Below are 46985 nucleotides of genomic sequence, written 5' to 3' on the forward strand. Positions count from 1 at the left end.
CATCCGCTTCCTTCAGAAATCCGATGATCTGCTCTTCCGAATACCGCTTCTTCACGTCCGACCTCCTGGGGTCTTGGGTCGGACTCTAAACCACGGTGCTACTCAATTTTGGGGTAACGTCGTGCCGGCAGCTACAGCCGCATCACCGAGTTCGTCCGCCGCTGGCGGGCCGAAGCCGGGGCCGTCACCGCCCGCTCCGCCTACGTGCCGCTGCGCTTCGACTGGGGCGAAGCCTTCCAGTTCGACTGGAGCGAGGAAGGCCTGGTGATTGGCGGCATCTGGCGCAAGATCCAGCTGGCGCACATGAAGCTCTGCGCCAGCCGCGCCTTCTGGCTGGTGGCCTACCCCAGCCAGGGCCACGAGATGCTCTTCGATGCCCACAGCCGCTGCCTGACCGGCCTGGGCGGGGTCGCCCGGCGCGGCATCTACGACAATATGAAGACCGCCGTCGACCGGGTGCCGGGTCGCGGCAAGGCCCGCATCGTCAACGCCCGCTTCGCCGCGATGACGGCGCACTACCTCTTCGATCCCGACTTCTGCAACGTCGCCTCGGGCTGGGAGAAGGGCCGGGTCGAGAAGAGCGTGCAGGACACGCGCCGGCGCATCTGGCAGCAGGCCGCCGATCATCGCTTCGCCAGCTTTGGCGAACTCAATGTCTGGCTGGCAACGCAGTGCACCGCAGCTCGACAGGCGCCGCACCCCGAGTTTCCCGGCATGAGCATCCAGGAAGCCTGGGAGCACGAGCAGCCGCAGCTGATGCCGGTACCGACGCCGTTTGATGGCTACATCGAATCCCCCGCCCGGGTGTCGAGCACCAGCCTGGTCTCGATCGCCCGCAATCGCTACTCGGTGCCCTGTGCGCTCGCCGGACATCGCGTCAGTGTGCGGCTGTACCCCGAGCGCGTCGTGATCGTCGCCGAGCAGGCCATCGTGGCCGAGCACACCCGGGCCAGCGATCGTGACCATGTGGTCTACGGCTGGCAGCACTACGTGCCGCTGATCGAGCGCAAGCCCGGCGCGCTGAGAAACGGCGCGCCGTTTGCCGATCTGCCGGCCCCATTACAACGGCTCAGCCGCGCGCTGCTGCGCCGCGACGGTGGCGACCGGGTGATGGCGCAGGTGCTGTCGGCCGTGCCGGTCTTCGGGCTGGAAGCGGTGCTGGTCGCCGTCGATCTGGTCCTCGAATCCGGGCGGCCCAGCGCCGAGCATGTGCTCAATGTCCTGGCCCGATTGCGGGAAGGGCCGCCGCCGGAATCGGTCGATACCGCCCTGACGGTCACGACCACGCCGATCGCCGACCCGCGGCGCTATGACGCGCTGCGCGAGGAGGTGGGCCATGGCTGACCTGATCGCCGATCTGAAGGCGTTGCGCCTCTATGGCATGGCCAGCTGCTATGCCGACTGGGGCGAGCAAGGCAGCACCGGTGGGCTGACGACCTACGAGTCGCTGCTGACCCACCTGGTGCAGGCCGAATCGACCGACCGTGGCCTGCGCTCGATCCGTTACCAGATGCATGCCGCCCGCTTCCCGATCCATCGGGATCTGGCCGGCTTCGACTTTGATCAGTCCAAGGTCGAGCGTCGGCAGATCACCACGTTTGCCAGCACCGCCTTTACCGAGAAGGCCGAGAACATCGTGCTGATCGGCGGCACCGGAACGGGCAAGACGCATCTGGCGACGGCGCTGGGGGTCGAAGCCGTCACCCGCCATGGCAAGCGCGTGCGCTTCTACTCGACGGTGGAACTGGTCAATGCGCTGGAGCAGGAGAAGGCGGCCGGCAGGGCCGGCCGTCTGGCCCATCAGCTAATGCACCTCGATCTGGTGATCCTGGACGAGCTGGGCTATCTGCCGTTTTCCCAGGCTGGCGGGGCGCTGCTGTTTCACCTGCTGTCGAAACTCTACGAGCACACCAGCGTGATCATCACGACCAATCTGGTCTTTGCCGAGTGGAGCAGTGTGTTTGTCGATCCCAAGCTCACCACGGCACTGCTGGACCGGCTCACGCACCACTGTCACATCGTGGAGACCGGCAACGAGTCCTATCGCTTCCGGCACAGCAGCAGCACGGCCAAGGCCCGCATCAAATCCCGTGAACAGGCCAAGACCCAGGCCAAGGAGGAAATCGACGAAGCCATCTGACAACCGATAGGATCAGACCACGCCGGGGGCTATCGCCCCCGGCTTCCACCCCTGGTCAATTTTCAATGAGCAGAGGTGGTCAGTTTTCAACGAGCGGCAACACCCCATCCTGCAGCGTGACCTGATTGGGTCAAGGCCGGGTTGTCATGCAGGCAGTTTGGCTGCAAGCAGTTCGACCTTCTCGATATTGGGCGGAGAACTGAGCAAGGTCGCTGCGTTGGCCATCAAGGCCGCGGCGATCTGGCCGTTCAGATGTGCCTGGCGACCAGCCTCATCGGCAAAGGCATCGAACACACCAAACGTCGAAGGGCCAAACTTCAATGCGAACCAGGCCGTGGTGCCGGACTCGGCGTTGGCGAGCGGCAGTGCGCTGGCCAGGAAGTCGGCAAGCGCAGCCTCCTGGCCGGGTTTAGCTTCGAGGCGAACAAACAGGGCGAGCTTGGTCATGCTGTATTCCTTTGGGTAAATGGAAAAGTGGGGGAAGGGATCGACGAGACTGCAGTCTAAGTCTTCATGACAGACATCTCTATCGGCAATAATGACAACATTGATATCATTGTTGCCATGAAACTCCACCTCCTTGTTTGTGATGGCGTGTTTGATCTGGGGCTTGCGGCGCTCACTGACACAGTGGGCTTAGCCAATGCGATGGCGGGCTCGCTGCCACAGGCTCCCGCGCACATAGAGCTCACGCTGGTGGGCATGCGGCGTCGCATCCGAACTGCGCAAGGCTTGACGGTCCCCGTGGTCACTGCGCATGGTGTGCCCGAACCAGACGTAGTGCTCGTGCCAGCGTTTGGCGACAAGATGCCTGACACGCTCTCGGCTCGACTCACACGCCCCGATGTGCCCGACGCGGTCGCGGCGCTACAGCAGTGGTCCACCGCTGGCGCGCACCTTGGTGCCGCTTGCTCCGGTAGTTTCTTGCTTGCAGAGAGTGGCCTGCTTGATGGGCATCGTGCGACGACGTCATGGTGGCTGGGGCCGATGTTTCGGCAGCGCTATCCGAACGTCACGCTGGACGAGTCACGCATGATCGTGAACTCGACACGCTTCACCACCGCGGGTGCCGCTTTGGCCCACGTCGACTTGGCCTTGCGCATCATCCGAGGGCGCAGTCCGGCGCTGGCGGCCCTGGTGGCACGCTATCTGCTGGTCGAGACACGCAGTTCGCAAGCCGAGTTCGTGATTCCCGACCACCTTGCGCATGCCGACCCGATGGTGGAGCGCTTCGAGTGCTGGGCCAGACGTCGGCTCGCGCAGGGGTTCTCGCTGGCCGAGGCGGCCAGCGCCGCGGGCACAAGCGAGCGCACCTTGGCGCGGCGGCTGCAAAGCGTTTTGGGCAAGACACCGCTGTCGTATTTCCAGGACCTGCGCGTGGAGCATGCCGTGCATCTCTTGCGCACCGGAAACGCGAGCGTCGACCAGGTCGCCGCACAGGTCGGGTACTCGGATGGGGTGACCCTGAGGGCCCTGTTGCGCCGCAAGCTGGGCCGGGGTGTCAGGGAGTTGCGACGCGGGGGATGACCAAAGGCGTTTGGTGCATGTACGGCTGGAGACCGCCGCGAAACTGTCGGAAGCAAAGGCCTACCCACTTGCGTCTACTACATCGTGCGTTGGGTGCAAAAGCACCAGCCGTGCCAGAGCAGTCTTCAGTGACCTTTCAAAGTTCAGAGACTTTTCAAAGTTCTGAGTGTTGGGAATACTGTTAGCTTTACCACTGTTTTCTGTTCACCAATCTGGGGTTTCATCCACATGTTATTCAATCCACTTCAAGTAGGTTCTCTCACCCTGCCCAACCGCATCCTTCTGGCACCACTGACACGCGCCCGTGCCGACGCTGGCCACATGCCCAACCCGCTGATGGCCGAGTACTACAGCCAGCGAGCCACCGGCGGCCTGCTGATTTCCGAATGCACCATGGTGGCGCCCGGTACATCGGCCTTCGTCAATGAGCCTGGCATCTACAACGACGCGCAGATTGCAGCCTGGAGGCAGGTGACCGACGCGGTGCACGCCAAGGGCGGACGCATCTTCATGCAGATCTGGCACGCTGGCCGCGCAGCCTACCCTGGCGCTGCCGATGGCGCCCCCATTGTCTCCAGCAGCGCCACCGCTATTGAGGGTGAGATCCACACGCCCCAAGGCAAGGTGCCGCACGCGGTGCCCCGCCCCCTGACCGTCGACGAGATTCCCGGCATCGTCGCTGCGTTTGCTCAAGGCGCGCGCAACGCCATTGCCGCCGGCTTTGATGGTGTGGAAGTACACGGCGCCAACGGCTACCTGATTGACCAGTTTCTGCGCGACACGCCCAACCAGCGCACCGATGCTTACGGCGGATCGCTGGAAAACCGTGCACGTTTGCTGTTCGAGGTACTCACTGCCGTGACCCAGGCGATCGGTTCCGAACGTGTGGGCCTGCGCCTGTCGCCCCTCAACAGCTTCAACAGCATGAAAGACAGCGACCCGCTGGCCCTCATCGGCTTCCTGGCCGATAGGCTCAATGCCTTCAAGCTGGCTTACCTGCACGTGATGCGCGCCGATTTCTTCGGCGTGCAGAAGGCCGATGTCATGCCCGTAGCGCGTGAGAAGTATAAAGGCGTGTTGGTGGGCAACATGGGCTACAGCGCTGATGAGGCAGAGGCGGCCATCGCCGCAGGCAAGCTTGACGCTGTGGCCTTTGGCACCGCCTTCCTGGCTAACCCGGACCTGCCCGCACGCATCAAGGCCAAGGCACCGCTGAACGCGCCTGACTCCAACACGTTCTACGCAGGTGGCGCCAAGGGCTATACAGACTATCCGACACTGCAGGTCGCATAAATCAAAGCCCATTCAAAAGCGAGGTATCCGTAATGGCACGCATTGTCAGAATTCATGAATACGGTGACGCCAGCGTTCTGAAGCTGGAAGATCTGGACGTACCGGCGCCGGCAGCAACCGAGGTGCAGATTTGCGTCAAAGCTATTGGCCTGAACCGTGCCGAAGTGATGTTTCGCAACCATGCGTATCTACAGGAGGCCGAGTTCCCGAGCCGCTTGGGCTATGAGGCCGCTGGCATCGTGGTCGCAGTCGGTAGCGACGTAACCGAGACAAAGGTTGGCGATGCCGTCGCTCTAATCCCTCCATTGGATATCGCTCGCTGGGGCACCTACGGCGAGCTGGCCAATGTACCGGCTCATCTGGTGCGGCCAGTGTCCTCTGCGTGGACGCCATCGAACCCCAGCTTAGCGAGATCCAGCTCGTCGACGAAGGCATCGATCACTCGAACCGGGTTGTCCTCGCCGATGTAATCATCAAGACGCTCTGGGAAGAGGACGCTTTGCGTTCTGTCTTCACCTTCGATGAAGCGGCTCATCCGATTCTCCGTCTCCGCAGACGGAGTTTGCCCAGCAAGCTTTAGGCCGTTTTCACACAGCCTCGGCTGATCAGCGACTGTCGCTTAAGTGTCAGTTATCGCCTTCGAAAATGACCGCCTCCGAGATGCTCGGATGAAGACCTAAGGGCACATGCGTATATGGGCGGGAGAAGCGAAGTGGCCGTCTCGCTTGCTCGGCCTCCTGCTACAACGTGATGCCTATGCATGCCAGGATGAGTAGGCTTCCTCACCAGCATCAAACGTTCTCACGGCATCCAGGCGCGACCCTACTCCCAGCTTCGAGTAAAGATTCTTTCGATGAAACTTGATGGTGTTGATTGACACCCCCAACGCCTTTGCAGTCTCGAGAGCGGTCAACCCGTCCCGCAAGGCTTGGAAGACGAGCTTCTCACGGTTCGTCAGGACCTCTACTCTTACTCTGGAGTTGCGACCACGCAAACCGATCCCAGCAAATGACATCGAAGTTTCCCGGTCAGGAACATTAAGTGCCGGCTGCCGGCTCGCATCACTCCGCATCCGGTTGATTCGCCGGATGTGCATTCTGGAAAGCCTTCAGAATATTGCAGGCCTGCTCGATGCGCCGCAGGTTCGGATAGGCGTCCAGCGCCATCCCGAAGCGCTCCGCATTGAATAACTGGGGCACCAGGCAACAATCCGCCAAAGTCGGTCGATCGCCGAAGCAAAATGCACCGCGGCGCGGCGATGTGGTCAGCCTGCTCTCGAGCGCTTGTAGCCCGAGATCGATCCAATGGCGTATCCAGGTCTGCTTCTGCTCCTCCGACAAGCCTATCGGGCCGGTCAAGTACTTCAGGACGCGCAGATTGTTTAGCGGGTGAATATCGCAGGCGATGGCCAGCGCGATCTGCCGGACCCAGGCACGGTCGGCGGCGGAGGCCGGCAGCAACGGCGATTCCGGGTAACGCTCGTCGAGATATTCAATGATTGCCAATGACTGGGCGATACGTTCGCTACCGTCTTCCAGCACCGGTACTAGCGCCGCGGGGTTTGTAGCGCGGAACTTCGCCAGGAACTGCTCGCCCCCATCTCGCGTCAGATGCACGGGCAGATGTTCGGCCTCCAGCCCCTTGAGGTTAAGCGCGATGCGGACGCGGTAGGAGGCGGAACTGCGGTAGTAGGTGTGAAGTTTCATGGAAGCAGGTTCCGGGACGAGGGGGCGGGAGCCGGGGCGCTCAGCCGCGCCAGGCCGAAGATCGCCGCTGCCGTGACCAGCGCCGGGATCGCGCAGGCCAGCACCAGTTGGTCTGGGGACCACCCCCAGCCCAGCAGAAGTCCACCCAGCAGCGGACCGGCGACCGAGCCTATTCGACCGATGCCCAGCGCCCAACCGACACCGGTAGCACGGATCGCGGTCGGATAGGCCTCGGCAGCCAAGGCGTTGAGGCAGAATTGCGCGCCGACTACGCCCGCGCCGGCCAAGAAGATCGCTGGCAGTGTCAGCCGCGGTAGCGCCGTCACGTGGGCCAGCGCCGCCACGATGGCGGCAACCAGCACGAAGGCAGCTCCCAGCGTCCGGTAGGGGCCATAGCGTCGCACCAAGGCAGCCAACAGGATGCCCCCGCCGATCCCGCCCAAGTTGAGCAACGACGAGGCCAGGATCGCCAAGCTTAGCGAGTAGCCGGTCAGCGTCAGCAGGGTCGGCAGCCAGTTGACCATGAAGTACATGACCAGTAGGTTCATGAAGAACGCGGTCCACAGCAGCAAGGTGACCTTCGTGCGCCGACCGCGGAACAACTCCCGTAGAGGAAATCCCGGATGCGGCGGTTCGCCGGCGATAACGCTTCGCAAATCATGCCGTCTGTCCGGCTCCAGCCGTTCCAGCACGCGCTGGAGTTCACGGCTACGAGCGCGCCGCAAAAGCAGGAACCCGGGCGACTCCGGCAAGCGCCAGGCCAGCACCAGCGTCAGCATCAGGGGGACAGCGCCACCGAGCACGAAAAGCGCCGGCCAGCCCAAGGTTGGAATCCACAGCGCGCTAAGAACGCCACCGAGGATAGAGCCCAGCGGGAAGCCGCAGAACATCAGCGTCACCAGCATGGTGCGCAGTCGCGCCGGAGCATACTCGGAGGTCAGCGCGATCAGGTTGGGCATCGCGCTGCCCAGGCCTAGCCCGGTCAGCAGGCGCAAGGCCAGCAATTGTCCGGGTGTCTGCGCCCAAGCAGTCGCCAGTGCGAATACGCCGAACAGCAGGGTCGAAACCACGATCGTCCACTTGCGCCCCCAACGGTCGGCCAGCGGCCCGCCGATAAGCGCGCCGGCCATCAGACCCAGCAGCCCGGCACCGAACACCGGCCCCAGCGCCGACGGCGCCATGCCCCATTGCTCGGCAATCGCGGGAGCGACGTAAGCGATGACCTGGGTGTCGAAGCCGTCAAGCAAGGCCACCAGAGCGCACAGCGTGACAACCTCAAGCTGCAGGCGTCCCAGCGGGCGCGTGTCGATCAGCTCGGTGATCCGAAATACGCCGGTCATTAAGTTCCTAGATTGGGTAGATGATCGCGTTGGGGATCATTTCGCTGTCGTAAATGCAGAAGCGCGACGCGAACTTCAGCGCACCATCTACCCTCACCACTTCGTCCAGATAACGGCCGACATTGAACACCGTGCTGATTTCCCCAAGCTTGGTACGGAACACCGCGTAGTTCGCCTCCAGGAACCAGCGCCCGCGATCCACCGCCAGGACGCGCGGCAAGCTCACGACATGCCGTTGGTAGTAGGGGTCATGGAACAGGGTCTCGCGGATTCCGTAGACGCGATCCTGCAGCATGCCCTTGCTATGGAAATGCAGCGTCGCCAGCGGCAGCCCACGCTCATGGTTTTCGCGCGGCTGGAGCTTGTAGACGCAATCCTCGGTGAAGAACTCCGGCCAGCCGTCCCAGTTGCCCGCATCGACGGTGGCCGTATACTCGGCGTAGAGCTGCAAAAGCTCGGTGTACACCAGCGGTTCGAGTGCCTGATTCATACGCCCATCACCCGCCGCCAGTATTGATACATGCCCCGAATCAGTGTCTCCGAGGCGATGTTGGTTGCCTCTTCGCTATCGTGCCCACCCATTTCCAGCAGGCATTGCTGGTCTGGCTTTTCCTGGAACCCCATCTGCGAGAACTCGATGACCTCGCCGTCGTCCGCGGAAACATAGCCGGACGGGCCGAACAGGTTGGCTTGCAGCAAGCGCCGCTGGATCATCTCGTCGCTGTCGTCTTCGAAGGCGAAGTGAGTCCACACGAAATCAAACACGCCAGGCCCGCGCGGTTGGATATGCCGCATCGAGAGACTATTGACCTGCTGCTGAATGATCAGGCTCGGAAACAGCGTCAACATCACCGCGGTCGGACCCTTCCACCATTCCTCTGGCACGATGTCGAGTTGGCGCGGGTCGCGCAGGCTCATGTCGGCTTTGTAGCTGGTCACGCCGGAGACGACGTCCCCGGCCGGCTTGCCGACGCTGCGCACGCCGATCATCGCGGCATGGCGCTTGTGCGGGTCCATCTTCAGTGAGGTCTTGCTGTCGGCGCGCCACAAGCCGAAGGTCACGAACCAGCTATGCAACAGGCCCGGATGATAGGGATCCTTGATGTTTTCCTGCATCAGCTTCCAGTTTCCCGGGATTCGTTGCCGGTTGTAGCCCAGTATCTTCAGCTTGCGGCCGTCGAAAACGCGGTCGAAGTAGGACAGGATCGTCGGACCGAGGTAGTCCTCAAAGGACTCCAGCGAGTGGTCGAAGCTGGCAAACACCACGCCGCCGCGCACCGCGACCTTGAGCGAGGTCAGGCCGCGGCCCTCCATCTGGAAATCAGCCGGCATGCCGCCATTGAGCTGACCGTCCTGGCGGATACCTCGGCGATAGGGAATGCCGCGCAACTTGCCCTCAAGATCGTAGGCCCACTGATGGTAGGGGCAGACGAATTCCTTGCGGTTACCCTGGCGCTCGCGGCAGAACTGCGCGCCGCGATGGGCGCAGACGTTCTCCAGCACCCGCACGCCGCCGTCCTGGGTGCGCACCATGATGACCGAACGCTCTCCGACAACCGAGCGGCGGAAGTCGCCCGGGTGCGGGATCTCGGCCTCCAGGCCGATATAGCACCAGTGACCGGCGTAGTAGAAGCGCTCGAGTTCGCGTCGATAGGTATCCGGATCCGTGTAGACCCAATAGGGCACGCGGTGCACCCCGTCGCCCGGCCAACCCGGCGACGAAGGGAGAGTGATGGGGGCGTCGTTCATGGCGGTTCTCCTGAGCGGTCAGCCCGCCACGCGTACCTGGATTTCGCCTAGACCATCGATCCGTCCCAGCATCAGGTCGCCGGCGACCACCGCGCCGACGCCTTCCGGCGTGCCGGTCATGATCAGATCGCCCGGTTGCAGGGTCTCGAACTGCGACAAGAAGGCGATGCACTCCGGCACGCTCCAGATGAGCTTGGCGATATCCGAAGCCTGGCGCGGCTGGCCATTGACAGCGACCGATATGGAAGCGGATTTCGGATGGCCCACGTCGGCGACCCGACGGATCGCGCCGATCGGCGCAGACTGCGAAAAAGATTTGCCGAACTCCCAGGGGCGCCCCTTGTCGCGAGCCTCCAGCTGCAGGTCACGGCGCGTCATGTCCAGGCCCACGGCGTAGCCGTAGACCAGCGACTCGGCCTCGTCCTGCGACACCGCCCTGCCCTGCCGGCCGATCGCCACCACCAGCTCGATCTCATGATGGAAGTTGCCGGTCATCGGCGGATACGGAATCTCCGCGGTCTGACCGTTGACGACCACGATCGCGGAGGCGGGTTTCATGAAGAAGAACGGCGGCTCGCGCTCGTCCTGGCCCATTTCACGGGCATGGGCCGCGTAGTTGCGGCCGACGCAGAAAATGCGATTGACCGGAAACTGTTCGTCGCTGCCGGCCACCGGCAGCACATAGCCCGGCGCGGGCGAAAATGTGTACTTCACCAAACTCTCCTCGAGTACTGTGATTCGGGTTGTGAACCTGGATGTGTAATCAGGCCTTTTGCTCGCGCCATAGACCCAGTAGTCGCTGGACCGGGCGGTCGGAATAGCTGAACAGGATGGTTTCGCAAGTCACTTGGAGGCGCAGTTCATTCCAGGAGGGCACGACGAACACGTCGTTCTCGCCAAAGCGCAGTTCGGTCTCGCCGATGCGCGCCACACCGCCGCCCTGCAGGCAGATAAAGATGCTGCTGTCGGTACTGCGGCAACCGCGGGTCTCGAAGCCGGCGGGTAGCAATTGAGCCGCCGCGCCGATCGTCGGCATCGGGGAACCTCCAGTGGCCGGGTTGACGTAGCGAAGCTTGTAGCCGTGATGCGGATCGATGTCGCCTGATGCGATCCCACGCAGCGCCTCTCGCGTCCGGGCGTAGGGATAGACGAAGACCTTGGTCGGATCCTGGCGCTGCGGCTCGAAATCCACCGGCAGCATGTTGTACCCGTAGCGCGCGAGTGCATCGCCCTCGCGCCGTATCACCGCTTGCTCGTCTTGCGCGCTCTTTTCAGCGAAGCCGGCGTCGAGCAGTTGCACGATCGGGATGTCGAGGCCATCGAGCCAGATCACCGGCTGCGTGCCGGAGTTTCCGTGATCGTGGAACGTCCAGGCCGGGGTGATGATGAAATCACCGCGGCGCATCGTCGTGCGCTCGCCGTCGACTGCGGTGTAGGCGCCCTCGCCTTCCAGTACCAGGCGCAGCGCCGACTGCGTATGACGATGTGCCGGCGCGACTTCACCCGGCAGGATCAGCTGCAGGCCGGCATAGAGACTCTGAGTGATGCGCGACTGCCCCCGCAATCCGGGATTCTCCAGCACCAGCACCCGGCGCTCGGCCTCGTGCGCGCTGATCAACCCGCCGGCTTCAAGCAGGTAGTCGCGGGCCTGGTTGTAGCGCCACAGTGCCGCCTGTGCCGGGCTTCTCGGCGTCGGCGGCACCAACGTCCCTAGCACTTCCCAGAGCGGCGTGAGGTGGTGGCGGTCGATGCGTTCGTAGTACTCGCGGCGGGCATCGAGGCCAGCGGGGTCGATCATGGCAGCGGAGGTCATGGGAGCCTGGCTAGTTTCCGGTGATGTGAAAGGGTTCGGCGTAGATGCTCTGTTCCGCCATCTGCTTCTCCCGCAGCGTACGCACCGTGGCGTCCACCGCGTGCGGCGATCCAAAAACGTAGCCGCGCCAGCCCGCAAGGCTGGGGAAATCAGCTGCGATCGCGCTTGTCAGCAGGCCACGCCTCATGCCACGGTCGAGGGCTCCGGTGGCGACCACGGTGTGTGTGCACGCCGCCGGCAACTGCTCCAGAACCTGCGCCAGTTCGTCCTGGCCATAGACGTCTTCCCGACAGGTGAACCCCAAGTAGATCTGCAGCGGATTCTTCATTCCTGCGGCGGCAATGCCGCGCAGGATCGACAGCGTCGGTGCCAGGCCTGTGCCGGCACCCACACAGAGGATGGGATCTTCATTGCGAGATCGCAGGAAGGTGATTCCCAGAGGCCCACGCAGCTTGAGCACGTCGCCGGGCTTGAGCTCTCCGGAAAGGCGGGCGGAAGCACGGCCCCCTGGATGGAGACGCGCGTGGAACTCCAGTTCGTTTCCCGGCAATCCACACATCGAGTACGGACGGGCAAGGCCGCGCTCGAATTCCAGCTCGACGTACTGCCCTGGGGAAAATGACAGCGGCAACTGTGGCCGCACCCTCAGCCGCAGGGTGTCGCGGGACAGAGGCGCCACCGCCACCACCTCGGCCTTCATCGTGCGCGCCGGGTGAACTACCACCTCTTCCGGCGCAGGAATCTCGATCACACAGTCTTCGGTCAGCACGCTCTGGCAGGCCAGCACGCAGGACCACCCCGGAACCGGCGACGGACGCATCTGCCGCGCCGTCCCCACGACTTTGCCGCGCAGGAGCCGGCAGCGACAGACGCCGCAGCGTCCGTCCTTGCAGCTGTGCGAGATAGGAACCTGGTTGCCCAATAGCGCGTCCAGCAGGGTCTCCCCCGCCTGTACTTCCAGGACACGCCCGCTGGGTCGCACCACCAGTTCCACCCTCGCTCTCCTCTGATCCACTTCGATTGCAGAATCGGAGATGCCCCACCATAAGTAAATCGTATAGGGTGAATGATGCCGTTCACTCTCGTGAATGTTGCGCCCGGAGGATCGCGGGCTAGTCTGCGCACTCCGACATCGACAGGGATCAACGATGAGCAGCGACGCACGTACCGACCCGCCGCCTCTGACAGGACTCAAGGTTCTCGAATTAGGACAGCTGATAGGCGGTCCCTTCGCCGGCAAGGTCCTCGGCGACTTCGGCGCCGAAGTAATCAAGATCGAGCCGCCGGGACAGGGCGACCCGCTACGCAACTGGCGCCTGCTTCGCAACGGCACCTCGGTCTGGTGGCAGATACAGTCGCGCAACAAACGTTCGGTGACGCTGGACCTGCGCCAGCCCGAGGCGCAGGACATCGCGCGACGGCTCGCGGCAGAGGCCGACGTGTTGATCGAGAATTTCCGCCCCGGCGTGCTGGAGGACTGGGGGCTGGGATGGAAGGAGCTGTCGGCGCTAAACCCGGGCCTTGTGATGCTGCGCATCTCCGGTTATGGCCAGACCGGTCCTTACCGCGACCGTCCCGGCTTTGGCGTCATCGGCGAAGCCATGGGCGGCCTGCGCCACCTCAGCGGCGAGCCGGGACGCCTGCCGGTTCGGGTTGGCGTCAGCATCGGCGATACCCTGGCCGCTCTGCACGGTGCGATCGGCATACTGCTGGCGCTGTATCACCGCAAGGTCAACGGTGGGGCCGGCCAGGTGATCGACGTGGCGCTGTACGAGGCCGTGTTCAACTGCATGGAGAGCCTGCTATCGGAGTACAGCGCCGCCGGCGTCATACGTGAACCAGCGGGCAGCGCGCTGCCGGGTATCGCACCCAGCAACGCCTACCCCTGTAGCGACGGCCACGTCCTGATCGCCGGCAACGGCGACAGCATCTTCAGGCGGCTGATGGAGACGATCGGCCGCCACGACCTGGCACAGGACACGGCACTAGCCGACAACGAAGGCCGTGTTGCCCGCGCCGCGCAGCTCGATGAAGCGATCGGCGCCTGGACCCGGCTACGCCGCGTCGAGGAGGTACTGGGGGCACTGCAGGCCGAACGCGTGCCCTGCGGCCGGGTCTACTCCGCCCGAGACATCGCCGAGGACCCGCAATACCGTGCACGCGGCATGATACAGACCGTGACCACGCGGGAGGGCGACATGCTGGAAGTTCCGGGCATCATCCCCCAGCTGTCGCTAAGTCCTGGCGGAATTCGCCACCCCGCGCCGCGGCTAGGTGAGGACACCGAGGCCGTGCTGGCCAGCCTTGGGATCGAGGGCGAGCGCCTTTCTGCCTTGCGCGGGGCGCGCATCGTATGACCCATGCAATGAATCCGCGTCCCCGCATCCACCTCACCGAGGTCGCCCCGCGCGACGGCCTGCAGGCCGAAGCCTGCTTTGTGCCCAGTGCCGACAAGATCGCGCTGATCGACATGCTGTCGCGCAGCGGCCTGGCCAAGATCGAAGTCACGTCCTTCGTATCGCCCCAGGCCATCCCGGCGCTGGCCGATGCGGACGCCGTGCTCGGCACGATCCATCGCGCGCCGGAGATCATCTACACGGTCCTGGTGCCGAACCTGCGGGGCGCCGAACGCGCACTGCCATTGCGGCCGGACGAATTCAACCTGGTGATGTCGGTCAGTGAGAGTCACAACCGTGCCAACCTGCGCCGCAGCTGCGAAGAGTCCTTCAGCGCCTTGCGCGAGGTCGTCGCCCTGGCACGCACGGCCGGCATCGCCATCAACGTCTCGCTATCCACCGCCTTCGGCTGTCCTTACGAAGGTGAGGTCGCTCAGGCACGTGTGCTCGACTGGGCATGGCAGTTCTTCGATCTCGGCGTGGACAGCATTGCGCTCTGCGATACCACCGGAATGGCCTACCCCGCCCAGGTTTCCACGATCAGCGCCGCCTGGGCGCGACGATGGCCGCTGGAGACGCTGACACTGCACTTCCACAACACCCGCGGCATGGGCCTGGCCAACGTGCTGGCCGGCGCAGCTGCAGGCGTCAGGCGCTTCGACGCTTCGCTGGGCGGATTGGGCGGCTGCCCGTATGCGCCGGGTGCCACAGGAAATGTCTGCACCGAGGACGTCGCGCACATGCTGGAGTTGCAGGGCTACGACTGCGGCATCGACATCGACATCCTGCTCGCCGCTTCCGAGAGGCTGCAGAAGCTGGTCGGCCACGAAGTCCCCGGTCAAATCCTCAAGGCCGGGCGGCGCCTGGAACGGCGCCCCGCGGCCATCGTCAAACGGTAAACAGTTCGAACAGCAATCGCCGCAGCCACTGGTTGGCCGGGTCGCGATGCAGCTTGGCATGCCAAAACAAGTCGATGGAGTGATCCGGCAGTTTGACCGGATGCGGCACGCATGTGAGCTTGAAGGGACCTTCGAGGCGTTTCGCGAGCCGCTCCGGCAGGGTCGCGATCAGGTCGGTTTCCTGCAGGATATGGCCCATCGCCACGAAATGCGGCACTGACAACTGTATCCTGCGCTCGGCGCCCTTGCGGTCAATCAGCTTGTCCACTTCTCCGTGACCGGTGCCATGGAGCACCACCACGGCGTGTTTCGCCGAGTAGAAATCTTCCTTGCTGACGATCTTGCGCTTGGCCAGCGGATGCTGGTTGCGGAACACGCAGACGAAGCGCTGACGAAACAGGCGCTGGCGGAAGAAGCTGCCCTGCAGCTGCGGCAGCAGGCCGATCGCAAAATCCGCGCGGCCGCTCTCCATGTCGTCCTTCAGGTTTGCCGGGTTGTGGCGGATCGTCGACAGGGTGACGCCCGGCGCCATCTCCGCGAGCCGGTTCAGCAGCGGCGGAAGGAAATAGATCTCGCCGATGTCGGTCGCCGCAATGGTGAAGCTGCGCGTGCTGGTCGCCGGTTCGAACACACTCTCCTGGCTCAGCGCGCTCTTGATCGTATCGATCGCGTAGGCGATCGGTTCGGCCAGCTGCAGCGCACGAGGCGTGGGTTCCATGCCGTGAGAGGTACGAAGGAACAGGTCATCGTTGAGCAGCTTGCGCAGGCGGTTAAGCGCGTTGCTCACCGCTGGCTGCGAGACCCCCAGGCTTTCGGCGACGCGCGACACGCGCCGCTCGATTACCAGCTGGTTGAACACAAGCAATAAGTTTAGGTCGACTTTATTCAGATCCATGGCGCCTCCATTTGAACCTGACGCGCGCTGGCCCGACATTCAGCGGAGTGATGAGGTTCATTACTCTCATTCTATTGAATGATGCTCTGCCGTTCACGATCCTTTGGCAACAGCTGACAGACCAACGGTCGAGAATCGGAGAGCGCACTTCAATGACAAGAAAAATACGGCTTTGTAGCAGGGCCGACGTCCCCGCTGCCGGCATGTTGCCCCTGGACATCGCCGGCCTTCCGCCGGTTGCCGCCTTCGACGTCGGCGGCGAAATCTACGTCACCAGCAACGTCTGCACGCACAACGTCGCCCTGCTGAGCGACGGCTTCTTCGAGGGCGACACCATCGAGTGCCCCCTCCACGGCGGTTGCTTCAACGTAAGGACCGGTGAGGCCACGCAGTTCCCCTGTGAAGTGCCGCTGCAGACCTACCCGGTGATCGTCGAGGGCGGCGATCTCTATACCGAAATCAAGGATCACTGACGGACAAGCCGCCAGTCGAACGAGGAGACCAGAAATGACCAAGAGCGAATTCCCGGACCGCAACGGCGATGCCGCCCAGGCAGCGAAATACTTCCAGAAGGAGTATGGCCACTTCATAGGCGGCACATGGGTCCAGGGCGCCAGCGGCGAGCGCATCCCGATGATCAATCCCGCCAACGGTCAGACTCTGTCGTATATCCAGTCCGGCAACGCCGAGGACGCGCGCCGAGCTGTCGATGCCGCAGCGCAAGCCTTTCCGGCCTGGTCGCAGACGCCGCGCTCCGAGCGCCAGCGCGTCCTCTACGAGATGGCGCGCCGCCTGCGTGCGCGAATGGCCGACTACGCGATGATGGATTGCCTGGACAATGGCAAACCCGCTATGGAAGCGATGCATTTCGACCTGCCGATGGCCATCGAGCAGTTCGAGATATTCTCCGGAGCTCCTTGGTTCCTTCATGGCCAGTCGATCGACGCGCCGAATACCCTGGGTATCGTGCTGCGTGAACCGCTGGGGGTGGTGGCGCAGATCATTCCCTGGAACGTTCCGCTGATCATGATGGCCGCGAAGCTGGCGCCGGCTCTGGCCGCGGGCAACACCGTGGTGCTGAAGCCCTCCGAGATCGTCTGCCTGTCGGTGCTGGAGTTCTTCCGCGAGATGGCAGATCTTCTGCCGCCAGGCGTGGTCAACGTCGTCACCGGATATGGCCCCAGCGTCGGTGAGGCACTGGTGACGCACCCGAAGGTGCGCAAGGTCGCCTTCACCGGCTCCCGTCCGACGGCACAAAAGCTGATGCAGTACGCCAGCGTCAACATCATTCCGCAGACCATGGAGTTGGGTGGCAAGTCCGCCAATATCGTCTGCGAGGATGCCGACCTGGATGCCGCCGCCGAGGGCGCGGCGATGTCGACCGTGCTCAACAAGGGCGAGGTTTGCCTGGCTGGCAGCCGCGTCTTCGTGCACGAAAAGGTCAAGGATGTCTTCCTCGACAAGTTCACCTCCCTGCTCAAGCGCGTGAAGGCAGGAGACCCGCGCGAGCCGACGACGCAGATCGGGCCGCAGGTCTCCAGGACGCAATACGACAAGATCATGGGCTACCTCGAACTCGGCCAGCAGGAGGGCGCCAAGCTCGCCGCCGGTGGCCGCAAGGCCACCCCGGCCGGGTTCGAGGATGGCCTGTTCATCGAACCGACGGTGTTCTTCGACGTCGACAACAGCATGCGCATCGCCCAGGAAGAAATCTTCGGCCCGGTCAGCTGCGTCATCGGCTTTCGCGACGACGAAGAGGTGGTGCGCATGGCCAACGACTCGGTCTACGGTCTCGGTGGCGGACTGTGGACCAGGGACCTCTCCCGCGCCCATCGCATCGCGCGGGGCCTGGAAACCGGCACGGTCTGGGTCAACCGTTACTACAACTTCCTTGGCGGCATGCCGGTCGGCGGCTACAAGCAGAGCGGTTTCGGCCGCGAGTTTGCCGCCGAGGTGATGAATCACTACACCCTGACCAAGAGCGTGATCGTCAACCTTGCTGAAGGTCCGATCGGCGTCTTCGGGCAGCAGTAGGCCTCCCTTCTCCGTCCTTGGCGGCTGCGCGGGCAGTGTCGACGCCGGCCGCCTTTTCTATTCCATACACATGGCCAGGCACCTGATTACCCTCGAAGCCAGCGGTCAGAGCTTTCCTTGCGATGCCGGAGATACGGTGCTGCGTGCCGCGCTGCGTGCCGGAATCGCCTTCCCCTACGAGTGCAATTCCGGTGGCTGCGGCTCCTGCCAGTTCGAAAGGGTTTCCGGAGACCTCGAAGAATTGTGGCCTCAGGCCCCGGGCCTCACGCCACGGGCCCGCGAGCGCGGGCGGCAGTTGGCCTGCCAAACGGTCCCCAGCGGTGACTGCACACTGCGCGTCCGGCTCAAGCCGGACTGCCAGCCGTCGCTGCGACCCACGCGGCGGCGTGCGACCCTGGTGTCGAGAACGCGGCTGACCGCCGACATGGCCGAGTTCAGCTTCCGCGCAGGGGACCCGGCGGATTTCCTGCCCGGCCAGTACGCCTTGCTGGACCTGCCGGGCGTCGCTGGCGCCCGCGCCTACTCCATGTCGAATCTGCCGAACGGCGAGGGCCTCTGGCAGTTCGTGATCAAACAAATAGGCGCCGGTCGCGGCGGCGCGGCTCTGTTCGAGGGCCTGCAGCCCGGCGATACGATCGGCCTGGACGGCCCCTACGGCATGGCACACCTGCGCCCGGACAATGACCGCGACATCGTCTGCGTCGGCGGCGGCTCGGGCATTTCGCCACTGCTGTCGATCTTGGCCGCTGCGGCACGGGCACCGCAGCTGGCGTCCCGGCGGCTGCTGCTGTTCTACGGCGGCCGTACGCCGGCAGACCTCTGCGCGCCGGCCCTGCTGGCGCGCGATGAGGCGCTGGCCAGAAGAGTCGAGTGCGTCACCGCGATCTCCGACCCAGCGCATGCCGGGGCCTGGGAAGGCCAGCGCGGCTTCGTGCACCAGGTGCTGCAGGGGTGGCTGGAGTCGGCAGGCGATGCCAGCAGATACGACTACTACTTCTGTGGCCCGCCGCCGATGACGGACGCACTGCAGCGACTACTGATGCTGGAAAAGCGCGTGCCAACCGCACAGCTGCATTTCGACCGTTTCGTCTAAGCGGATACACCGCGCCGGCAAAATGCCGGCGCGGTGATTGGAGACGAGCCTTCTGTACGATCAGACGTAGCGGTCCGCCACCTGGATGCTGAAACGGCCAATCTGCGCGATCTCCGCGTCCACCCGGTCACCGGGCAGCAACGGCCCCACCCCCTCCGGCGTGCCCGTGAAGATCAGATCGCCCGGATGGAGCGTGTAGAAGCTGGAGGCGTATTCGATCAGGCGCGGCACATCGTAAATCAGCTGCCGGGTATTGGCCGACTGCCGCAATTCGTTGTTGACCCAGAGGCGCAGATCCAATACGCCGGGATCCGGAATCTCGTCGCGCGTCGCCAGCCAGGGCCCGCAGACCGCATAGGTGTCCGGCGACTTGCGAAAGCTCTGCAACTCGGGGCCGCGGATCGTGATGTCCAGGCCGATGGCGTAGCCGGCGACGTAGTTCAAGGCCTCCTCGCGGGACACTTGGTGGCAGCGCCGACCGATGACCACCGCCAGTTCCACTTCGTGGTCATTTCGGCGATCGGGAAAGCGCAGGCGAATCTGTTCGGAGGGACCGATCAGCGCGCTGCTGGCCTTCAGGAACAGGCCCCAGTCCCAGATGCTCCGGGTCATGTCGCGCCCATGCGCAATGGCTGCGTCCTGGCTGGTCTCGTCGATGTGTGCCCGGTAGTTGATCGGCGCATTGACGATCTTGCCGGGATTGGCCACCGGTGAATCCAGCGCCAGGCGATCCAGCGCCAGGCGCGGTGCCGCGGGCAGCAGCTCCCGCACCCGCTCCAGTACGGTGTCGAAATGCAGGATCAGGGGATCGCCCTGTGCCAACGGCCAATGCTGCAGGGGGATCGCGGCCAGCGCCGGCGTCACGTCCAGAACGCCGTCTCCTACCAGAACTCCGAGGCGGTTGCCGTTGAATCGACAGATTTTCATGTCATGCCCCGCGCTTCAGGTCATATCCTTCAGCAAGCCCTCCGCGCGCAACGCGGCCTGCACCGCCTGGCGGGCGGCGATGCGCTGCTGGTATGCCCCGATCACCGGCCAGCGGCCAAGATCGAAACCGATGAAAGCGCCCCAGCCATTGACCGTGAACAGGTAAGCGTCGGCTATCGTGAAGCAATCGCCGACCAGATAGGTGCGGTCGCGCAGCTCGTTGGCCAGCCAGATATAGCGCCGCTCCAGCGCGGCTATCGCAGTCTGGCGCTGCTCGGCGGTGCAAGCCGGGTTGAACAGCGGGCTGTACTGCTTGTGCAGTTCGGAGGAGAAGAAGTTCAGCCAGGCCTGTAGCTGGTAGCGCTCTCGGCTGCCGACTGGCGGCGCCAGTCGCAGCCCCGGATTCTGGTCCGCGACGTACTGCAGGATCGCCGGCCCCTCAGTCAATACCGAGCCGTCGGCAAACTGCAGCGCCGGCACATAGCCCTTGGAATTGATCGAGAGATAGTCGCCGCCGGAGGCGGTCCGGCGGCTGGCCAAGTCGACCTTCTCCAGCTCGAAGGACAGGCCTGACTCGCGCAAGGCGATGTGTGCCGCCAGCGAGCAGGCGCCGGGACTGTAGTACAGCTTCAGCATGGGTTTTCCCCTATGTAATGGAGTTACAGGTTCTCGCCGCCGCAGACATTCATGATGCCGCGCACGCCGAAGCCGCCATCGCTGTTGATGACGACACCGGTGATGGGCGCCGCGTTTTCGCGCGAGGCCAAAAGGACGTAGGGTCCGCAGGTCTGTGCCGTCGTCGGCGCCATACGCAAAGGCGTGATTCCGACGATCATCTGGTCGAATTCATCGATCTGGTTCAGCGCCTGCTGCGCGGTCCCCGTCGCGACCAGGCCGCTGAGGTTGGTGCGCAGGCCACCGGGGGCGACGCCGTTGACGCGCACCTTCGGTGCCAGCTCATGCGCCAGCTGCTTCACCAGGCCGACCAGCGCATGCTTGGAGGCGGTATAGATCGGGCCGCCTCCGCCGGCATAGAAGCCGGAATTGGAGATCGTGAAGATGATGCTGCCCTGGCTCTTCAGCAACTCCGGCAGCGCTGCCCGGGCCCCGAGGAGGCCGCCCTTGACGTTGACCGCGAACAATTCATCGAAGGCCGCGGAAATCTTCTCAGGCTCCAGCTGCGGCAGGGCCTGGAAGAAATCAAAGATGCCCGCGTTGGCGATAAAGGTGTCCAGCCGGCCGAAGCGCGCGGCGGTCTGTTCCACCACACGGGCATTGTCCTCCCAGGTCGTGACATCGCCCGTTACGACCTCGACCTGATCGCCGAAATCGCGCCGCAGTTCCTCGCCGCGCTCGGCGCTGCGCTCCAGTACGCCCACCCTTGCGCCTTCCTTGATGAAGCGCTCGACCAGCGCCCTGCCAAGCCCGGAACCGCCGCCGGTGACGATTGCCACATTGCCTTCAAGCCATCCCATGCTTCGCTCCGCCATGTTGTTTCTCGTCTGTCAAAGGATCATCACCAGATTGCGGCCAGCCACCGAGCGCTCGTCGAAGTCGATACGTCGCTGCACCAGCCGCAGCGTGCCGAAGGGGCAGCGCCGCAGGACGTCCTCCCGGCAGTACACGAACTGGTCGATCTCGTAGGCGCGGCGCGTGCGGACCGCCAGGCAATTGCTGCGCGCCGCGAACTCGCCGTCCTTGCCGGTCTCGAACACCTCGACATTCGTCACCAGACGCCGGTAGCGCTCCGGCGGATCGACGCGCCACTGCATGCCGCTGTGGAACTGGTCGACACGCGCCTTGAGGAAGCCGTAGTCGTCGTCGTACATGAAGACCTCCGCGGGCTGTCCATAGCGTTTCTCCTTGCGGAAGCGCAGTTCCCTGCTCACCACCATGTAGCGAATCGTCGGATCCACGATCTGCTCCAGCCAGTCGGACAAGCGCTCGGTGTCGAGCAACCGGGCCTCGCGGTACAACAGCCGCTCGGCCTCGCGCCAGACCGCGTCCGGAGCGTACTGTTCCGGCGGCACGGTTCCGGCCGTGTCCAGCTTCACCGCTACCGCTGCATCGTTTGCCATATAGGGTCTCCGGGGATCAGGCCGCTGCCGCGACGGGGGTCGGATCGGCTCCTGCCTCAATAAGCTGGCGCTTCCACTGCGAGTCGTTGGGATCCATGTCGTGCCAGTCCTTCGCGGCCATCACTTCCTGGTAGAAGCGGAAGTAGCCACGGTAGGAGGTCTCGCCGATGGCCGACTCGCCGACCACGCCCGGCAATTCCGGGTCCTCGCGGTCACCACCGATACCCATTTGCGCGTTCATGAAGCCCTGGCGCGTGACATAGCCGCGAGACAGCTGGCTTTCCGATTCCATGTTGTCGTTGTCATCCGCCTCCCAGTAGCCCGCCACGCCGAAGGTGCGGTGCATGGAATTGGCGATGCGCTGCTTGAGCTCCGCCGGCATGTCCTTCTCCACAATCGCCCAGGTGAAGCACTCGGTGCGATCGGGCCCGTGCGGCTGCCAGACCTTGAACAGGTTGGATCCCCAGAGGTAGGTATTGTTGGGAAACACCGAACCGTTGATGTGCGAACCGTAGTAGCGCGCGCGCAGGGCGCCCACCGCTTTCTCGATCGCGGGACGCTTCTGGGCCTGCCACGCCAGTAGGTCGGCGGCCAGCTTGCCGTCGTGGGAGCCGGGGGCGACGTCGTAGAGGATGCCCAAACCGTGGCCGTAGCGCGTCGCCACCTGCAGGCCGGCGCCCTCCGGCGGCAGGCCCGCATTGCCGGCCATCGGCGCCAGCATGCCGCCACCGGCTTTCAGCGCAGCAGCATGGGTCCATCCAACGTGATAGGCATCGCCAACGAAGTTCTCGCTCGGCGCCTTCCAGTTGCAATGCACCATAGAGCGCCCGGGCGGTCCGATCAACTCGACGCCGCCGCTGGCTTCCATCCAGATATCCAGGTACCAGCGCGCCTCGCCCAGGTAGTCCTCCAGGCTCGGGGCGGCGGCATCAAAGCAGCCATAAACAAAACCGTGATAACTCTTCACTTTGGCTACTTCGCGCAGGCCATGCGTGGCCTTGTCCAGTCGACCCTTGTACAGCTCCTTCTCGAACGGCACGGACTGCAACGAACCATCCGAGCCATAGGACCAGCCGTGGTAGTTGCAGACGAAGCCCCGCGAATTTCCGGCTTCGACCGGACACAGGCGCGCTCCGCGGTGACGGCACACGTTGAGGAAGGCCTTGAGGCTCCGGTCCTTCTGTCGCACGACGATGACCTCATCCTGGCCCATGCGCGCGGTAACGAAGTCACCCGGATTCGGGATCGCGCTCTCATGCGTCAGGAACAGCCAGCAGCGCGCGAAAATCTGCGCCATCTCCTGCTCGTAGATATCACGGTCATGATAGATGCGCGCGCTCTGCAGGCCGTTCCGCACATCGATCAAGGTATTGATGGAACTCATAGTACTTTCTCCTGAATCGCAAACTTCAAATCGGGCTGCGCGAGGTACTCCTCGAGGAAGTCCAGGCGGTCGTTGCCCCACCACATCTGATCGCCGATCCGTATCGTCGGCACCCCAAAAACACCCAGTTCCTGGGCAAGCCGGTTGCTGGCGTCGTACCGCGCCTCGGCGTCCTCCGAATGGAGAAACCCGAGGAACTCGCCCGCGTCCCAGCCGAGCTCTTCCGCAACCTCCTGCAGAAGCGCGGGGTCACCCATATCGCTGCCCTCGCCCCAACAGCGGCGCCAGGCGACGCCTGCATAGGATTCCGCCTGGGCTCGGTCGATGGCATAGAACAGACCCTTGTTCATCAGGCCCGAGTCCAGCGACACCGGGAATTTCAGCGGTACGCCGTAGCGCCGCGCCCAGCGATCCATGTCGGTCACCAGGTAGCGCAGCTTCACCGGAATCTTCACGTTGGGTGGGCCGCTGTTGCCGGCAGCACGCTTGGCTGCCGGCAGGTCGATCGGGCAGTAGGTGATGCCGCGCCCATAGCGGCGCGCAAGCGACGGCAGCCGCTGGTGCGCCAGGTAGGCGAAGGGACTCATGAAGTCCAGGAAGAACTGCAGGTTGCGGGACACGGGGAGCTCAGGCCGCCTTCAGTTCGGCGAATCCGATGCCGGTGATCCACTGCGGCACCGGCTCGTACAGCATCAGCTCGGCCCTGGATTCTCCGAGAGCAGCCATGGCGCAGATCCAGTTGCGTATCTCCAGAGCGCCATTACCGCCCTCGCGAAGGATCTCCTCGTCGGATAGCGCGATCAGACCCTCGACGTCACCGGCGCCCGCAAGCGCCAGGATGCGGCGGTCGAAGCTCTCGTTGACTCGGCCCATTTCCGCGCTGCCGACCCAATGGCTGATGCCGCCGGTTCCGAACACCACCACACGCTCCTTGCCACCCCAGCTGCCGATAGCGCGGCGGATACTCTGGCCAATCTGCTGGGCCCGACGCCCCTGCACCACCGGCATCACACCGCAGTTGAGATACACGGGAATGGTGCGCAGCCCAACATTGGACTTGACACAGTAGTGATGCGGCACTGCGACCCCATGGTCCACCGTCAGGGCCTTGGCAAAAGACCAGTCGATTCCATCGTCGTAACCACTGAACAGGATGTGCTTGGCCAGCGGCTCGTTGTTCTCGATCACGCCGGTCTCGAAGCCGAGCCAGTTCTCGGCCGGCCCCTCGACATCGCCAATGCCGATCAGGCAGCGCGGGATGCAGTGCGGTCCAAACAGCGCGTAGTGATCGTCTCCGATGATGATCGCAGTGTCGGCTTCAAGTTTATCGATCCGGCGCGCGATTTGCTCGAAGGCACCGAGAACGCGATCACGCTGCGTAGGTTCCGCGGCATCGGTGATGCTGGGGATCAAGGGGTCATGCGGCATCAGGAAGCCGCCCACTATTTCTGCCATTTCTGTCTCCTTCGTAGGTCGGCCTCAGGCCGGACGGTTCATGCTCTGCATGTACTCGCCCATCGATGCAGGCCCGCGCACCGCCAGGAAAGCCATCATCAGCAGCAGCGTGCTGGTCTCGCGCCGCGCCATGGCGCCGACATCCAGCTCGGCCAGGATGGCCCGCTCCGCTTCGTCCAGCCGGAACTCCGCTGCGTAGGTCTGCGGGCAGGCGCGGTAGCGCTCCGTCTCCACCGGGTTGGTTCCGATCTGCCACAAGGCCTTTTCAAGTGCATTGGTACTCATGTCACCCTCCCTGCTTGTCGTATTCCCGGTGCAGCTGTGCCCAACGCCGGCCGGACTCGCGGGCACCTTCGAGATAAGCCTCCGGCACCAGCGTGTACGGCGGCCGGGCCGGGCCCGCTCGCATCCAGCCGGCGGCGTCCATGCGCGCCTTCTCCAGACCAATGTTGTAGAGCGAGAACTCCTTGAACGAGCCTTGCGGGAACAGTGTTTGGTAAGTGCGGCTGATGGCGCCGGTCAGTGCCTGGGCCTGAGCCCAGTCACCGCATTTCTTCGCCCGTTCCACTTCGTCGCGCAGCCGCAGCACCGGCGCCGGGCCGCAGACGGCGCCGCTGGTCCAGAAAGCGGTGCAGAACTCCGGCGCAATACGTGCGGCTGCGTAGTAGTCGGCGTCAATCGGTAGGAAGCGGATGCGTCCCTTGGTCAGATTCAGATCCGCCATTAGTGCGCCGATACCCAGGTACTTCGCCGTGATGACCTGCGGGATTTCCGCGACCTGCGCCCAGAACGGCCGCGGGAAATCGAACTTGAAGGCCTCTGGGTTGGCGTAGATGCAGATCGCCGTATCCGGGCATGCCTCGGCGACGTCGCGGTAGAACTGCACCGCGGTCGGCACGTCGGGCGCGCACCACATGGGCGGCCCAAGCATGACGCCGTCAATGCCGATGGCACGCGCCTCGCGCGTCTGCCGGATGGTTTCGCGCGTGCCCAGGCTGCTGGTGCCGCCGAATAGCGGCACGCGGCCGCGCACGGTCTCGACCAGCGTGCTCAGGTAGGCGCGCTTCTCCTCCCAGGTCAGCGTCGCGCACTCGCCCAGGGAGCCCAGGGTCACGATCGCGTCGACCCCAGCGGCGATCAGTTTCTCCGCCGTTTGCGCGGTTTCGTCGAGGTCAACGCTGTCCTGGACGCGCCAATCGCCGGCATCGGGGGTCGCGGGTGTGGGCATGATCGCCCAACACCCACGAACCTCATCGACAGTGAGCAACTTCCTTCCCATCAAGCACCACCGCTGCGCATGAACTGCGGGTTGAACATGCGCACCGGGCTCTTGCTTCCGTCAATCTCGGTGCGGAACTGCCCGGTGGTGCAGCGCTGGTTCTGCACGTCGAACATGCCGAAGCTATCGTAGATCGCCGCAAACTTGCCCTTGTTGCTCGGCAGATGATGCTCGGTAGAGGTGTGGCCGATGGTCCAGGACTTCCACAGCTTGCCGGCGCGGTCATAGATCAGCGTTCGCGGCGCGACGAAGGTCTGGGAGTCGAGGTACATCACGCGGCGACCAACCGGCGAGGATTTATCAACCGGCGTCATCTCCAGTTCGTGCACCTGCCGCAGCTGCCAGGTGACGTCGGGGAAGCACTCGCCCTTGCCGGTCATCGCAACGAACTTGTAGCCGTCCGGCTGCTTGTACTCATCCGAAAGCTTCTGCTCGTTATGGCGGTACAGCGGCATCAGCAGGGTCTTGGTTCCCTTGAACTTCCAGTTCATCTCGGCCACGCGGCCGAAGTAGCCTTCGAAGTCCTGGATCATCAGGTCGGAACCGAGGAAGGCATCCGTGGTCTGGCTGGTCTCCAGGCGACGCACGCGGCGCTGGAAGCCCAGATACAGGTAGCCGTCGCTGGCCTTCTGGTCCTGGTCGAAGCCCAGGATCATCAGCTGCGTGTCCTGCACGTCCTGAGGGCTGAAGGCCTTGCCGTAGATGCCGCGGAAGTAGTCGTTGGGGTTGGGCGAGACCGCCGGGATCGGCTGCTCGGCGACACGGTGCTTGAAGTTCAGGAAGTTGAACTGGAATTCGACCGTGCGATCCACCTTTCCGGTTGCGGCGTTGCGGTACTTCCAGTAGAACGGCTTGATCTGGACGTTGTCGCCAGCCGAGAAGGTGTGACGGAAATTGAACGCCAGCTTGCGGCCGGCGTCGGCATCGCTGCTCGACGGCAGCTCCGGAAACGGTCGGCCGGCGCTGTAGCCTTCGAGGTTGCCACCGACGATCTTGACCTTGCCGATGTTCTGCCGTGTCGCCTCCACGTACTTCGGATGCACATCGAAGGAATCGGTGGGGCCAACCTTGATAGACGGCTGCACACCTTTCTTCAGCAGGTCGTAGGTGACCGGGTCCAGCACCGCCTTGAACTGGTCGGCATTGTTCTTGTCGATCAGGACCCCGACGTTAACGCCGGCCGCCGTCGGCGCGCCGGCCTTGTAGGGGTAAAAGGACTGGTTGATGACGTCGTCGGCGCCTTGCGCCAGCGCCGGAGCAGTGAACAGCGTTCCGGCGAGCATCGCCAATACGGATCGGGTGATTCTCTTCATCTTGGATTCCTCTCGGGGGTTTCTGCGTGGGGCCGGATCAGAAGAACTGGTAGCCCAAATTGATAAAGACCTCGTCTTCCTTGTCCGATGAGCCCAGGGGGCCCTGGCGGAAACGGCCCAGCGGCTCGAAGCCGGTGAGACCGATGGGGCCGGCCTCCAGCAAGGGGCCGCCGGATGAGGCATAGGCGGTAAACGGCGGATAGGGGTTGCAGTCGCGGCAGTCGTTGAATTTCTGCGCACCGTCGCCGAACTTGACGTTGGCACCGATCGACAGCTTGAGGTTCTGCGATAGCAGGTAGTCCACCGAAGGCTGCATCGCGTAGGCACCGGCCTTCCAGTCACGCGCCATCACCAGCTTTGGCTGCAAGCGGTCTTGCAGGTACCAGGTCTGCATGAAGAGCGTGGCGGTCCAGTTGTCCTTCCAGTCCGGCATGCCCACCTGCCCCAAACGACCCTGCTCCAGCTCGTGGTCGAGCAGGTGCTGGCCGAAAATCTGCAGCGAGAACAGGAAGGTGCGGTCGGCGTTCAGGAAGGGAATGAAGGTCAGGCGATCCAGGCCGACGACGTAGCGCGCAACGCGCGACTCGCTATACAGGCTCGGCCGCAGGGTGTTGGGAAACTGCTCGCCCCAGGTCATCGCCGCCTCGATGCGCGCCACCGTCTTGATCGGCGCGATCGTGAAGTCCAGGGAGCCCCCCAGCATCTTGACGCGCGGAAAAGCGATATCGAAGGCGATCAGGTACGGCACCTGGCGCGGCACTGTGTTGTACTGGCCCACCCCCGGCAGCAGTTCCGGCAATTGCAGGTCTACCGGCAGCAGCAGGTTGGCGAAGGGACTGATCGCTGGCGGCCCCTCGGAGCCGCCATGCAGGCTGGGCAGCTGCGAGCGATACAGCAGGCCGTTGAGCGAGAAGCTGACGTCGCCCAGCACGCCCTCGAACTTGGTACCGATCTGGGTGTTCGACAGCGTCCAGTTCGGCAGCTTGACCTCGCGGATGCCGACCTGGTTAGGCCCGAAGTCCGTAGTCATAGCCATACCCGGCTGCCCGAGGATTGGCGGCACCAGGGCAAAGTTGGACACCGTACCGCCGTTATCCCAGAGATTCTTCATGCCGCGGAAGAAGCAGCCGGCATCCAGGATGACGTTGGCGGTGCCGCATTGGCCCAGGCTGTTGGGGCGGAATTTGTCGAAGTTCCATACCACCTGCCAGTTGAGATCCTGCAGGGCCGCCACCGGGCCCATTCGGTACTCTGCCGTGGCGATCCACATCGGGATGCGAATGTCCTGCAATTCGTCATAGATGTTGTTGCGCGAGTAGTCGACCGGGTTGATGACGTCGAGCACGCGAAACAGATCGGTACGGCCCCAGATGACCTGCTGCTTGCCTACGCGGAAGAACAGTTCCTGCTCCTCGCCGTTGAGCGGCGATGAGAACAGCAGGGAACTGTCGAAGTAGGCTTCGCGCAGCCAGTCGAGGCGGTCGGCATCAGCGAATTCCGGGAAGCGCAGATCGTTCTCGCTGCCGTCCATGTAGCCGCCGAGGCAGCCGCGGGAATCCACGTCGCAGGGCCGCACCGGAACGCCGAATGCGACACCGCCGCCCGGCCGGTGCAGGGGCTCGCCCAGCACGATCATGCCGTCGTTAGGATTGTTGGCCAGGTTGAAACCGAATTGGCCGAGGCCTGCGCCCGGCACGCCGTTGAACACCCCGTACTGCAGGTTATTGCCGCCGAAGGCGCCGCGGCCATGCGCCACGCAGCCGGCCGGGATCAAGCCGGAGGTGTCCTCCAGGCAGATCGGGCCACCGGCATCGCGGCCGTACTCCTTCGAATTGAGGTCATAAACACCGTCGTAGGTGCCACGCAGCTTCAAGGTCAAGGAGTTGCCGGTGAAGGCACCGAGATCGTCGAACTCGCGATCTGCCTCGAGGCGCAGGGTATTGCGCTCCTTCGACAGGCCGACATCCTGGCGGACGCGGGTATCGTTCTCCAGGAAGCCATTGATGCGCCATGCGCCCAGTTCCCCGGCCTGTACCGTCTTGCCATGCAGGGCCAAGCCCCATGCGCACAATCCCATCGCGAGGCTTCCCAATGCCTTTCCGGTAATCCTCATCTGATTCACTCCTCTCTCAGGTCTCTGGTTATTCGGCGGCTGCCTGGCGCCCGCAGCCGGGCGTGGCGAAATCCGGGGGTGATGCCGCCCCGATGGAGCCCACGGGCGCGGCGGACGAGGCCGTCACGAAGCCGGGGCGGAAGGCGAGAATCCAGGCGGGTACGACGACCATGGCGCCAATGGCGTTGAGCACCAGCATCACAATCAGCAGCAGTGCGGCCGAGGACTGGAAGCGCAGGTCTGAGAAGAACACCCACATGACCACACCAGCGACGAGGGTCGTTGCGGTGAACATCACCGCAAGGCCAGTGGTGCTGATGGCATGGGCGACGGCATCGTGCAGCGCTCGTCCCTTCTCTATCTCGTCGCGAACGCGGTCCATCACATAGATCGCATAGTCGATGCCCACGCCCATTCCCACCGCGACCACCGGGATGATGTTGACGTTTATGCCTACATTGGCGATGCCCAGATAGCCGTAGCTGAGCACCGTGGCGAAGATCATCGGCAGGATCATCAGCCAGCCGGCGTGCGCCGAGTTGTAGTAGATCGCCACCATCAGGAACGATGCGATCAACACGAAAGCCGTGACCATGACGCTGTCATGGAAGTTGGCCTGATTGATAGCGGCGTTGACGCCGACGACACCGGCCGCCGGCTCGATCGTGAAGCCCTCGATACCCTTGCCGTAAAGCTCGGCGCCCTGCTTCGCGCGCTGCACCGCCGCCTCGATCGTCTTCGCCTGCAGGTCCGGCAGGTAGAAGCTCAGGTTTGCCAGCGTCTCCTCGGGGTTGACGTACTCGCGCAGGGCTCCGGGTACCGGACTGGAGTACTCGAAGGCATACATCAGGCTGCCCACGCCGCGTGCATCTCCGGGGACCTGCAGCCAGCGCGGATCGCCCTCGTGGGTCAGGCGATTGACCTGCTTCACCAAATCTGGGAGGCCCTTGGCGGCTCCCACCACCGGCTCCTCAAGCATGTAGCGCTCGAATTTCTCCATGGCTGCCATCGCCTCGGGGCTGCGCAAGCCCTCGCGCTCGCTGGAGCGGGCCACCACGAACAGTTCCTCACTGCCGGGGAAGCTCTCCGAGATCAGGTGCGCCGAGCGGTTGTAGTCGTGGTCACGCTTGAGAATCGGCGAGCCAGGCTCGGACTCTCCGAACTGCACCTGGGACGCGCCCCATGCACCCAGCCCGAGCAGCACCAGGGCGCCCAACAGCACCGCACGGCCGACGCCGGCGTTGGAGACCGGCTCCACCATCCGGTGCAGATGCGCCGAAGTCTGATCACGGCTGTTATCAGTGCGCCTGGGCTGCGGTAGTACGGTCAGCGCCAGCGGCACCATGAAGTGCACCGTGAAGATCACCGAGAAGGCCCAGAAGCCGGCAAAGGCACCAAGATGCTTGTTGAATGGCGCCGCACCGATCGCCACTGCGGCGATACCGATGGCGTCGACGATGATCGCCAGGGAACCTGGGCGGAACAGCGCGTCCAATGCATTGCGTGCAGCCTGGCGACCGTTCTGGGTGCGCGCCAGTTCGTAATAGTAGCGCTCGACCAACTGCACCCCGTGCGAAGTCGCACGGGCGGCAATCAGAAAGGGGATCGGCATCGACAGCGGATCGAGATGAATGCCGACCAGATTCATGAAGCCCAGGCCCCAGGCCGAGGACAGGAGAATGCCCAGCAAGGGCAGCACGATGCCGTAGAGGCGGCGGAAGTATCCCGCCAACAACAGTATGATCAGGGCCGTGGTGTACAGCAGAATCTCGACGATCTGCGGCAGGTAGGTGTAGACCCAGCCAGTCAGCACCGGGTTTCCGACCGCATAGATGCGCAGGCCGTCGCGTGCTTCTGCCTCGCGGATTTTCTGTAGCCCGGCGAAGGCTTCGAGCAGTTCGTCGGAGGTCGAACTGTTCATCTGTGCCCGGATGATAGCCACCCTGCCATCGGCCGACACCAGGCGCCCGCTGATGCGAGGATCCGCCTGCACCTGCAACTGCAAGGTCTTGAGTTGCGCCGCCGTCAGGGTCTCGGTATTCGGGTCGTAGTAGGGATCGGAGCGGATCGTGCCGGCTTCATTGATGTAGACCCGGCGCGTCGTGCGATGCGTGATGCTGGCCACGAGGTTGTGATTGACCCCCGGCAGCATGTCGATGCCCTGCGTAATGCGTTCGATCGCGGCGAGTGCTTCGTTGCTGAAGATCGTGCCCTGCCCGACCTCCACCGCAACCGTGATGACGTTGGCCCCGCCAAAAATCCCGCGCACCTCGTTGTGCAGCTGGATATAGGAATGCTGCTGCGGCAGAAGGTCCTCGAAATCCGACGCCATTTTCATGCCGGGGATCTGGCTGGCGAAGAACGCCGACAGGCCGAGAATCAGCGCGAGCACAAAGCGCGGGCTGGCAAAAATCCACTCTTCGCCCCGCTGCAGCGCGGCGACTATCTTTTGGCGAATCAATGGATGCCCTCCGATTCGATATTCACCATCGCCGGCGTGCGGGCGCCGGAACCGCCGACCACGATCAGGGACGAGCGGCCCGGGAGGGCGACGCCGCCACGGAGGTAACCGCTGCCGGAGGTAGCGCTCGGCAAAACCCGCCATTTGCCGTTGGATCCGCGCTGCTGGATCAAACCGAGTTCGCCGACAGCAAATAGGCGGCCACCGGCTCCAGACAGAAAGCCGTACATCGGCACACCGGCGGCATTAGCCTCCGGCGCCCAGCTCTGACCGCCATCGCGGGTGCACAGGATGATCCCGCCGCGACCCGTCAGCCAGCCGGTATCGGCGTCGGTGAACCAGACGTCGAAGGCGTAGAAATCGTCCGGAATGGGGGGCAGCATCTCCCAGCTGGCGCCGCCATCGCTGCTGCGCGCAACGATGCCAAACTCACCGGCGACAACCGCATTGCCGGCGTCGAGGAATCGGATGGTGGTGAGGATCGCGTCTTGGCCAAACTCGGTCTTCTGCCAGCTCACTCCGCGATCGCTGCTATGCAGAACTGTGGAATAGGTCCCAACGACCCAGAATCCGCCGTCCGGAGCACACGCCAGGGCCATAGGGGTGAAGTCCTCCGGCATCGAGCCCGCGGCAAGGCGCCAGCCGGTACCTTGTGCATTCCCAGTCCAGACACGGCGATGGAAGTCGAGTGCGACAAAGCTTCTGTCCGCGCAAGCCGCGACATCGATCAGCGCCGCTCGCCTCTCTAGCTTTTGCGCTTCCCAGGTCTTGCCGGAATCGGTCGAACGGGACAGTAGGTCATTGCCGACAGCCACGATCGCCTGGCCATTCGACGCAATTTTTTGCAGGTCGTCAGCGACGTGCGTGGCGCCATGGGCGATCGGCGAAAAGGCGGCAGCCACAGCAAAAATGGCCAGGATCGCGCTGGGCAATCCAAGATGGAGCGCCAGTGGCGCGCGACGGCTCATTGCCGAGTCTCCTCCTAGTAGTAATAAACTGCGGAGGGAGAATCAGTGAAGCAGCGATATAAGTGAACCCGATTGCGGGAATGATCGCCATCACTAGGATGAATAATCTGGTGCTATCCCTCGGTCGACAAAAAGGGAACCGCGTTTCCTGCAGAAAAAGCGGATTTTGGTAGCGGAAATCGCCGCGCGGCCGCTCGCTCTTGGCACCAGCGGGGAGCAACCTCGATCTGCAACGTAACGCAGATGAGCGTGCAATTTGCCGGGGCGGAGTGGCGCTCTATCCCGGGCCTGCTTTGCGGGAACCTACTGGATGCCCCGGCGGCCTCCGAGCGGGCAGTCGCGTGTTCAGCTGCTCGCTGCGACAGCAAGCATCATTACCGCATGGTCTTTGTCGCTTCTGTGCTTGAGCCCTGCCAAGGCGTCGCGGCTTCGCAAGGGTTCCGCCCTGCGGAAGTAAGAAAGGCCCGTCATTTCACCGGCGCTATATTGCGGGAATGGCCCTGCAGCTCTTGCGCGAGAAATGGAGCGGTTCGACTGCCCGCTGCCTGAGATACTTGATGCGGCGTGCCGCTCGCCACCAGCCGGCCACCGGCGTCGCCCGCGCCCGGACCCACGTCGATCACCCAGTCGGCTTGCATCACCGCGCGCATGTCATGCTCGATCATCACTACCGTGTTGCCCGCATCGACCAGGCGCTGCAATTGAACCAGCAGCCGATCGGCATCCGATGCATGCAGCCCGGTGGTCGGCTCGTCGAGCACGTACAGGTTGCGGCCGCGCTGGCTGCGCTGCAGTTCAGTGGCCAGCTTGATGCGCTGCGCCTCGCCTCCGGACAGCTCGGTAGCCGGCTGTCCCAGGCGCAGGTAGCCCAAGCCGATATCGATCAGAAGCTGCAGCGGGCGCGCCACTGCATCCTCGCCGCCGAAGAATTCATGCGCCTCCTCCACGGTCATCTGCAGCACCTGGGCAATGTTGCGCCCCTTCCAGAGCACCTTCAGTGTGGCTTCGTTGTAACGCGCTCCATGACACGTCGAGCAGGGCGCGTACACACTGGGCATGAACAGCAACTCCACGCTAACGAATCCCTCTCCCTCGCAGGTTTCGCAGCGTCCCTTCGGCACATTGAACGAGAACCGGCCCGCATCGAAACGGCGGCGGCGCGCATCGGGGGTAGCGGCGAAAAGCCTGCGCACGTGATCGAACAGCCCGGTGTACGTCGCCAGGTTGGAACGCGGCGTGCGGCCGATCGGCTTCTGGTCCACTTGCACCAGGCGCTGCACGGCGTCCACATCACCGGCGAGGTGGCCTCCGGTGGTCTCGATCACCGCAGGCCCATCACCGTCCTCTGCTTCGACCGGATCGTCCTCGGGCTCGTGCCCCAGGTGCAGCAGCACCAGCTCGGGCAGCGCCTGCGCCACGAGGCTGGACTTGCCGGAGCCGGAGATGCCGGTGACGGCCGTCAGGACGCCCAGCGGTATGCGCGCATCCACCCCACGCAGGTTATGTCGACGGATACCCTGCAACTCCAGCCAGCCGGCGGGTGTGCGCCCGCGGCTGCCCGGCGCGGGGATCTTGGCGAACAGGTAGCCCGCAGTGCGCGACTCGGCGACGTCGCGCAGGCCGACAGGTACGCCGCTGTAGAGAACGCGGCCGCCGCGCTCACCGGCCTCCGGGCCGACATCCACCAGCCATTGCGCTCGGCGCATCAGATCCAGGTCGTGCTCCACCACGAGCACCGAATTGCCCGCGTCGCGCAGCCTTTCGAGTGCGCCGTATAAAGCCCGGCTGTCCGAGGGATGCAGGCCCGCCGAGGGCTCGTCGAGCACATAAACCACGCCGAACAGCAGGGAACTCAGCTGCGTAGCAAGCCGCAGGCGCTGCAGTTCGCCGGCCGAGAGGGTCGGCGTTGCGCGGTCCAGCGTCAGGTAGCCCAGGCCCAGCTCCCGCAACTGGCGCAAGCGCGCCAATACCCCGTCGGCCAGGCGCTGCGCGGCGAGGCGCTTTTCCTCCGACAGCGCGGAGCTGCGACGTACATCGGGCGATGCCGCATGGACGGCCCGGCCCGAGGCCGCACGCGCGGCACGGTCGCGGCGCGTGACCTCCTTGTCGGCGCCCGCTCCAGCGGCATGCGCATGGAAATCGCCCTTGGCAATGGGTTCCAGCAAGGCCGCCACCTGGTCCAGCGGCATTTTCAGGAATTCGCCGATGTCCGCCCCGGCGAAGGTCACCGAAAGCGCCTCGGGCTTGAGCCGCTTGCCGTGGCAGGACGGACACGGCTGGCCTTCCATGAAGCGGGATACGCGCTTTCTCATCAGCGCGCTCTGGGTGTTGGCGAAGGTCTGCAGCACGTAGCGCCGTGCGCCGGTGAAGGTCCCCATATAGCTGGGCTCCAGCTTGCGCCTGAGCGCCGCGCGGGTTTCGGCAGCCGTGAAGCCCGCGTAAACCGGCACGGTGGGCGTTTCCTCGGTGAACAGGATCCAGTTGCGGTCTTTCCTGGAGAGGTCCTTCCATGGCCGGTCGATGTCGTAGCCCAGGGTCACCAGGATGTCGCGCAGGTTCTGCCCGTGCCAGGCCGGCGGCCAGGCGGCGACCGCACGTTCGCGAATGCTCAGTGACGGGTCCGGCACCATGCTGGCTTCGGTCACCTCGTACACATGTCCGAGGCCATGGCAGCTCGGGCATGCTCCCTGGGGCGTGTTTGGCGAGAAATCCTCGGCATACAGCATCGGCTGGCAGGCCGGGTAAGCGCCGGCGCGGGAATACATCATCCGCACCAGGCTCGACAAGGTCGTCACGCTGCCCACGGAGGAGCGCGCGTTGCTGGAGCCGCGCTGCTGCTGCAGGGCCACCGCCGGAGGCAGGCCGTCGATCGCATCGACATCCGGCACGCCCGCCTGATCGATCAGGCGCCGCGCGTACGGCGCCACCGACTCGAAGTAGCGCCGCTGCGCCTCGGCATAGATGGTGCCGAAGGCGAGCGAGGACTTGCCGGATCCGGAGACGCCGGAAAACACGACCAGCGCATTGCGTGGGATGGCGACGTCAACGTCCTTGAGGTTGTTCTCGCGTGCGCCACGCACTTCCAGGAAACCGCTGGCCCCTGCGGTGCGGGATGAACCACCGGAAGCAGGTTTCGTCATTTTTTCCCCCGAAGGTTGTGAGCCGCATGTTTCGGCAACAGCGCGCAGGGCGGGTTATGCCCGCCCTGCGCGGGCTGATTTACTTCTTTCTCACCACCGACAGCTTCACCTTCTCCTCGGTTCCCCCGCAGAGTGGATGCTTGAAGCCGCTCGACTTCTCGGTCTGGCCGAGGAAGATGATGTTGTCGTCCTTCGCGGGGCTGACACCACCCGGCACGTAGTCGAGCGCGAACGCTTGGCGCGTCTTCCAGGCGATGTTGTGGTCCGCGCACGAAGAATCGCCGCTGACGCCCAGTGCTCCCACGCGATCGCCTTTCGCGTTGTATAGCGCCAGTCCGCCGCCGAACACGTTCACGCCGCCGATCCGCTTGCCCGTCATGGGGTCCTTCGCGGTGCCGAAATACGCGGCGTTGCCGGCGTAGGCCACGCCGGTGTCCACCGGGTTGGAGTGCTGCAAGCCGTAGAGGCTGCCGCCCGGCTGCGTGGCCGAGTAGAGATTGGCGGTGGAAAGCGCGAGGCCCGGAAGGCTGAAGGCATTCGCGGTATTCGCCTTCTGCGCGGAGATCACGCGGCTACCGAGCCACTGGTCGCCGTACTCCGCGCCGGTGAAGGCCACGGCACACACGGTGCCGTCGGTGCTGACAACCGTGCCCCACATGTCGAGGTTGAAGCCGCCATTGGATTCCTTGCGGGCGGCGGTGAGCGTTTCCTTGAGCTGCTGCCAGCCAGGAAGGCCGTCGCACGCGCCCGCGTGAGCCGCGAGCGGCAGAAGGAGAGAGGAGAACATCAGGGTTAGAACAGGGAGCTTCGTCATGATTGAAACCTCTGGGTTGAGATGAACCCGATGGCGGGCGATCCGCCTGGGGTCCGGGTGGTGGTTGGGAAAAACCAGCTACGGATTCGCATACCGAGCCCTCTGGAGAGCCGGCATCTTCTGCCCATCCCAGTCGCGGTCAACCGCGACCTGGGCCTGTGCCCGGTGCTTTTCAAGCGCCTCGAAGTCCAGATCGGCGATCGCCCACAACTGCTCGCCGCGGGCCATGGCGAGAATGCCGCCTTCCGGAAAGCCATGATCCATCGGTGCATAGATCGTGGCCTCGCCGGTGTTCGTGTCCAGCGCAGGGCTCCAGCCGGCGGTTCCAGTCGTCACCGCCTGCGCGACGAACATCCGGTTCTCCAGGGCGCGTGCCATGCAGCCCACGCGGACCCGTGTCGCGCCCGCCGCGGTGTCCGTGCAACTCGGAACCAGCAGCAGGCGGGCGCCGGCCTCGCGCTGGGCGCGTACGGGCAAGGGGAATTCGCTGTCGTAGCAGACGGAGATGCCGGCACGCACACCGTTGAGATCGAACACCTTGAGGTCGTCGCCGCCCTCGATGATGCCGGCCGCCCTCTCGAACCCCGTCAGCTGCAACTTGTCCTGATAACCGCGCGTGCCGTCTGGCGCAAACCACCAGGCCCGATTGCGATAGCGCTGCGGTGCCACCTCGGTGAGGAACGTGCCGGCCTGGAGGGTCATGCGCAGCTCGCGCGCCAGATCAGCGTACAGCGTCAACCACGCCGGCTGCAGAGGCTGCAGCGCGGCCAGCGAGGCGCTCAGGTCGCGGCTGATCTCGGGGGCAAACGTCGCCGCCAGCTCGAGGGCAAGGTACTCGGGCAGCACCGCCAGTTCGGCGCCGGCGCGACGCGCTTCCTCCAAGATCAGCCGCTGGCGTGCGGCGAATTCCCCGAAGTCCGCGGGTTTGCCCACGGAGTACTTGGCCACGGCAAGCTTCATCGGCGGGCCTCCAGGGGCCGCAGCCACATGGTCAGCGTCTGCCCGGTTTCCTGCGATGACTCCACCTGCTTCCACGGCAGGCGGACGCTCATGTCCGGCTGCGGCACGTAGCCGCGACGGGTCCAGAACGGATCGTTGCTGCGGTAGTCGGGCGGGCGTCGCGGATCGTCCTTCGCTCGATCCACCGATGCGAAGGCCGTCCATCGGATGCCGCCCAGCGATCGGGCATGCGCTTCCCGCTCGTCGAAGAAGCGATGCCCCAGTCCCAGGCCGCGGAAGGCCGGGAGCAGGACGGATTCGCCGCAGTAGAATACGTCTTCCACCGGGATTCCCTGGTCGGCAAACGGCTGCCGGAAGGCAGGCTCCGCTGCGCTTAGCGGCAGGCCTGTGGAGGCGCCCACGACCTGATCGCCGGCGAGAACAATGACCAGCAAGCTGTCCGCCGACCGGGCGTAGGTGGCAAGGTAATGCTTCTCGTACCCAGCATCGCCCTCGTACAGATATGGAAAACTGCGAAAGACCTCGACGCGCAGGCTCGCCACGGCATCGAACCACTCGGCCGAGTCTGCCCCCCTGCGGGTCAGCACGCGCACGTCGCTCGCCATTTCAGGCCTTCCCGCCGACCTGGGCGATCCAGTCGGCCAGGCTGTAGTAGTTGGTGACACGCGCGATCTTTCCGTGGCGGATTTCGAAGAACGCGCCGCCCGGCAGCACATAGCGCTGGCCCGCGGCTTCCGGCAGTCCTTCGTCGGTGACCTTGTATGCACCGTGCACCACATACTCGGCGCTGGCGCGCAGGCCATCGGCACTGGCCATCACCACGATGTCGCGCAGCTGCTCTACATAGCAGCGGTCCATGCGCTGCAGGAAAGCGCGAAAGGCCTCGCGGCCGACTTCGCGCGCGCCCTGGTTCAGGTCGTGCGCAACGTCATCGACCAGCATCGACAGCATGGCCTCGCGGTCGCCGCGGTTGAATGCGTCGTAGTAGGCGGCAATCAAATTGGGGGTGCTCATTCGGGGCTCCGTGTTTTCTGCAGTCGAATGCGGGTCATTCCGCATGGGCACCAGTTTGAGAAGTCGAGAAATCTCTGTATATGGAACAGTTTCGATTTCACAGTTCCATTTTTTGGAATAATATGCTGGCAATTAGAGCCTGCCGCCGGGATGTGCCGTGAACAATGACCTGGAACTGCTCCGTATCTTTCGGGTGGCGGCCGAGAGCAGCAGCTTTCGCGATGCAGCCGTCCGCCTGGGGGCTTCTCCCCAAGCCGTCACCCGCGCCATCCAGTGCCTGGAGAAGCACTATGGTGAACTGCTGTTTCACCGAAGCACCCGACAGGTACGCCTCACGGCCTTTGGCGAGGGCTTGCTGGAACAGCTGCGCCCCGCGCTGGAGCGGTTCGAGGACCTATGGCGGATACCCGGGACGGATCAGCAGGCTTCCGTGTCGGGCACGGTTCGGGTCACCGCACCGCATAGCCTGGGCAGCCGGGCGGTACTGCCTGCATTGGAGCGTGTTGCTGCACGTCATCCGGGTATCGCCTTGGACGTGCGCCTGTCGGACCGCATCAGCAACACGGTCGACGAGGGGGTCGATATCGGAATCAGGGTCGGATTCATGCGCGACAGCCGTTTCATTGCCCGCAAGGCGGCTGATATGCACCTCCCAATCGTCGCGGCTCCGCGTCTGATCGAGAAGACGGGCGTGCCTGGTAGCATTGATGCGTTAGCCGGGCTTCCGGTCACCGCCGCCCTGGATATCAACACCGGCCGTCCCTGGCCCTGGCACTTCAAGGCAGGGCGGCAGTGGACGCCCGCCTCGCCTGCTTTCATCGCGGACAACGCCGACATGGAGATGGAGGCCGTGCTTGCAGGGATCGCCTTTGCACAACTGGCGGACTACATGGCCGCCCCTTACATTGCCAGCGGAAAGCTCGTGCAGGTGCTGCAGAACGAGGAGCCTCCGGCTTGGGGCCTGTACGTCTACCGACCCCAGCGCGGCCCCGTGCCGGCCAGGGTACGGGCGGTGTTCGACGAGTTGTATACAGCCCTCGGATCGCTGCCCACGTTGCGCCAGTAAGTGACACCCTTCTGGATCGGCCTGGGCTGGCTGCACGGCTCTGGGCGGAAGCGACTCGAACCAACCAGCTAGAAGCTGAAAATATGAATAAATATTCACTTTTAATGCCAAGGCCATGCGCCTGCGCTTAGCGAACCTGCTGCACCACACCAGCGTCAAGCTGAGCTGTCCCCGCCGGTAGTTGGTTGACCTATGACTGGTCGAGCGCAACGGTCATTACGACAGCCTGCAGCTCTTTCAGCACGTCCGGCTGCCGCTGCTTCAAGTAGCGTATGACAGCCCCATTCTCCAACAACCGAATCAGGTATCCCCGGGCCAGTACGAGGTTAAGAACATCCTGGCCGTAGGATTCCTCGACCATCTTGTACTGCCCCCGCAGGCTCGCCATCTCGCGTTCCATCTTGGCCATCTGCTCCTGCGTCACCCCGCCCGAGGCCTTCCGCGGCTTTTTACCTTCCACAAGCATCTCCGCCGGCGTTGCGATGAACATGGCCTCAACATAGGCGACGGTCAGGTTGTTGGCTGAGAGCATGAGCTCGATGCACTCGACCTGGCGAGTGGGCTTCATCTGGCGCAAGAAGCGGGACAGCTCCGGGGAGAACTGCCGATCTCTTAGCATCTCCTGCGCCTCCGGGCAAATGCCGTCCAACAGCCGCATCTTCTTATTGACGTGGCTGACGTCCATGCTCAGCGCCTTGGCCAGCCGTTCGGCCGACACGCCGCGCTCGATGGCGCGGCGGATCATGTAGTGCTCCTGGATGGTCGACAGGCGGTTAATGCGGCTGTTGTAGGTGTAGCCTTCGTCGTCCTTGGCGACGAGGCACGGCACGTCGGCGTGACCGAGTTCGCGCAAGGCGATCATCCGCACATGTCCATCCAGCACCATGTGGTTGCCGGACTGCTGGATCTCCGGTGTAATCGAGAGTGGCTCGATCAACCCGATCTCCTCGATGGATGAGCGGATTTGCTTGTACTTCTTCGAGATGTTGAGCCCTTCCGGAATCTTGCGGGACGGCAGCAGATTGGCGATCTCCACCGACATGGCTTCCAGCGAAAATCCCAGGGCAACGGACTTCACACCGCACCTCCTTGCACGCCGATCCGTTCGGCCAGGTACTTCGGCAGTGTGTCCAGGCCTTCCGCCCGCATCAAATTGCCGAAGTTCTCGTCGGAAAAAAGTTGGCGGAGTGCACCGGTCACGAAGAGCAGCCGCTGCTGCGCAAACTCCGCCTTCTTGACCAGCAATCGTTGGCGTTCGACCTCCCGCTGGTAAGTGCGTACCAAGCTCGACGGCGTCACGTTCATACGCTTACGCGGCGTGCCGCGATCCACCGTGCGGCCCAGATTCATCCGACGCTCCAGCACCTTCTTGGCTTCCAGCAACTGTTTACCGCGGAGATCGCCTAACTCGTAGGCCTGCTGCAGGGCTGTCTGGATGGCGCGGTCATCGCTGCCAGAGCCAACGATGGACAGCGCCGTGTTGAGCGGGATGCGCCCCTTCTGGACGGCGACCAGTAATCTCTCCTCGCCGTGCTGCAGGAGGGTCAGGATGCCGCCGACGTACTCAGCGGTCAGGCCAGTCTTGGCGGAGATGGTTTTCTTGTCGTAACCCTGGTCGTGCAGCACCTTGATGCCGGCCAGTATCTCCAGCGGACGGCATTGCCGTCGGGCGATGTTCTCGGCCAGGCTCATGATGAAGGCATCTTCATCGCTGACGTTGACCACTAGCGCTGGGATCGTCGGCTGGCGCATCGCCTTGAAGGCATTGAGTCGCCCTTCCCCGCAGACCAGCAGGTAGTGCTCCTCCCCCTCCGGCCCCGGCCTTGGTGTTACGGTGATGGGCTTCTTCAGACCGATAGCGTGGATGTTGCCCGCGATCTCCTCGAAAACCTTGGCGTTGCGTTCGCGGTGATTCAGGACCTCGATGCGATCGACCGGGATCATCCGGATTTCGCCGCTGCATGTCTTGCTCATGCTGCCCTCCGGAGGCGGGTCCGCTCCGCCATGCCGTAGAGGTAATCCAGGGTGTCGAACCGATAGCTGTCGAACTCAACCGCGTTCTGGTCGGCGAGGTTCAAACGCGTGTGTCCGAAGTCGAGGCGCGGCAGCAGGTAGTAGTCGAGCGGCGCCTGGTTACTGACATCCATTCGCACTGCCACGGTAATATCCGGCAGCAGGCTCGTATCGAAGCGAATCTTCCAGCGGTTCCGGCCCGAAGCGGGCACAGTACAGCGCGCGAGTACCAACGACACCGTGAACTCCCTGTTCACATGCAGCAGATCGGTGGCGGGATCCCGGAAGACCTGGCCGCCGACGCGGGCGATCTCGGCCTCGGTCTGCGCGACGATGCCGGGGTTCATCTGCCGCAGAATGCGGTTGACCTCGATATGGCGATAGTCGCGGTCGGGTGTGAACCCGACGCGCTCGTAAGCGCGGATCAAGCCGCCGAACCGGAACGAATACACCGACGACGACGGCATACCGTCCGTCTCGTCGATGATCAGGCTGGTGAGTAGGCCTCGGCTCTTGTACAGATGTCGCAAGCGCTCGATCAGCTCGTCGTCGGTGTAGCGCCGGGAACGGGCGCGGATGATGCCCTGCGCGGTGAAGAACACATCGGACGGCACGATAGCCTCAAACGCGTGCTCTTTCTTGATCCACATATCGGGCGTGTTCACCACCCGAAGCTTCTTGAGCTTGAAGGAGACACGGTTGTAGACGTTATTGCCGACGTACTTCTCGTTGGTGAGGACCTGGTGCACGGTGGCCCGCGTCCAGCCGCGGTCGAGGTCGGTCTTGATGCCTCGGCTGTTGAGCCGTTCGGCGATGCCCGCCTCCATGATTCCCTCGTCAATGAACCAGCGGTAGATCTGGGCCACCGTCTGCAACTCTTCATCCGGTCCTGGCATCAGGATCACGCGGTCGGTCTGCAGGCACTTGTGCTCACCGCGCGAGAGTTCGCTCTTGATCGAACCATGCTGATCAATCAGCATCCGACGCAGTCCGTATCCGGCTGGCCCACCTTGCCGGTAGCCGAGTTCGATCAGACGGCACTGGCCAGCGAAGACCTTGGCCGAAAGCTCGCGGCTGTATTCTCCTGCCATCGCACGCTTGACGCCTTTGACGCGGCTCACGAAGGAGTCCGCGACGGAGTTTCCATGTCATCGGCGCCCCGATTCACACTGTATTTAAGCCCATGCTCGCGACAGAAATGCCGCCTGTCGTCGCTCCTGTACTGCGCGCCTGGCCAAATTGGATCGCCACCGAAGACGTCGGCGGCAGTGCCAGAATGCCTTCAGCAGCGCGTCCAGCGCTGCCTCCTACAACTCCTGTTCTGACATGGTCACTCGAGTCACTACCAGCCGCAGATCCACCAGTTCTGAATGCGATCCCAGTGGATGCCGTTGGGTTGACCACTGATGCCGCCCAAAGTGGGATACGCGGCAAGCATCTGAGGGATTCCCCCGTCGAAAGCGTAACGCGCCATTCGAATTTGGATTCGCGTGGAATCTGGCGATAACGCTTCGAGATATCCTTGGAGCTGCCCATACGCCGACTTGGTTACGCAACTACTTTGGAACTCCGGATTGAAGCAGGCGGTGTACTCGAGCGTCCCCGTCCTGCAGATACGGTCGCCGACTTTCGCTGGTGCGGATCTGGTTCCAGATGAGCTTCCACGATGCGGCCCACCAGTTGGGGGGACACTGGTGCCTTGTGTCGCCAAGTGTCGACGATTTTCTTTGTCACGCTCCGCGAGTTCGGGCGGATAGTTCAGCCTTGGCGCCGGGGCGTTCGCATCTTGCGGCCCGGCGTTCCTGATTGTCCACCCGCCTTGAATTGTGCTGTTCAGGATCGTGTTTCGCTGTGCATCCAGATCAATCGATCGGACGGCCTTCCGGATGGCTTCCATATCGACAGCAGCAACGTATTCGACGGTCTGTCCTAGCGATGTCACCCCTGTTACTGCCGCCCACCCTCCGGTAATACTCTTCGTGAAGTCGGATGTGCACATGCTATAGCCGTGTTCTTTTCGCTTGTACCCGAACAAGCCTCCTTTGCACCAATACCCCATCCGCGACGGATCGCCACTCCGCTTGCCGAATGTCGGCAGTAGCAACCTGACAAAACGTGTGTCGTATTCGACCGCCAAAAGCTCGATGTCGGGATGCTCTAGTAGATCGGCTCGGAAGGGGTATGAGCTGTCCGGAGCCAGATTCCACCCCTTGTCTCCTTTCATTAGCACCACAACGCCCCAGGCGGGATTGAAATCCATTGCCTTCCTGTAGGAGTCGAGGTGCGCGGGCTCAGAATCAACTCGCCAATCTTGCAGCGTCTCCGCCCGCACGGTCCCCGGAAGCAAGGATGACAAGAAAAGAAAGATTGCAGCCGAGGTCCACCGGAGCAGGCTGTGGCGTTCGTACCGGACCTCACATGCCGCGGTGGCCGTCTTGCTGAAAATCTGATTGACCATAAATTTTCCTTTGCTAGCTGGCGTTGGAGCCGTTTGGGCTTGACGTCCTATTTCGCTTTCGCCTGAGCCTGTTCGCCGGCAGGAAGCACCGAAAAGCTCAGCTCAATTATAAAGTTGTCTTTATAGAGTTTGTTGACACAACCGGCAAGGCTTGCCGGATGAAAAGAGGCCCCCAAAGGACGCCCGCCAAGATCTCGGTAGGCCGACAAATAAAACGCTTACGCGTTTCAATGGGCTATTCGCAGGAAAAACTCGCTGAACTGGCCGGATTGAGCCAAGTAAGCGTCAGTGCCATCGAGCGCGGCGTCACCGCCACCAACCTGGACGTACTGGACCGATTGGCTCTGGCACTTCACCGCGAGACGGCGGACTTCTTCGCAATGCCGGAGTAGTCCTGGCCCCCCCGACGGGCAGTCACCAGTCGCCGAAAGAACATCCGCTGTCATGGATGTCGTTGTTCCAGGATTCCGATCCAAACGAATCCTCCGCAAGGTCGGTCCCGTATAGGTTTCCCGCCACGTCCAGTTCCCCTGCCATGGGCAAACCAGTCGCTGGATTTATTCCCGAAGAATCGTCCGAAAACAGGTGCGCCGTTACCATGGGGTCATCTCCCTCGGACGGGCTTTCCCATTCCTCGACGGCACACTCCGAGCACAATGCCCCCCACGCCTCGGACATCCAGTCGACTGACAGTTGCGTGAAACGGTGAAGGGCTCGACGGGCAGAGGCCGATTGGCCTGAACAGATTATTGCCCATCTACCCATTTAAGTCCCCTTCATTCCTGGCAACTTCTGTGGGCAACCAGGCCAGCACCAGACACTCGGTTGCCATCAGCACCAAGCTGAGTTGGTCAATCGTTAGCAGCTGGCTTTCACCCAGTTTCATTGCCGTCGCCCAGACGCATATCAGCCATTGGCCGGCGGTAGCGGCCCTCAGTACTCGTGGAAATTGACCCGGCATCGCATGTCCTCCTTGGGAACATCCATCCAGGTTGACCGGTGTTTTCAGAATGCAAGGGGAGGCAATAGCCGGATAACCCGCAAAATCCGTTCAACGGCGGCCGCAGGGCTGCCGTTACCTGGCTGACCGCCACGGTGCCATCCCGGATGCTAGGCGCATCCAGAATGGAGGACTGACTAATGATTATTGCCGCTGAATCAGCACCCGAACTTGCGCGGCTTTGCGCTCGCCAGGGGTCTGTTAGGGCGATCGTGAGGCTGAATAACGGACAGATAGAAATCGAGATACAGGGCTCAATTGAACCAAATCCACTTGTGGAGCCGGTTGGCCCCAACCCATCGCCAGAGATGAATGACAGCAGAGCGCTCGCGCTACGGAACGATCAGCCGCCCGTTCTAACGGCAGCAACCCCGCCCCTCATTGACCACTCCGGCACGCCAATGGCTTTGCCCTCCCCCGTCCAAGGACCGCCAGCCCACTTGCAGCGAATCCTGTCTCTTTCATCGCCGACACAACCAGAGTCGAATCGGGTCCGAGAAATTCACTTGATTCATCTCATCAACTGCACGTCGGACGGGGTGTTAAATGCAATCGTAGATGGCAGACACCGCAAGATTCGGGTGCTTGGATCCGGGGTGATTCGGCTTGCCCGTGTCATTGAACTCTTGACCTGTAGAGTATTCCTGACGACCGTCCGGTATATGGGCCGCGGCCGTGACAGTGACATGGAAGTCGACGCTACCGAGTTGCTGGGCGTGATTCTGGATGCTTGCAGGCGTGTGGCTGAGGGAGCAGCCGAAGAGGCTGAGAAAATGGACTATGGGCTGGATTCCATCTGCGACCCTCTAGCCTGACCCCCCTACGTCGCCCGCTGTCGCAGAATGTCGTCGATGGCGAGCGCGATAAGCACGACCAACGCTCGCGATCGTCCCTCTGGGTATTGCGAGATATTCAGGCCTTGGACCGCAGCCAGGTTCACCTCTTCCAATCCGCGTCTTTGCAACCGGGCTGCGCTCAGGAACACTTGCCACTCTCGAGGATGCCCCTTCGCTAGCTGGTCCAGCCCGCGAGCAAGCACGAGTGCATCGCGGAGCTTTGGGCCTCGCCGCCCCTTCTTGACGACGCCTAGCTTAAGCAGTTTCTGATCGATCTCGTCGAGGGGGATAGTTCGATTGACTACCCCAGCACGGTACAAGTGATCGAGCCGTTCAATTGCCCGGGCGAGTTGCCGCATCCATTCGATGCCACGCCCATAGCGATGGTCGAGAACACCCAGGCTTTCCCCGGCCAACCAGGGTTTAACCCACTGCAGAGTATCCTCGATAAGAGTGGCACCACCGGCGGCTCTTATATGCCTTTCGAATTCGGGATACTGTGGGTGCGTCACTTGACTCCGGTCAGCGCCTAAAGCATCGATCACCACGCCGATCCTGCCATCCAGGCCGAGGTCACGCCCGCCAGCACGTAGAACCCGAACCGCAAGGGTCGAGCTCTTCACCCCAGCAGCTGCAGCCAATAGTCCCTGGGTTGTAGACGGCAGGGCACGGTCCAGAAATCGCATATCCGCCAGGGAATCGACGTTACCCCGCCTTGAGTAGCGGTTTGGTTTAGAGCCCTGGGTTGATGGTAATAGCCTTTGCAGCAAGCTGCTTGGCGTAGACGGCGGGCGCCAGCCCGCCGAGTGCTTTCTTGGGTC

Annotated in this window: 42 protein-coding genes and 4 pseudogenes; 12 read left to right on the plus strand and 34 right to left on the minus strand. The window is 63.4% G+C overall.

The genetic code is table 11. The features are described 5' to 3' along the window. Nucleotides 1–126 precede the first annotated feature (126 nt). Nucleotides 127–1344, plus strand: a pseudogene (gene istA / locus QT386_RS21665) (IS21 family transposase); the annotation flags it as partial. Further along, on the plus strand, nt 1337–2140 hold the full coding sequence (istB, locus tag QT386_RS21670; protein WP_289275839.1) for an IS21-like element helper ATPase IstB: 804 nt from the start codon (nt 1337–1339) through the stop codon (nt 2138–2140). The pseudogene istA and the gene istB, both read left to right, overlap by 8 nt. 144 nt (nt 2141–2284) lie before the next feature. Here the strand turns inward: istB and QT386_RS21675 are convergent, their stop codons facing one another. Further along, the gene (locus tag QT386_RS21675; RefSeq protein ID WP_007182542.1) at nt 2285–2587 is read right to left on the minus strand and encodes a putative quinol monooxygenase; all 303 of its coding nucleotides are present in this window, start codon (nt 2585–2587) and stop codon (nt 2285–2287) included. A gap of 66 nt (nt 2588–2653) precedes the next feature. Between QT386_RS21675 and QT386_RS21680 the strand changes: the two genes are divergently transcribed. The 3 genes and pseudogenes from QT386_RS21680 to QT386_RS21690 all read left to right on the plus strand — a co-directional run. After that, on the plus strand, nt 2654–3667 hold the full coding sequence (locus QT386_RS21680; RefSeq protein ID WP_289275840.1) for a GlxA family transcriptional regulator: 1014 nt from the start codon (nt 2654–2656) through the stop codon (nt 3665–3667). Nucleotides 3668–3895: 228 nt separating this feature from the next. Further along, a complete protein-coding gene (locus tag QT386_RS21685; protein WP_289275841.1) occupies nt 3896–4960 on the plus strand; it encodes an alkene reductase in 1065 nt (354 codons plus the stop codon). 32 nt (nt 4961–4992) lie between these two features. Beyond that, nucleotides 4993–5325: pseudogene (locus QT386_RS21690) on the plus strand (alcohol dehydrogenase catalytic domain-containing protein); the annotation flags it as partial. A 20-nt stretch (nt 5326–5345) separates the two neighbouring features. Here the strand turns inward: QT386_RS21690 and QT386_RS21695 are convergent. From QT386_RS21695 to QT386_RS21735, 9 genes and pseudogenes are all read right to left on the minus strand, one after another. Further along, a pseudogene (locus QT386_RS21695) lies at nt 5346–5495 on the minus strand (IS5/IS1182 family transposase); the annotation flags it as partial. Between the two features lie 219 nt (nt 5496–5714). Continuing rightward, nucleotides 5715–6056, minus strand: coding sequence for a helix-turn-helix transcriptional regulator (locus QT386_RS21700; protein WP_367401479.1), 342 nt, complete (start codon nt 6054–6056; stop codon nt 5715–5717). Beyond that, a complete protein-coding gene (gene maiA / locus QT386_RS21705) occupies nt 6022–6666 on the minus strand; it encodes a maleylacetoacetate isomerase (protein ID WP_289275843.1) in 645 nt (214 codons plus the stop codon). Before maiA ends, QT386_RS21700 begins: the two co-directional genes overlap by 35 nt. After that, nucleotides 6663–8006 (minus strand): MFS transporter, encoded by a 1344-nt coding sequence (locus tag QT386_RS21710; RefSeq protein WP_289275844.1) that lies wholly within the window; start codon nt 8004–8006, stop codon nt 6663–6665. The genes maiA and QT386_RS21710 overlap by 4 nt, the downstream gene beginning before the upstream one ends. Before the next feature lie 7 nt (nt 8007–8013). After that, nucleotides 8014–8496 (minus strand): aromatic-ring-hydroxylating dioxygenase subunit beta, encoded by a 483-nt coding sequence (locus QT386_RS21715; RefSeq protein ID WP_289275845.1) that lies wholly within the window; start codon nt 8494–8496, stop codon nt 8014–8016. Beyond that, nucleotides 8493–9755, minus strand: coding sequence for an aromatic ring-hydroxylating dioxygenase subunit alpha (locus tag QT386_RS21720; protein WP_289275846.1), 1263 nt, complete (start codon nt 9753–9755; stop codon nt 8493–8495). The genes QT386_RS21715 and QT386_RS21720 overlap by 4 nt, the downstream gene beginning before the upstream one ends. An 18-nt stretch (nt 9756–9773) precedes the next feature. Further along, on the minus strand, nt 9774–10469 hold the full coding sequence (locus QT386_RS21725) for a fumarylacetoacetate hydrolase family protein (RefSeq protein WP_289275847.1): 696 nt from the start codon (nt 10467–10469) through the stop codon (nt 9774–9776). Between the two features lie 49 nt (nt 10470–10518). Continuing rightward, nucleotides 10519–11568: a gentisate 1,2-dioxygenase gene (gtdA, locus tag QT386_RS21730; RefSeq protein ID WP_289275848.1), complete on the minus strand. Its 1050-nt coding sequence runs from the start codon at nt 11566–11568 to the stop codon at nt 10519–10521. Between the two features lie 10 nt (nt 11569–11578). Beyond that, nucleotides 11579–12562, minus strand: a complete 984-nt coding sequence (locus QT386_RS21735; RefSeq protein WP_289275849.1) for a 2Fe-2S iron-sulfur cluster-binding protein — start codon at nt 12560–12562, stop codon at nt 11579–11581. 154 nt (nt 12563–12716) lie between these two features. On the opposite strand from QT386_RS21735, the gene QT386_RS21740 reads away from it, so the two are divergent. Both QT386_RS21740 and QT386_RS21745 read left to right on the plus strand, forming a co-directional pair. After that, nucleotides 12717–13925, plus strand: a complete 1209-nt coding sequence (locus tag QT386_RS21740; RefSeq protein WP_289275850.1) for a CaiB/BaiF CoA-transferase family protein — start codon at nt 12717–12719, stop codon at nt 13923–13925. Nucleotides 13926–13933: 8 nt separating this feature from the next. Beyond that, entirely contained in the window at nt 13934–14863 is a 930-nt protein-coding gene (locus tag QT386_RS21745) for a hydroxymethylglutaryl-CoA lyase (RefSeq protein WP_007184414.1), read from the plus strand. Here the strand turns inward: QT386_RS21745 and QT386_RS21750 are convergent. Further along, nucleotides 14853–15758, minus strand: coding sequence for a LysR family transcriptional regulator (locus QT386_RS21750; RefSeq protein ID WP_289275851.1), 906 nt, complete (start codon nt 15756–15758; stop codon nt 14853–14855). The two genes, QT386_RS21745 and QT386_RS21750, sit on opposite strands and share 11 nt — an antisense overlap. A gap of 152 nt (nt 15759–15910) precedes the next feature. On the opposite strand from QT386_RS21750, the gene QT386_RS21755 reads away from it, so the two are divergent. From QT386_RS21755 to QT386_RS21765, 3 genes are all read left to right on the plus strand, one after another. Further along, nucleotides 15911–16231: a non-heme iron oxygenase ferredoxin subunit gene (locus QT386_RS21755; RefSeq protein ID WP_040453672.1), complete on the plus strand. Its 321-nt coding sequence runs from the start codon at nt 15911–15913 to the stop codon at nt 16229–16231. Nucleotides 16232–16265: 34 nt separating this feature from the next. Beyond that, entirely contained in the window at nt 16266–17792 is a 1527-nt protein-coding gene (locus QT386_RS21760; RefSeq protein ID WP_289275852.1) for an aldehyde dehydrogenase, read from the plus strand. 70 nt (nt 17793–17862) lie between these two features. After that, nucleotides 17863–18885, plus strand: coding sequence for a 2Fe-2S iron-sulfur cluster-binding protein (locus tag QT386_RS21765; protein WP_289275853.1), 1023 nt, complete (start codon nt 17863–17865; stop codon nt 18883–18885). A 60-nt stretch (nt 18886–18945) separates the two neighbouring features. On the opposite strand, the gene QT386_RS21770 is transcribed toward QT386_RS21765, so the two are convergent. From QT386_RS21770 to QT386_RS21855, 18 genes are all read right to left on the minus strand, one after another. After that, entirely contained in the window at nt 18946–19812 is an 867-nt protein-coding gene (locus QT386_RS21770; protein WP_289275854.1) for a fumarylacetoacetate hydrolase family protein, read from the minus strand. 15 nt (nt 19813–19827) lie between these two features. After that, the gene (gstA, locus tag QT386_RS21775; protein ID WP_367401480.1) at nt 19828–20445 is read right to left on the minus strand and encodes a glutathione transferase GstA; all 618 of its coding nucleotides are present in this window, start codon (nt 20443–20445) and stop codon (nt 19828–19830) included. A gap of 26 nt (nt 20446–20471) precedes the next feature. Beyond that, entirely contained in the window at nt 20472–21287 is an 816-nt protein-coding gene (hcaB, locus tag QT386_RS21780) for a 3-(cis-5,6-dihydroxycyclohexa-1,3-dien-1-yl)propanoate dehydrogenase (RefSeq protein ID WP_289275856.1), read from the minus strand. A gap of 30 nt (nt 21288–21317) precedes the next feature. Further along, nucleotides 21318–21890: an aromatic-ring-hydroxylating dioxygenase subunit beta gene (locus QT386_RS21785; protein ID WP_289275857.1), complete on the minus strand. Its 573-nt coding sequence runs from the start codon at nt 21888–21890 to the stop codon at nt 21318–21320. A 16-nt stretch (nt 21891–21906) separates the two neighbouring features. Then, nucleotides 21907–23274, minus strand: coding sequence for an aromatic ring-hydroxylating dioxygenase subunit alpha (locus tag QT386_RS21790; protein ID WP_289275858.1), 1368 nt, complete (start codon nt 23272–23274; stop codon nt 21907–21909). Further along, a complete protein-coding gene (locus QT386_RS21795; RefSeq protein WP_289275859.1) occupies nt 23271–23894 on the minus strand; it encodes a 2-hydroxychromene-2-carboxylate isomerase in 624 nt (207 codons plus the stop codon). The genes QT386_RS21790 and QT386_RS21795 overlap by 4 nt, the downstream gene beginning before the upstream one ends. A 7-nt stretch (nt 23895–23901) precedes the next feature. Further along, nucleotides 23902–24717, minus strand: coding sequence for a protocatechuate 3,4-dioxygenase (locus tag QT386_RS21800; RefSeq protein WP_289275860.1), 816 nt, complete (start codon nt 24715–24717; stop codon nt 23902–23904). A 36-nt stretch (nt 24718–24753) separates the two neighbouring features. Continuing rightward, nucleotides 24754–25014, minus strand: a complete 261-nt coding sequence (locus QT386_RS21805; RefSeq protein ID WP_289275861.1) for a hypothetical protein — start codon at nt 25012–25014, stop codon at nt 24754–24756. Between the two features lies 1 nt (nt 25015). Further along, on the minus strand, nt 25016–25957 hold the full coding sequence (locus QT386_RS21810) for a dihydrodipicolinate synthase family protein (protein ID WP_289275862.1): 942 nt from the start codon (nt 25955–25957) through the stop codon (nt 25016–25018). 50 nt (nt 25958–26007) lie between these two features. Further along, on the minus strand, nt 26008–27321 hold the full coding sequence (locus QT386_RS21815) for a DUF1329 domain-containing protein (RefSeq protein WP_289275863.1): 1314 nt from the start codon (nt 27319–27321) through the stop codon (nt 26008–26010). Nucleotides 27322–27358: 37 nt separating this feature from the next. Beyond that, on the minus strand, nt 27359–29398 hold the full coding sequence (locus QT386_RS21820; protein ID WP_289275864.1) for a DUF1302 family protein: 2040 nt from the start codon (nt 29396–29398) through the stop codon (nt 27359–27361). Between the two features lie 64 nt (nt 29399–29462). Next, nucleotides 29463–31895: an RND family transporter gene (locus tag QT386_RS21825; protein ID WP_289275878.1), complete on the minus strand. Its 2433-nt coding sequence runs from the start codon at nt 31893–31895 to the stop codon at nt 29463–29465. After that, nucleotides 31892–32863 (minus strand): hypothetical protein, encoded by a 972-nt coding sequence (locus QT386_RS21830; RefSeq protein ID WP_289275865.1) that lies wholly within the window; start codon nt 32861–32863, stop codon nt 31892–31894. The genes QT386_RS21825 and QT386_RS21830 overlap by 4 nt, the downstream gene beginning before the upstream one ends. 467 nt (nt 32864–33330) lie before the next feature. Further along, complete coding sequence (locus QT386_RS21835) at nt 33331–36003, minus strand: excinuclease ABC subunit UvrA (protein ID WP_289275866.1); 2673 nt, start codon at nt 36001–36003, stop codon at nt 33331–33333. A gap of 79 nt (nt 36004–36082) precedes the next feature. Next, nucleotides 36083–36817: a heme-binding protein gene (locus tag QT386_RS21840; protein ID WP_289275867.1), complete on the minus strand. Its 735-nt coding sequence runs from the start codon at nt 36815–36817 to the stop codon at nt 36083–36085. A gap of 78 nt (nt 36818–36895) precedes the next feature. Beyond that, entirely contained in the window at nt 36896–37777 is an 882-nt protein-coding gene (locus tag QT386_RS21845; protein WP_289275868.1) for a carbon-nitrogen hydrolase family protein, read from the minus strand. After that, nucleotides 37774–38382 carry a GNAT family acetyltransferase gene (locus QT386_RS21850; RefSeq protein WP_289275869.1) on the minus strand — a complete coding sequence of 203 codons (609 nt, stop codon included), beginning with the start codon at nt 38380–38382 and terminating at the stop codon, nt 37774–37776. The genes QT386_RS21845 and QT386_RS21850 overlap by 4 nt, the downstream gene beginning before the upstream one ends. Nucleotide 38383: 1 nt before the next feature. Further along, nucleotides 38384–38791, minus strand: coding sequence for a ketosteroid isomerase-related protein (locus QT386_RS21855; protein ID WP_289275870.1), 408 nt, complete (start codon nt 38789–38791; stop codon nt 38384–38386). Nucleotides 38792–38948: 157 nt separating this feature from the next. On the opposite strand from QT386_RS21855, the gene QT386_RS21860 reads away from it, so the two are divergent. After that, nucleotides 38949–39857: a LysR family transcriptional regulator gene (locus tag QT386_RS21860; protein WP_289275871.1), complete on the plus strand. Its 909-nt coding sequence runs from the start codon at nt 38949–38951 to the stop codon at nt 39855–39857. Nucleotides 39858–40047: 190 nt separating this feature from the next. Here QT386_RS21860 and QT386_RS21865 read toward each other — a convergent pair whose 3' ends face one another. From QT386_RS21865 to QT386_RS21880, 4 genes and pseudogenes are all read right to left on the minus strand, one after another. Continuing rightward, on the minus strand, nt 40048–40935 hold the full coding sequence (locus QT386_RS21865) for a plasmid partitioning protein RepB C-terminal domain-containing protein (RefSeq protein WP_289275872.1): 888 nt from the start codon (nt 40933–40935) through the stop codon (nt 40048–40050). Beyond that, complete coding sequence (locus QT386_RS21870) at nt 40932–41831, minus strand: plasmid partitioning protein RepB C-terminal domain-containing protein (RefSeq protein ID WP_289275873.1); 900 nt, start codon at nt 41829–41831, stop codon at nt 40932–40934. Before QT386_RS21870 ends, QT386_RS21865 begins: the two co-directional genes overlap by 4 nt. After that, nucleotides 41828–42982, minus strand: a pseudogene (locus QT386_RS21875) (recombinase family protein); the annotation flags it as partial. The pseudogene QT386_RS21875 and the gene QT386_RS21870, both read right to left, overlap by 4 nt. A 230-nt stretch (nt 42983–43212) precedes the next feature. Beyond that, nucleotides 43213–44328, minus strand: a complete 1116-nt coding sequence (locus QT386_RS21880) for a hypothetical protein (protein ID WP_289275875.1) — start codon at nt 44326–44328, stop codon at nt 43213–43215. A 158-nt stretch (nt 44329–44486) separates the two neighbouring features. On the opposite strand from QT386_RS21880, the gene QT386_RS21885 reads away from it, so the two are divergent. Then, a complete protein-coding gene (locus QT386_RS21885; RefSeq protein ID WP_289275876.1) occupies nt 44487–44720 on the plus strand; it encodes a helix-turn-helix domain-containing protein in 234 nt (77 codons plus the stop codon). Between the two features lie 1428 nt (nt 44721–46148). On the opposite strand, the gene QT386_RS21890 is transcribed toward QT386_RS21885, so the two are convergent. Beyond that, a partial coding sequence (locus QT386_RS21890; RefSeq protein ID WP_289275877.1) for a hypothetical protein occupies nt 46149–46985 on the minus strand: 837 nt, incomplete at its 5' end.

The organism is Solimonas sp. SE-A11, from assembly GCF_030345715.1.
In the GTDB taxonomy this organism is placed as follows: domain Bacteria; phylum Pseudomonadota; class Gammaproteobacteria; order Nevskiales; family Nevskiaceae; genus Solimonas_A.

Excerpts from the sequence above, each read along its gene's own strand:
- istB (WP_289275839.1), top strand. The coding sequence starts at position 1,337 with ATGGCTGACCTGATCGCCGATCTGAAGGCGTTGCGCCTCTATGGCATG.
- QT386_RS21790 (WP_289275858.1), bottom strand. The coding sequence starts at position 23,274 with ATGAGTTCCATCAATACCTTGATCGATGTGCGGAACGGCCTGCAGAGC.
- QT386_RS21765 (WP_289275853.1), top strand. The coding sequence starts at position 17,863 with ATGGCCAGGCACCTGATTACCCTCGAAGCCAGCGGTCAGAGCTTTCCT.
- hcaB (WP_289275856.1), bottom strand. The coding sequence starts at position 21,287 with ATGGGATGGCTTGAAGGCAATGTGGCAATCGTCACCGGCGGCGGTTCC.
- QT386_RS21840 (WP_289275867.1), bottom strand. The coding sequence starts at position 36,817 with ATGACGAAGCTCCCTGTTCTAACCCTGATGTTCTCCTCTCTCCTTCTG.
- QT386_RS21810 (WP_289275862.1), bottom strand. The coding sequence starts at position 25,957 with ATGCCCACACCCGCGACCCCCGATGCCGGCGATTGGCGCGTCCAGGAC.
- QT386_RS21740 (WP_289275850.1), top strand. The coding sequence starts at position 12,717 with ATGAGCAGCGACGCACGTACCGACCCGCCGCCTCTGACAGGACTCAAG.
- QT386_RS21700 (WP_367401479.1), bottom strand. The coding sequence starts at position 6,056 with ATGCACATCCGGCGAATCAACCGGATGCGGAGTGATGCGAGCCGGCAG.
- QT386_RS21785 (WP_289275857.1), bottom strand. The coding sequence starts at position 21,890 with ATGGCAAACGATGCAGCGGTAGCGGTGAAGCTGGACACGGCCGGAACC.
- QT386_RS21805 (WP_289275861.1), bottom strand. The coding sequence starts at position 25,014 with ATGAGTACCAATGCACTTGAAAAGGCCTTGTGGCAGATCGGAACCAAC.
- QT386_RS21755 (WP_040453672.1), top strand. The coding sequence starts at position 15,911 with ATGACAAGAAAAATACGGCTTTGTAGCAGGGCCGACGTCCCCGCTGCC.
- QT386_RS21830 (WP_289275865.1), bottom strand. The coding sequence starts at position 32,863 with ATGAGCCGTCGCGCGCCACTGGCGCTCCATCTTGGATTGCCCAGCGCG.
- QT386_RS21855 (WP_289275870.1), bottom strand. The coding sequence starts at position 38,791 with ATGAGCACCCCCAATTTGATTGCCGCCTACTACGACGCATTCAACCGC.
- QT386_RS21820 (WP_289275864.1), bottom strand. The coding sequence starts at position 29,398 with ATGGGATTGTGCGCATGGGGCTTGGCCCTGCATGGCAAGACGGTACAG.
- QT386_RS21815 (WP_289275863.1), bottom strand. The coding sequence starts at position 27,321 with ATGAAGAGAATCACCCGATCCGTATTGGCGATGCTCGCCGGAACGCTG.
- QT386_RS21685 (WP_289275841.1), top strand. The coding sequence starts at position 3,896 with ATGTTATTCAATCCACTTCAAGTAGGTTCTCTCACCCTGCCCAACCGC.
- QT386_RS21745 (WP_007184414.1), top strand. The coding sequence starts at position 13,934 with ATGAATCCGCGTCCCCGCATCCACCTCACCGAGGTCGCCCCGCGCGAC.
- QT386_RS21880 (WP_289275875.1), bottom strand. The coding sequence starts at position 44,328 with ATGGTCAATCAGATTTTCAGCAAGACGGCCACCGCGGCATGTGAGGTC.
- QT386_RS21835 (WP_289275866.1), bottom strand. The coding sequence starts at position 36,003 with ATGACGAAACCTGCTTCCGGTGGTTCATCCCGCACCGCAGGGGCCAGC.
- QT386_RS21885 (WP_289275876.1), top strand. The coding sequence starts at position 44,487 with ATGAAAAGAGGCCCCCAAAGGACGCCCGCCAAGATCTCGGTAGGCCGA.
- QT386_RS21845 (WP_289275868.1), bottom strand. The coding sequence starts at position 37,777 with ATGAAGCTTGCCGTGGCCAAGTACTCCGTGGGCAAACCCGCGGACTTC.
- QT386_RS21870 (WP_289275873.1), bottom strand. The coding sequence starts at position 41,831 with ATGAGCAAGACATGCAGCGGCGAAATCCGGATGATCCCGGTCGATCGC.
- QT386_RS21760 (WP_289275852.1), top strand. The coding sequence starts at position 16,266 with ATGACCAAGAGCGAATTCCCGGACCGCAACGGCGATGCCGCCCAGGCA.
- QT386_RS21850 (WP_289275869.1), bottom strand. The coding sequence starts at position 38,382 with ATGGCGAGCGACGTGCGCGTGCTGACCCGCAGGGGGGCAGACTCGGCC.
- QT386_RS21710 (WP_289275844.1), bottom strand. The coding sequence starts at position 8,006 with ATGACCGGCGTATTTCGGATCACCGAGCTGATCGACACGCGCCCGCTG.
- QT386_RS21750 (WP_289275851.1), bottom strand. The coding sequence starts at position 15,758 with ATGGATCTGAATAAAGTCGACCTAAACTTATTGCTTGTGTTCAACCAG.
- gtdA (WP_289275848.1), bottom strand. The coding sequence starts at position 11,568 with ATGACCTCCGCTGCCATGATCGACCCCGCTGGCCTCGATGCCCGCCGC.
- QT386_RS21715 (WP_289275845.1), bottom strand. The coding sequence starts at position 8,496 with ATGAATCAGGCACTCGAACCGCTGGTGTACACCGAGCTTTTGCAGCTC.
- QT386_RS21675 (WP_007182542.1), bottom strand. The coding sequence starts at position 2,587 with ATGACCAAGCTCGCCCTGTTTGTTCGCCTCGAAGCTAAACCCGGCCAG.
- QT386_RS21720 (WP_289275846.1), bottom strand. The coding sequence starts at position 9,755 with ATGAACGACGCCCCCATCACTCTCCCTTCGTCGCCGGGTTGGCCGGGC.
- maiA (WP_289275843.1), bottom strand. The coding sequence starts at position 6,666 with ATGAAACTTCACACCTACTACCGCAGTTCCGCCTCCTACCGCGTCCGC.
- QT386_RS21770 (WP_289275854.1), bottom strand. The coding sequence starts at position 19,812 with ATGAAAATCTGTCGATTCAACGGCAACCGCCTCGGAGTTCTGGTAGGA.
- QT386_RS21680 (WP_289275840.1), top strand. The coding sequence starts at position 2,654 with ATGACAGACATCTCTATCGGCAATAATGACAACATTGATATCATTGTT.